Genomic DNA, 57,671 nt, shown 5'->3' with positions numbered 1-57,671 from the left:
TTCAATTTTGAATATGTTATTCTCAGCAATCAATATGAGTTGTACCGTCATTTTCTGAAAGGTGTTCAACACTTTCGTCCCGACCTGAAAATAGGCCGGCAGACCATCGACCAGTACAGTCTCAATACAGAACGCCCGCCTGCCCATGAATGGGGCACTTTTGAATATGTCATGATTACATTTTTTCTGCTTATTGTTTCAGGAGTGATCTACGCTTTCATAGTCATTATAAAAACTTTGGTTTAAGTAATAATAAATACCATTCTTAACCACTCTTATCCGCTCAATCTGCTATTCTGAAATCATTGTCGTAATTTAAATTTGAAAACCTCGTAAAAAATCACGATTTTTGCAACTTCAAAATACGATATGTCAGACTTAATCAAAGAAATACAAAAAAGAAAGACCTTCGGGATCATTTCCCACCCGGATGCCGGAAAAACAACCCTTACAGAAAAGCTACTTCTTTTCGGAGGGGCTATTCAGGAAGCGGGCGCGGTAAAATCCAACAAAATAAAAAAAGGAGCTACCTCCGACTTTATGGAAATTGAAAGACAGAGAGGGATCTCTGTAGCAACTTCCGTATTGGCTTTTGAATATAGAGACCACAAGATCAACATTCTGGATACACCCGGTCACAAAGACTTTGCTGAAGACACCTACAGAACATTAACGGCCGTAGACTCTGTCATTGTTGTTATCGACGTTGCAAAAGGGGTTGAGGAACAGACTGAAAAACTGGTTAAGGTATGTAGAATGAGAAACATTCCGATGTTGGTTTTCATCAATAAACTTGACCGTGAAGGTAAAGATGCTTTTGATTTGCTGGATGAAGTGGAACAAAAATTAGGATTAACGGTTTGTCCCCTTTCTTTACCAATTGGTATGGGAAGCGATTTCCAGGGAATTTATAATATCTGGGAAGACAATATTCAGCTATTCCTGGAAGAGAAAAAACAGAAAGTTGGAGACTCTATCAAGTTTGATGATATTAATGATTCTTCTATTGATGAAGTTATCGGTGAAAAAGCAGCCAAAACTTTAAGAGAAGAACTTGATCTGATTCAATCTGTTTATCCTGAATTTAATCGTGAAGATTATATGAAAGGTGATCTGCAACCTGTATTCTTCGGTTCGGCTTTAAATAACTTTGGAGTTCGTGAATTATTGAATGCATTCATTGACATTGCTCCAATGCCACAGCCTAAGGAAAGTGATACCCGTCTTGTAAAACCGGAAGAAAGCGCTTTCACCGGATTTGTTTTCAAGATCCACGCCAATATGGACCCTAAACACAGAGACAGATTAGCATTTGTGAAAATTGTTTCCGGAACATTTAAAAGAAATGAAAACTACTTATTGGTAAGAGAAGGTAAAAAAATGAAGTTTTCTTCTCCAAATGCATTCTTTGCCGACAAAAAAGAAGTTGTAGAAGAAAGTTTCCCCGGAGATATCGTTGGTCTTCATGATACGGGAAGTTTCAGAATCGGTGATACTCTGACTGGTGGTGAGAAATTAAGCTTCAAAGGAATTCCGAGCTTCTCTCCGGAACACTTCCGTTATATTAACAATAATGATCCGTTAAAAGCTAAACAATTGGCTAAAGGTATCGACCAGTTGATGGATGAAGGTGTTGCTCAGTTATTTACATTGGAAATGAATGGAAGAAAGATCATTGGTACCGTAGGAGCACTTCAGTATGAGGTTATTCAATATCGTTTGGAGCATGAATATGGGGCTAAATGTACTTATGAACCACTATCTATGCACAAGGCATGTTGGGTAGAAGCAGATGAAAAATCTGAGGAGTTTAAAGAATTTGCAAGGTTAAAGCAAAGATTCCTTGCCAGAGATAAATATGATCAGCTTGTATTCCTGGCAGATTCGTCATTCACGATTCATATGACTCAGGAGAAGTTCCCGAATGTGAAATTACATTTTATCAGTGAATTTCAGGATCACTAAAAAATAAAAAGAAACCGTTCAATAAAATATTGAACGGTTTCTTTTTATTTTTATATCCTTTTTTTTAATTATGAATTTTTTGGAAATCTTCTGACCATCTTTATCTAACTGAATAAGGCAAGTGCCGGTAGGCAGATATGATCAATTTACCCCTTCTTTAATTTTGCCACCCCAATTTCTTTCTTAGGATTGACAAGTCTTTCGTCTATCACATAAACAGTACGCGAAATCCCCTTCCCCGATTCTGTCCCGATTTTGAAAATACGTTAGAATAATTGAGATAAACTCATATTCCCACTTCAGCTTTTTCAAAATCCCGAGTACCCAATGGAGGATTACTCCTCAATTATCTATAATATCAGCAAAAAAACGCAAACAATAGGGTAAAAACTAAATTTTATAAAATAATTAATATTAAAACATTTAAAAAATTAAGCAAAAGCCAAAAACAACAAAACAAATAAATAGACATTACTTTTCTGGTATCATTTTGTAAATCTCTTGTAAAAGAAGCATAAAACACTGAAAATATAACAGTTGCTATTTTACCAGCACAATACAGTCTATTTACAATTTTTACAAGAATTTCCCCTCTAAATTTACTTCATGAAAAAAATTAATGTTATGAAAAAGATCATACTACTCGTTGCTGTATCAAGCACTTTTATCATGTGTAAAAAGGGAAATATTTCGCAATCCCAGGCTGAGGAAACCATACATACTATAGACAGCGCAACCACTGTTGCAACAGATGCTATAGATAATGCTAACCATACAGTCCATAAAGCTCTTGACTCTGCCGGTATTAAAATAAAAGATTTTGAAGATACCAAAAATGAGATTCAGCAGAAAATAGAAAACACATCAAAAATTGTAGATTCTCTTTCTGACAAGATCGCTTCCACCAAACTGGAATCAAAATTAGAGAAAAAGGACTCTGCCAAAAAAGCTGAAAAAATTGTTGTCAATGTTCCCGCTCCTAAAATCATTAAAGAGACCAAAGTTATTTATAAAGAAAAGTCTAAAAATGACAGCTACGAACTGAAAATACCCAAAGACAGAATGGTAAAGTCAGGTCAGATTTCAATGAAAGCAGACAATACAGAAACGGTAAAAGAAATCATCAAAGAAGAGGCCATTAAAAACAATGGCTATATAAAAAGTGAAGATCTTTCTTATATAGAATCGGCAGATCGCAGACAAGAAGATCAAAAGGTCTATAGTATTGATATCAAAGTCCCAATCCAGAATTTTGATAGGTTGATGAATGCACTTACAGATAATATCGGAGATATTGAAAGCAAAAACATTCAGGTTTCCGGAAACAATTATACGGATAATGTGATCTGCAGTATTTCAGTGAATCTTACGGGTACAACAGAAATCGAAAAGGAACCTGAAACTTTTGGCGGAAAGTCATTGGCAGCTATTGAATCCGGATGGAACGTTATTACCTCTGTCTTTTTATTCATACTTCCGTTATGGCCACTGTTTCTAATTGGAGGTATTGGATATTATTTTTATAAAAAGAGAAGTAAAAACATAGATCATAAAGATTCATATTAGATGTATAATATTTCTCAAAATGAAAAAAACATTTTAGAAAGTTTCTTATCTTTTCATTCACTAAAGCACTGCTATCAAAAGTATTTTCATTTTAGGTATAAGAACCAAAAATAAAATTAATCTTCCTTTCATTAGAATAACAGGGTATATAAAGTGCTAGTCTACTGAAAGGAAGATGATAAGAAATGCTTTATCAATTATTTAAATAAAAAGAAATTCAAATTAAAATTCGCTAATTGTCACAAACAGCGTCCCGACAATTGTCTGAGCATTATTTCTATCGGTATTCATAAAGCGTATCCTTACATTGGATGGTGAGGTAAGTCTTGCCGAAGCTATTGATACCGCTCCCGGCAAATCAAAATTTGGGGACACACTCACAACCGCCTGTGTGGAAGTTGGTCTGTTTGCTACAGGAATAGCAACATTGACATCTAAAATTCCTGACGAATTAAAAGCTCCTGTTAAAAATGTTGAATCTCCACTACTGATCGAATTGTTGACTGATGTAGAAAAATTAATCACATTTTTATTAACAGTTCCCGTGGTTCCCAGTTTAAAAGTACCATTAACATCTAATCGTGAAGATGCATTAGGAGTGGAAGTATTTATTCCCACTGCTGAAAACATTTTTGTTCCTGCAAATGACTGATCAGCGGTGGTAACTACTCCTCGCGCTGTGGTGCTTGCATCCGGTACATTGAGTGTCATGCTTCCTCCTAAAACGACAGGTGAGTTAGAAACAGTAATATTATTACCTGAGGTTCCAATATTCAGTGCTATTGTACCTAAGGCGGAGGCAGAAACGGGAGCCCATGTCGTTCCGTTCCATTGAAGCACCTGTCCGTTGGATGCACCGTTTTGTCCCAAAATAACAGGATTGGAAGTCGTCCCATTCCCCGCCAGCGGACTTGCTGTCTCTACAGAAATCAGGGCATTCCCTTGAGCAAGGATCTGAGAAGCAGTTGTTCTTTTTAGTACACCACCGTTGTCAAATACAACAATAGAATCTTTTGCAGAGGCATTGGAGCCGAGTTGTTTACTATTTCGGATACGCGCCGAACCGTTGACATCTAATGTTTCGGTAGGTTTCTGTGTATTAATTCCGACTTGGGAATTCATGTGTGTTACTGCTCCAAAAAGAAGCAACAAAGATAAAATTTTCATCATAGTGTGATTTATTTAATAGGATAAAATTAATCAATTTATTGAATACCCAACATAAACCACTGATTTTCATTATTTAAAACATAATAATCTTAAACACTTAGATTTTGTAAAACATCAAACATATTTATTAATCACATATTGCAGCAATTGTTATAATAAAATAACAAAATTTCTCAATAGTCAGCAATCACATAATTTAGAAAAATATACTATCAAACAGCATATCCCATTTAAATCTACAACTTTGATTTATAAACAATGGGGATACTTTGTCGGAATATTAGAGAGATAATGACACTTAAGGAGTTTATCAAAATAAAAAAGGCTTCCCATTCAATCGGAAGCCTTTCTGTTATTTCATATTCACAACTTTATCTACGACAAACTTTGTGTTTCCTCTCCATGGAAGAGCGCCATTATATTCTTTGTAATGCAGATCAAAGGTTTTACCACTGTTGATTTCCAATTGTTTGAAAACCTCAGGATCATCCACAGAAAACTCAAACTCATAGCTTGTAATACCACCTGTTTTTCCTTTTCCGAAACCTTCCTGAATCAGTTTACCTTCATAAGTTTTGAAGATATAACCTTTTTTCATGGCATAATTCAGATATCCTGATTTCACTCCTTCTCCAAATACAAAGAAATATTTATACCATACGAATACTCCTAACAATAGCAGTACGACACCTAGGGTGATCCACAAAGATTTTTTCATAAGTAATGTGTGTTTTAATCAATTGTTATTTTGCAATACTTCTGGAGATCACGATTTTCTGGATCTCAGAAGTTCCTTCGTAGATCTGAGTGATTTTAGCATCTCTCATAAGTCTTTCTACGTGGTATTCTTTTACATATCCATATCCACCGTGAATCTGTACCGCCTCAATGGTAGTATCCATTGCTACCTGAGAAGCGTATAATTTTGCCATTGCTCCGCTTTCAGAGATATCTTTTCCTGCATCTTTTTCGCATGCTGCCTTTAAACACAACATTCTTGCTGCAGTAATCTGAGTTGCCATATCAGCTAATTTGAAAGCAATTGCCTGGTGGTTGATAATTTCAGTTTTGAACGCTTTTCTTGTTTTAGCATATTTCAATGCCAATTCATAAGCTCCTGAAGCAATACCTAATGCCTGAGAAGCGATACCAATTCTACCACCGTTTAATACAGCCATTGCAAAATTGAAACCAAATCCGTCAGCACCGATTCTGTTTTCTTTTGGGACCTTCACATTATTGAAGATCAAAGAGTGTGTATCACTTCCTCTGATTCCCAGTTTATCTTCCTTTACTCCAACTTCAAAACCTTCCCATCCTCTTTCTACGATAAATGCGTTGATTCCTTTATGTTTTTTCTCAGGATCCGTTTGAGCGATTACAATATAATAAGAAGCCGTTCCCCCATTGGTGATCCAGTTTTTGATACCATTTAAAAGATAGTAATCTCCTTTGTCTTCGGCAGTCGTTTTCTGAGAAGTTGCATCAGAACCAGCTTCCGGTTCAGATAGCGCAAAAGCTCCGATTACCTGCCCGCTAGCCAGTGGAGTAAGATATTTTACTTTTTGTTCTTCCGAAGCAAATTTTTCAAGACCGGCACAAACCAGTGAATTGTTTACAGACATTACAACAGCTGCAGAAGCATCTATTTTTGCAATCTCCTCCATTGCCAGCACGTAAGAAACGCTGTCCATACCTGCACCTCCGTATTTTGGATCCACCATCATTCCTAAAAGTCCCATTTCTCCCATTTTCTTCACCTGTTCTGCAGGGAATTTCTGGTCGCGGTCTCTTTCAATAACTCCAGGTAATAGTTCATTTTGGGCAAAATCTCTTGCTGCCTGCTGAATCATCAGCTGTTCTTCTGATAAATTAAAGTCCATAAAAAAAATAATTAGATAGCCGTAAATTTACACTTTTTGGGCAAATATGAAAAATAAATTAAATTTACGAAAATAGCCTGCCAAAGGCAGACTTGCAGTTGGAGTAAAAAAAGTAAATAATTCTTATTTTTGGTGATTTTTCTATCGAAATATTTGAACGAAAAACAGACATCAGCCGGATAAAATCATCAAACTGATCAACGATAAGTCTTCTTCTTTATCTTCTTCAGGCATCTTTTTTAATAAAAAGTATTATGGAAGACATTCAACTTATTTCTAATTATCGAAATCTAGTTTTTGCAATTAAAAAAAATGCTTATATTTAGATTTCTTTATAAATTACTTAAAAAATCATGACGATCAAAAGATTATTCGATATTCCACAGTATGCTTTAGAAAAATATCCTAAAACGGATATGTTTGTAACTAAATATCATGGTGAATGGAAAAAAACTTCTACACAGGAGTTTATTAATGAGGGAAATAAGATATCCCGAGGATTACTAAAGCTAGGTATAAAGCCGGGTGATAAGATCGCTTTGATAACCACGAACTCCCGTACAGAATGGGCCATTATGGATTTTGGTTTATCTCAGATTGGAGTAGTTTCTGTTCCTGTTTACCCAAGCATATCTCCGGAAGATTATGAATTTATTTTCAATAACGCAGAGATTCAGTACTGTTTTGTCTCTGATAAAGAGCTTTTGAATAAAGTAATGAAAGTAAAACATAATATCCCAACACTACAGGGGATTTTCACTTTCGATAATATAAGCGGTGCAGCTAACTGGAGAGAAATCCTTGACTTAGGTAAAGACGAATCTACCCAAATTGAAGTAGATGATCTTTCTAATGCTATCAATACTGAAGATCTTGCCACGATTATCTATACATCCGGAACTACTGGCAGACCTAAAGGAGTAATGTTGACACACAACAATATAGTTTCCAATGTTTTGGGTTCTATTCCGAGGATTCCAAAGAAAAAAAGTTTAGATTATAAAGAAAGCAGAGCATTGAGCTTTCTTCCGATCTGTCATATCTTTGAAAGAATGCTCTTCTATCTGTACCAGTATAACGGTTTTTCTATCTACTTTGCAGAAAGTATTGATAAAATGGGTGAAAACGTAAAAGAAGTGAAGCCTCATTATATGACTGTTGTACCAAGATTGGTAGAAAAGGTATATGATAAAATTTATAATACCGGTTCTTCTGCAGGCGGATTAAAATCAAAAATATTCTTTTGGGCTTTAAATTTAATTTCAAAGAAAAAGGAAATTTCAAAACCTTCAGGAATTCAACAAATCATCGCCGACAAATTGGTATTTTCTAAGTGGAGAGAAGGTTTGGGTGGAGAAATTATCACGTTGGTTTCCGGTTCTGCAGCACTATCTACAAGGCTTAATTTAATATTTCAGAATGCAGGAATTCCTATACTGGAAGGTTATGGTTTGACGGAAACCTCACCGGTTATTTCGGTAAACAGTTTTGAAAAAATGAAAATAGGAACAGTAGGTATACCGCTGGATAATTTAAAGGTAAAAATTCAGGAAGATGGAGAAATCACCGTGAAAGGTCCATCGATCTTCAAAGGATATTTTCAAAACGAAGAAATGACCAAAGAGGCATTTACTGAAGATGGATTCTTTAAAACAGGGGATATCGGACACATCGACAGTGACGGTTTCTTACAAATTACGGATCGTAAAAAAGAGATGTTCAAAACTTCCGGTGGAAAATATATTGCCCCTCAAACGATTGAAAACTTAGCAAAAGCTTCGAAATTTATTGAGCAAATTATGGTAGTAGGTGATGGTGAAAAAATGCCATGTGCTTTGGTACAACCTGATTTTGACTTTGCAAAAAGCTGGGCGATGAGAAACAATTTAAACATTGGTTCCACTCCTGAGGAGATTGCAAAAAGCACAGAATTAAAACAGAGAATAGAGAAAGAGATTGATGGGATCAATGAACACTTAGGAAACTGGGAAAAAATCAAAAAGATAGAACTTACTCCCGAAGTATGGAGCATTGAAGCGGGACTGCTTACTCCTACCTTAAAATTAAAACGAAAGGCTGTAAAAGAGAAGTTTATGGATCTTTACAACAAGATGTATGAGCATCATGAATAAAAATAATAACCGCTTCGCTTTGGAGCGGTTTTTTTGAATTCTAATATCTTCATTGTAAAAGCATAAGAAGTCTCATAATAATTTATATTATTTATCAAAACCATTTGCCAAATTTGTCTTCAAACAAAAAAGCTGTTCCATTTCTGAAACAGCTTTGTATTATTTAAAAATCGCTAATTAGAATTTAATAACCGATTTCATTTTCTCATTTTCTTCCATTACCAACTCATCGTCAACAAGGATTTTTCCTGAATGCTCATCAATAATAATTTTTTTTCTCTGAGCAATTTCCATTTGCTTTTGAGGCGGGATTGTGAAGAAAGATCCTTTCGGAGCTCCTCTTTCTAAACCTACAACCGCTAAACCATTGATAGAGTTTGTTCTGATTCTGTTATAAGAAGCTAATAATCTTTCATCAATAAGGCCGGCAAATTCTTTAGATTGTTCTAACAAATATTCTTCCTCTTTTTGAGTTTCAGAGACAAGACCTTCCAATTCTTCTTTCTTGAATTTCAAGTGATTTTTTAAATCATCAATCTTTGCATTCAATTCGCTTAAAGTTTCATTTTTGTGAGCTATTTTAACTCCAAATTCTTTAATTCTTTTTTCAGCAAGTTGAATTTCCAGATCCTGGAATTCCATTTCTTTCCCTAATGCTTCAAACTCTTTATTGTTTCTTACATTATCTTGTTGAGATCTGTATTTCTCAATCAAAGTTTTTGCATGATTAATAACTTCATGCTTTGTTTTGATCTGATCATCCTGATCTTTGATATCTGCATGAAATTTTTCAGCTCTTTTCTCAAGACCTTCAATCTCAATTTCAAGATCTTCTACTTCAATTGGCAATTCTCCTCTGGTATTTCGGATTTCATCCAATCTTGAATCAATGATCTGCAAATCGTATAAAGCTCTTAATTTTTCTTCAACTGAAATATCGTTGGTTTTTGCCATATTTAAATGAAATAATTTACTGGGTTTGTTTTTTCAATAGATTTTGAAATTGCAAATGTACTAAATTTTTGTGATAAAATTTCAAATAATTGTTGGGTTACAAATTGTTCGGATTCATAATGACCTATATCACAGAGCAACATTTTGGAGTCAGCTAAAAAATAATCGTGATATTTAAGATCTCCAGTAAGGTAAGCATCACATTTTTTAGAAATGGCAGATCTGATTCCACTGGCTCCCGAACCTCCTAAAACGCCTACTCTTTTTATTTTTTTCTGGGTAAAAGATGAATGCTTAATGATTTCAAGGTTAAATTTTTCTTTCACGAATTTCAGAAAATCTTTTTCATTCATCTCTTCCTCCAGATCTCCATACATTCCTAAACCTGAGTGATGATTTTTATTATCAAGAGTATAGAGCTGGTGTGCTACTTCTTCATAAGGGTGAGCAGCTTTCATTGCCCCAACAATTTGTCCTTGTTTATAGCTTTCAAAAATTACAGAAATCATGTCTTCATCAGCATTTTCACGAATATTTTGCTGTCCTGAGAAGGGATTTGAACCCTCTACAGGCCGAAATGTTCCATTTCCATTCACCGTAAAACTGCATTCATCATAAAACCCTATGTTCCCTGCTCCTGCTGAAAACATCGCTTCTTTCACCTTTTGCGAATATTCTTTCGGTACAAAAACAGTCAATTGCTTTAAATTATTTTCTTTTGGCTGAAGGATTTTCAGATCCTTTAATCCTAATTGGCTGCATATGCCGTGATTGACTCCAAAAAAATCATTATCAAAAGCAGTATGAATGGCATAAATAGCTATTTTATTTTCAATGGCTTTCAAAACCACCCTTTCTACATAATTCTTCCCGGTCAAAGATTTTAATCCTGAAAAAATAATAGGATGAAAACATACAATCAGATTACAATTTCTTTCAATGGCTTCGTCTACCACATTCTCCAACACATCGTGGCTAATCAAAATTCCCGAAACGTTCCGATCAGGAACTCCACACAGCAGACCCACATTATCAAAATCTTCTGCCTGTTGCAACGGAATCAGTTTATCTATTTCTGAAATTACTTTTCTTATTGTCATTTTATTCTGTATGTTTGCTACGAAAATAGCGATAATTTGTTAATTTTTAAAAACATTAAAAATGGAAAGAGAGCACAATCTTGTTCCTGCAGATAAACTTTGGAAAAGACACCTTTACCGAATCATCTATCGATCCGATACCAGACTCGGGAAACTCTTCGACATTGTATTGCTATCTTTAATTCTTGTGAGTACAGCCATCATTATGATGGAAAGTGTCCCTCAACTTGACAGACGGTATCATTATACTTTCATTATTCTCGAATGGATTATTTCTATTTTTTTTACTGCGGAATATTCTATGCGAATTGCTGTAATCAAGAATAAGAGATCCTATATCTTCAGTTTTTTTGGAATCATAGATTTTCTGGCTTTAGTACCTTTCTATTTAAGTTTTTTCTTCCCGGTTACAAAATACTTCTTAATTTTCAGAATGTTGAGAATGCTGAGGATATTCAGAATTTTCAATTTAATGGATTTCATGAATGATGGCTATCTCATTGTGCGGGCTTTAAAAAGCAGTTCACGAAAAATATATATTTTTCTTTTGTTTCTGATCATCTTTTCTGTGATTGTAGGTTCACTGATGTTTATGGTGGAAGGTGGACGACAAGGTTTTGAAACCATTCCACAATCTATTTATTGGGCAGTAGTTACAGTAACTACTGTGGGATATGGTGATGTATCTCCTATTACTCCGATGGGAAAATTTTTTGCGGTCATTCTCATGTTGGCAGGTTATTCTATTATTGCGGTTCCTACAGGAATTGTGACAGCAGAAATGAGAAATAAAAGACAAAATCTTGAAATGATATGTGAGCGCTGTGGTAACGACGATATTGATGATGATGCAAGGTATTGCAAACAATGTGGCAAGAAATTAGCTTGATTTTTGATATCATTTTAATTTATTCACCAAATACCAAAAAATCATGGAACCACAAAAGAAAAACAAGCCCAACAGTTTAGTCGTTATTCTTTTCGCTTTAATTGTACTTATGATTATCATTTATTTTTTCCTCGCCATGTTCTTCCCTACCGTTTTCGATTGGATGAATACAGGAAAGGTACAGCCAGTTCCTGATAAGTAATAAATACCTCGGGGTCCTGTTTAAGGAAGTTACGTCAAAAGACTAAAAGCTGGAAGGAAGAGAAAGTTATTTTCATTTATAAATATGAACAACTATTGAGACACAAATAATTTTAGTTGTTCTCTATGTCCGGATAATTTCCAACTACCCTCTTTTGGCTCCCAACCTGCTTAATCAGAAATCCTTATCATGAACTGATATTAAATAATAACGAAAATATAGAAGGCTGGATGAAAATTTTCATCCAGCCTTTTTCATGTGTCAGGGTGGCCTTATTTTTTTATTATTTTAGTTGTTTGTTTTGATCCGTCTTTCATCTTAATGTCCAACATATATACTCCCTGCTTCAAATCTTCCAGTTGAAGGGCAGAAGAAGGTCTTTCCAATGTTTTTATTAATTTCCCGGAAAGGTCTGTTACTGAAACAGATTGTATCTTGTCTGCTTTCGAAACATTCAACACCTCTGTAAATGGATTCGGATAGACTCCCACAATGTCTTTAGCGTTTGTTATCTCAGCAGTGGCCAGAGTTGAATTGGAGCCTACTACAAAAGTATCTGCATAGAGTTCCCATTGATTTGTATCTGTTGCATGGATGGCAACATATACTGTCTGTCCAACGTATGCTGATAAATCAAATGATTTTTTAGTCCATGTACCTGGAGCTTTTTCTTCCGGCTGAAGAACTGTATTAAACGCAGCACTTGTCTGGTCCGTAGTAGAAAGTAAAACCTTATAATTTTCAAGGAATACTGTTGATCTGGACCTTACATAAAAAGAAATATTATCACTTACACCTGTCTGTACAGTAATAGCTTTGGTAATTAAATAATCATCATGAGCAGTACTCCCAAACCTAATTTTAGCAACATTTGCACCTGATTGCGCTGCGCCACTCGGGGTTCCTATTTCCCATCCATTAAGATCTCCATTATTAATAACAGCCCATCCTGCCGGTAAATTCGTGTTCGAATCAAAGTTTTCCGTCCATTGTCCGAAGCTTAGAGCCGGCAATGCCAGCATAAAAAATAATAATTTTTTCATATTTTGATTTTTTTAAAACTATTCTAAGTTAGAGCCTCACCTATTTCTTTCAAAGAAAATATGCCAAAATATTCATACCAGAATTTCAAACATGAATAATTAATTGAGAATATTTTTCGCAACATTATAGCCCAAACAACAGTGAGTATTGTAAAAAAAAATAGTCATATAAAAAAAAACATAGCACATAAATAAATTATGAAAAATAAAAACCATTAAAAAAAAGACGAATCAAATGATCCGTCTTTATATTTTTCTATAATTATTAATTATTTCTTAATTGCTTTAATGGTTTGTTTGGACCCGTCTTGCATATTCAGTGTTACAAAATACAATCCTTGTTTCAGATCTCCTAAATGAAGTTCTGATGAAGGATTATCAATTGTTTTCAGCAATCTTCCCGCCACATCTGTTACTAAAACGGATTTAACTTTTTTACCATCGGAAATATTCAATACATCTGTAAACGGATTCGGATATATGGTAAGCTCATTTTTCTTCTGAGCTACTTCTGATACTGCCAGATTTGCATTAGTGACATTAATATCATCAAGATAAAGATTATCCTGATTAGCATCTGAATAAGCATTGAAGCCAATATAATATATTCCTGTTGCAGGCACGGTAAACGTTAAAGATTCTTCGTGCAGGGTTTTATCATTAATAGAAGGATAATCTGCAATAGGATTGGTCATTGCCGAAGCATCCTTTGAAGTACCGAAAGCTACCTTCAGCTTTTCTGTATAGGATGTTGAATTATTTCCGTATTTGTAACTGATTGTATACTGTACTCCTGCCGTTAAGTTCAATCCCTGAGTAAAGAACCAGGCATCTGCAGGATCTATATAATCATATCCATATCTCAAGACATTGCCAGAGAACCCCGGAACACTCGAAGGTTCAAAATCTGTTTCCCAATTATTTCCGGATCCAGCATTGACATCTTCTGTACAGCCGGGAAGATTTGGAACAGTAGCATTTTCAAAATCAACTATATAAGGAAGGTTTGTCGTCGAGCATAAAGTAGTAAATGTTGAATGCTCACTCCAGGCACTTTTATCTGATGTACTACACACAGATCGTACCCACACATAATACGTTGTATTGGAAGCCAAAGAAGGTATACTGTAAGTAGTACCAGTAATTCCAGCAAAGTTAGGAGTACTTGTAGAGGTTGGAGCTGTGTTGGTCGTACTGTAATAAATATCATATCCGCCAGCCGGAACTGGAGTTGCTGCCGTCCAGGAAACAGCAGCTCCCGCTGTTGTTATATTTGAAGCTGTTACTAAAGTAGGTTCACTACAAGTAGGGGTTACTTCTACTTTGATATCATCAACATATAACTGATTCATATTGGCATCAGAATAGGCATTAAATCCAAAATAATAAACCCCTGTTGTTGTTGGAGTGAAGTCCACAAAATTACTTGTTGCAGTACTTACGACAATATCCGGATGGTCTGCTAAAGGATTGGTCATATCCGCACTTGTTGCTGATACACCATAAGCCACTTTTAATTTCTCAGGATATACGGTAGTTCCTGATGAATTGGCATATTTGTACTTTATTCTGTAACTCGTTCCGCCAGTAAGATTTATACCCGGAGTAAAAAACCACGTATCAGCAGCATTTGAATAATTATAAGAATAACGAAGCGTTTTGCCTGTAAATCCGTAATCATTATAATTATAGGTTTCCCACTCATTTCCTGAGCCATCATTCACGACCTCAGTACACAATGGTAAGGCAGGTACTGTTACGGATTCAAAATTCTGTACATAAGGAACGTTCATGATCCCACAAGCTGTAGTGAATGTTGCTTGTTGAGACCACGCACTTTTATCTGTAGCACTACAAACCGAACGTACCCATACATAATAAACAGTAGCTGCGGTTAGTGATGATAAATTGGCACTTAGTGTGCTGCTTGCCCCAGATGCTGCAGTCGTCGCCGTAGGGGATGTATTGGAAGTAGAATAATAGTATTCATATCCGTTACCGGGAGTTGTAGTGGAAGCCGTCCACGAAAGTTGAGCGGAGTTTGGAGTAATAGCAGCTGCCGTTACACCACTCGGAGCAAGGCAACTGGGAGCAGCCCCAATAATTACAGTATAATCATGGGCTTCTCCATAACCCAGGAGATTACATGGAATAGGCTGGCTTGAATACCGGTCTCCTATTCTCATTCTATACGTACCGGGGGTAACAGTAGCAGGAATAATTATAGTAGACTGGGTAACATTATCACCGTTCACATTCGTACTCGTACCTGAGGCCACAAGTTCGGGATCCGCATCATCAAAAGTTCCATCATTATTAAAATCTATCCAAACACGTACATTTTGATTACTAAAAGCGTGGGTAACAAAAAAGTCATAATTTAATCCGGCATTCAGATTGATCGTCATAGAAGTAAAATCTCCATATGCATCCGTAGAACAGCCTGTCCCCTGATGAGTAAATCCAACTGAAGGAATTATAAAGGAGTCTATCTGGTCTCCTCCACTACATCCACTGGCAAACGCCGGAATACAATATGTTTGTGCATAGGAAACAACCCCAGCCATTAATAAATTAACAAGTAAAATCTTTTTCATATAATTATTATTATTTAATCAAATTTAAATAAATCAAACAACAAAAACATTAAAAAAATAAATTAAAATAACTGAAAATAAAAAAAATATCAACAAATGATAAAATAAGAATAATAAGATATTTTCTAAATATCAGTCATAAAAAAGAGACTCCCATACAGGAAGTCTCTCATATATTATATTAAAGAATAATTATTTTTTAATAGTTTTTACGGTCTGTGTAGTTCCATCTTTCATATTCATCACCACTAAATACATTCCTTGTTTTAAGTCTCCTAACTGAAGAACGGAGGAAGGGATATCAATTGTTTTCACAACTCTACCTGCCACATCGATAATCTGAACAGACTTCACTTTAGAAACATCAGAAATATTTAATATATCAGAGAATGGATTAGGATAAACTTTGATTTCATTTTTAGTTTTTCCAACTTCAGAAGTTGACAGATTTCCGAGCTGATAAGCAAAATCATCAATAAGCACACTACTTGATGGTGATCCCGTATGTTTAAGCACAAGTTTATTAATACCTGCAGGAACCCCTGTAATATTTAATGAATAACTATCTACAGCAGTAGTACTTGTTGTTGTATAAGAACCCAATACTACAAAGCTACCCGTATTCGCAGGATCCGTTAAATACCCTATCTGAACTATTCCGCCAGCAGTAATATTAGCTCTCCCTTTGAAACTGATAGTATAATTGTTAGAATCCAGATTCAGAAGTTCAGGGGTAGATACCATTCCAATATTTGCACCATCCGTATAAAGATATAATGCATAAGGAGCACTTATCATTGTTCCCGTTACAGCATAAACCTTTGCATAGCTGACCATAGAACCTATACTTGTCCAACAAACCGGAAGTGCACCAACAGTTGCTGAATCAAAGTTTTCACTCAATGACTGCACCGGTGCACAAGCCGTCGTAAAGCTTGCAGAAACAGACCAAACACTCATATCATTACTGCTACAATGAGATCTTACCCAAACATAGTATAAGGTTGCAGGAGTAAGGGTATTCAGAACCTGAGAAGTCCCTGTAACACCTGAAACGAGAGGCGACGTTGATGCAGTGGGAGCCGTATTTGAAGTACTATAGTAAATATCATACCCATCAGCAGGAGGTGTTGTAGACGCTGTCCATGATACCGTAGCGGAATTTGTTCCTGTATTAGAAACAGCAACCCCTGTCGGAGAGATACATGTAGGTGGTGCAATAACATTCAGCGTAAAGTCTACATAATTTCCTGAAGGAGCCGGACCACAAGGAGTGATTGAACCACTAAAGGATTGCCCGAATCTTGCTCTATAACTGCCTATTGCCTGACTTGCAGGAATTGCAAATGAACCCGATGTAGTAGCAGTATAAGATGTAGTTCCAAGCATTTTCTCACCCGCATCCTCAAAATCCAGATCATTATTCCAGTCTACCCAGATATAGTAATAATAAGTACTTCCGCCTGCCGCTTTTAATGAATAGTCAATATTTCCGCCTGCAGTTCCGGAGAAAGAAGTAGATGCATTATTCACATAAGCAGAGTATGATGAAGCTGTATATCCTAAATTACTATATCCTACAGTAGTTGTGGTAATATTATTCAGGTAATATGAAGTATCAGTACTTCCTCCCGTAGGGATACAATGTCCTGTATAGGCAGAAACAGCATTCGTCCAAGGACTCTGATCCGACACGCTACATCTTGACCTCACCCAGATATAATAGGTTGTATATGGCAATAATCCGGGAATCGTTGCAGAAGTTCCTGCAACTGCAGCAATACTTGGAGTCGTAGTAGCCAAAGGTACCACATTGGTAGTACTGTAATAAATATCATATCCATTTGCAGGAACTGTTGACGGAGCTGTCCATGAAATACTAATGGAGTTTGAGGTAAATGAATTGACAGATACCCCTGTAGTCTCAAGACAAGAAGGAATATTTTCCAATACAATATCATCTATATAAACGGACCTGGAAGACCCTCCTAAACCATGCTTAAACACCAGATACTGACCTGAACCAGCCGGAATATTGACGGTATATGGAGCCCAGCTACTTGTAATCGGAATATTTGCTCCAATTGCAGTAAAAGAAGCAGGATTAGACGGATCTGCAAGGGTTCCTACCACTACTGTATATCCTGAACTTCCACCTTTAGCCATAAATTTAACCCTTTTTGTTCCATCTGTCAAATTCGTTGTCTGAGGAGAAACCAACATCACATTTCCGGTCGTATCTGTACTATTAAATAAAATATAACAGTTGGGAGCAGAAAAAGGAGCAGACGAGGACACATATCCATACCCTGCACTACCGGATGTTTCTACATATGACCAACATGCCGGAGCATTCACACTTGTAGAGCTACCTGTTGGCGATGTGTCAAAATTCTGAGAATAAGGTGCTGTTGTCGGTAAGCATACAGTGGTAAAACTTTTCTCTGTACAAGACACGGAAAGACTTGTTGCCGTATACGATTTTACCGTATAATAGTACGTTGTAGCATTGGTAAGAGGTGTGGTTAATGTATAACTGGTCACATTACCCATATCATAATCATTCATTACATCAGAAGCTCCTGCAGTGGTCCCGATTCTCAACTTATACCCTGTAGCAGAATTGACAGCTGACCAGGTAATGGTTGGAGTTAGAGAAACATTTATAGCCGATGCCGCAGGGGCAGAAACTGTAGGACAAGGAACCGTCGTTGTTGTAAAAGTTGATTCATTACACCCTGTTGCAGAACCAATACTATTTTTCGGAACTATTGTCGCATAGTATTGGGTTGAATAACTCAATGCATTAGCTGCAGTAATTGAATAACTTGTAACATTTCCCACATTCAGCCCATTGATAATATTATTACCACCAGGTGTTGTGCCTAAATACAGATCGTAGCCATTCGTACCACCAGTACCGGCAGCCCAGGTAATTGTAGGGGTAACAGAAACTCCCGTTGCGGCATTAGCAGGACTTGAAATAGTTGTACATGGAGGTGGACTTATGATTGATTGAGTAAGCTGAACATCATCAAACCCCATATAGAAATCAGCAGTACCTACCGCTGTACTTTTTATTCTGAATTTAAAACTGGCACCTGCAGGAATTGTTCCCGCCGGGATTGTTCCTGAAACGACAGTACAAGGTATAATGGTATTGACAGAACCACTAATTGCCAACGGAGCAAGTAGAGTTACCCAGGTAGCCCCATTATCTACAGAGTAGTCTGCCGCAACCGTTCCGTCAATTATTGCAGTAGTTGTATTATACCCTTTGGCAAGGTATTTAAAAGAGTAGTTAAGAGCTGTTGCATTGGAAGCCGTTGAACTATACACCATATTCCAACTTGGGACCGTATCGTATATATTCTTATAAACGGCTTTCGTGCCCGCACAAGCAGTTCCGGCATTCGACCCATATCCTCCCGTTGAAAGAGTTGTGCCCGCTCCATTAGTACTTGTCCAGCCCGAAGGTAAAGTTGAACCCTCAAAACTCTCGTTCACTAAAATTTGTGCAGATGCCCCTATTCCCAGTGACAACATACACGATAGTAGAAGTTTTTTCATACATGGTAAAAATAAAAATTAGGGAGTAAATGTAAACAAATAATCAATTTAAAATCATAAATTAGTTAAAATACAATAGTAAAAATCAACAAATCAATATTATTTTTATATAAAATTAAACATATATTTAATTTTATTAACTATTTCATTAATTATATACCATTATTAAATACATGAAAAACAATTAGTTACATAAATTGAAAAAGCCAGTCACAAAGCAACACTCTACTAATTTAACATAATAAAAAAACACCTTCTTCTGAAAATATTCCATAAAAAAAGTGGCAAAAAAGCCACTTTTTCAGATATTTACATCATGATTTTCATCAATTCAAATAAAATTCATACTTATTAAGCAGTTGAATTTCCTTAATCAAATCCCCATTCAGATCCACAGAATGTTTCATCGACTGAACCTCAATATGGGAATCATCTTCAATATTTTTAATGAAGAATTTCAATTTTTGATTTCCTTTATTTCTGTCAAGAATCGTTCTAAAAAAATCCAGATCTTCATTCCTCACATCCATAACGTCCATCACTAGAGAAATACTTTTAGCAAATCTTTCAAAAGCTTCCTGAAGTTCAATCACATCATTTACATTAACGAAAACCCTCCCATCTTTCACCTGGGCAAACTTTATCTTAAAAATAACGAACCTCTGCACTTCAAGCTTCTCCTTCAGCCTCATATAATCCCTGTCTCCCAATCTGAAAGAATAGGAACCGGAATAATCTTCCAATGTAACAAAGGCTACCTTTTCACCACTTCTGAAACCATCCTTTACGACATACTCCGTAATCAGCCCGGCCACTGTATACTCTTTTCCGCCGCCACCGTTTTCTCTTTCTTTTTGAATAGTCTTCCAGTCTTTCTTTTTCTCTTCAAACAGTTCTTCTTGCTTATTGGCAAAAGCCTGTTCTTTGTAGGCATCTACCTCATCAAGGTTCAGAAACAGGAAATTTCCTTTAGGTTCAGCTTTTTTAATTACCTCTTCCACCACTTCCTCTTCACCGGTGGTTAATTCGTCAGATACAATTTCAGTAAGATCAACAGCATCATCTTGTGAGTCCTGTTCTAAAACAGGAGTTTCATCTGTTGTTATTTTCTCATCTCCTTCTTTTTCAAGAACTGCTTTTTTTGAAAGCTGCCCCTGCATAAACTGAAAATGAAACTTAAATTCATCCAAAGGATGAGCAGAAAGGTAGAAACCAATGATTTCCTTTTCTTTATTAAGCTTATGCATATTGGGCCACTCGGGACAAGGAGGTAACTTAGGTTGTTCAATCTGAACTTCCTCTGCAAAATCAGCAAAGAGAGAATGTTCCATTTCATTTTTACTCTCCTGAAAGCTTTGTCCATATCTTATCAATCTTTCCAGATTTGTTCTGCCGGCCATATCGATATCAAAATACTGCCCCCTGTGAAAGGAATCCAATTCATCAAAAGCACCTGCCAACACCAAGCTTTCTGAAACTCTTTTATTCATCTGAGAAGGCAATATTCTTTCGAAAAAGTCATAGATATTTTTAAATCTTCCATTTTCTCTTTCTCTTGTAATAGCCTCACTTGGACCTTCTCCAATTCCTTTAATTGCACCTAAACCAAAACGGATCTGTCCCTTTTCGTTTACAGAGAATTTATACTGAGATTCGTTCACGTCAGGACCAAGAACATCAACTCCCATACTCTTACAATCCTCCATAAACATGGTAATTGAGTCTGTATTGTTAATGTTATTACTCATTACACTCGCCATATATTCTGCAGGATAATTGGCTTTTAAAAATGCCGTCTGATAGGCAATAAATGCATAACATGTCGAGTGAGATTTGTTAAAAGCGTATTCTGCAAAGGCTTTCCAGTCATTCCAGATTTTCTCCAGCCTTTCTTCATTAAGGTTATTTTTCCTACCCCCTTCAATGAATTTAGGGTACATCTTATTAAGAACATCAATTTGCTTCTTACCCATTGCTTTTCTCAAGGTATCCGCCTCACCTTTTGTAAAGTTGGCTAATTTCTGAGAGAGGAGCATAACCTGTTCCTGATAAACAGTAATTCCGTAAGTTTCCTTTAAATATTCTTCTGTTTCCGGCAGGTCATATACAATCTCTTCAATCCCATGTTTTCTGTTAATAAAGTTGGGGATATATTTGATCGGACCCGGACGATATAATGCGTTCATTGCAATAAGATCGGCAAAAACCGTAGGCTTAAGCTCACGCATGTATTTCTGCATTCCGGGACTTTCATACTGGAAAATACCCACTGTTCTTCCCTCTTTAAATAACTGATACGTTCTGGTATCGTCAAGGGGAATAAGATCCGGATCAATATCTACTCCATACCTTGCCTTAACAAGTTTCAAAGCGTCTTTAATGATCGTCAACGTTCTGAGTCCCAGAAAGTCCATTTTCAGCAATCCGGCACTTTCTGCTACTGAGTTATCAAACTGTGACACCAGAATATCTGCATCTTTTGCCGCAATGGTCACCGGAACAAGGTTACTCACATCCTCCGGAGTAATAATCACCCCACAGGCATGAATTCCGGTATTTCTGATACACCCCTCCATTTTCTTCGCGCTGGCAAGTACACCATGACGGGCATCATCAGGGCTATCCAGAACATATCTCATTTCATCAACGAGCATCTGTTCTTCGGGTTTAAGTTTATCGTATTTAGCTAATGCTTTTGCAATATTCATCCCCGGTGTTGAAGGGATAAGCTTAGCAATATTATTGGTATCAGGAATCGGAACATCCAACACCCTTCCGGCATCTTTGATGGCAGATTTCCCACCCAGAACGGAATAGGTAATAATTTGCGCCACCTGGCTTTGTCCATATTTTTCAATTACCCATTTGATCACGCGATCTCTTCCTTCGTCATCAAAATCGATATCGATATCCGGCATGGAAATCCTTTCCGGATTTAAGAATCTCTCAAATAGGAGATCATATTTAATAGGGTCTACATTGGTAATTCCAATACAGTAAGCAACAGCTGATCCAGCAGCTGATCCCCTTCCGGGACCTACCCAAACCCCCATGTTACGCGCTTCATTACAAAAATCCTGTACAATAAGGAAATATCCGGGATAACCTGTATTAGCAATTACCTCCAGTTCGAAGTCCAGACGCTCTTTAATCTCATCTGTAATACCTGTATCAACATACCTTTTTCTGGCTCCTTCATAAGTAAGATGGGCAAGATATGCCATTTCTCCCCTTTTTCCCCCGTCAATATCATCTTCTGCATGAATAAATTCTTCCGGGATATCAAATTTCGGAAGAAGAACATCTCTTTTTAAAGTGTAAGGTTTAAATTTTGCAAAGAATTCTTCATACGCTTCAAATGCATCCGGATAAGCAAGAAAAGCCTCTTTTATTTCATCAGAATTTTTGATATAATATTCGCCGGTACCAAGCCCCCTTCTTTTACCAAACCCCTTCCCGATAGGCGTTGTCAACTTTTCACCATCTTTGATACAGCTTACAATATCCTGGATATTAGCATCATCTTTATTAGAGTAATACGTTTCGTTTTGGGCTAAAATTTTAACACTGTACTTATCCGCTAGATACAGTAAGACCTCATTTAAATGCTCTTCTTCAGGCAGTTTATGATTCTGAAGCTGAACATAAAAATCATCTCCAAAAGTATCACTCCACCATTTGAAAAGCTCCTCCCCTTTTTGTTCACCGGTATTTAGGATCGCATCCGGAATATCTCCATTAATCCCTGAAGTAAGAGCTATTACTCCTTCTTTATACTGAGCAATCAATTCCCGGCTTATCCTCGGTACTCCAAAATAGAACCCCTTTAAGAAACCAATACTTGAAAGTTTTGCTAAGTTTTTATACCCGTTAAAATCTTTCGCCAAAAGCACCACCTGCGTCCTTCTATCAGGATCATCTTTAGTAAACTGCTTTTGTTCGTAACGATCTGATATATAAAATTCACATCCGACGACAGGAACCAATGGTTGAGAAATGGGTTCGTCTTCATTGAATTCCGTTCCATTTTCTTCAGCTTCCTGCTTTTTTGCCAGATATTCCTTAAATTTTTTTGATCTGTCACTATTAGCTGCTTCGACCGCAGAAACAAACTTAAAAGCACCCATCATATTTCCGATATCCACCATTCCTACAGCAGGGAAATTTTCTTCAGAGGCCTTTTTTATCAGATCATTAATACTTGAAGTAGCCATTAATGTTGAAAAAACACTATGGTTGTCAAAGTTGAAATATTTACCTAAATCAATTTCATCAATACTACCGAAGTCCTGTTGTTTTTTCTTATTATGAAAATCAGCAACCTGTCTTCTGACAACAATATTAAATGGCTTTATCGGATCGGGGTAAAGACTTTTAAAATAAGCCAGCTGATCTTCTGAAATTTTCAGTACATCAGCAGGGACAACCCCAATTCTGATCATTTCGAAAAAAGCACTGGCTGTAGCATTTACGTCGGCAGCAGCATTGTGAGCTTCATCAAATTTATGGCCATAAAGCTTCTCATAAAGCTCTTCCAGTTTCGGAGATTTATACCGTCCGCCTCGTCCACCTCCTAACTGACAATAGTCAGTCCCCAGAATCATGGTATCTGCCCGGGGCTTTTCCTGGAGGTTATCTTTTATATTTTTTCTATAAAATTCCGCACCTACAATATTGTAATCAAACTCAACATTATGCCCTGATACTACTCTTACCCTTTCCAGAACTTTAGAAAATTCTTCAAGAATTTCCTGAAGATCGCGCCCTTCTTCATGAGCAATTTTGGTAGTAATTCCATGAATTCTTGCAGCATTAAAGGGAATATCATACCCTTCAGGTTTTATAATATAATCCTGGTTTTCAATCAAATTCCCATCATCATCATGCAACTGCCATGCAATCTGAACCATTCTTGGCCAGTTATCCGAGTCTGAAAGCGGAGCGTTGAAATTTTTTGGTAAACCGGTTGTTTCTGTGTCAAAAATTAAATACATATAATTTTCTAACTTTTTTAAGAAAGAGAACGTAAAGTTACTTCATTTTTTCTAATTATTATTTTAATAAGCAAATAGAAAACATCAATCAAATTGCAGAATAAAAAAAACCACCAAAAAGAAAAATTAAAACAAAATAACTTTTACAACTAAACATAATATAATTTAACATTAAAAAAGTAGAATTATTTACTACAAATAATAGATTTTAAAATATTTCGCCATACATTTGACAAAATACAATTTTTAATATTTTACTAATCATTATGAAGAAACATTTACTTTTGGTCAGCACTTTAGCCATAACAATGCTAAGTGCGCAAAACAATGAAGGATTAAAAAGAGCGTTTGAAAAACAAAACAAGGAAAACAGCGCGAAATTTGACAATTATGTAGCAAAACGCTATGGTACAACAAACAGAGATTTAAAAGTTCAGCAGGAAATTGAAGAGCAAAAATCTACTTTAGCTGGGTTTACACCAGATGGAAAGCCGTTTTTTCTGAAGAATGAAGATATGGATCAAATCAAAAATTCAAATTCTGATTTTCTTCAAAATGGAACAGTAACCGGTCTTACAGGATCTTTTAACGGCGAAAATATTAAATATACAATATTTGACGGGGGAAGAGTTTTTGGTGGGCATGTTTTCTTTAATAACGGAACCAACAGAATTTCCAATAAAGAAGCCAGCACAATGAACTATTCTGCTCATGCTACTGGTGTAGCTGGATTTGTTGGTGCTAAAACGTACTCCCAGTTAGTTAATTTTTCTGACGGAACATCCAAAACGATAAACTTTCAGGGAATAGCAAAGAACTCAACTATTGATTCATATGCTTTCCGTACTTCAACATTACCGGGAGATACTTCTACCAGTACAGTCTTTCAAAAAATATTGACTGCACAACCTAAAATTTCAAACCACTCATATGGTTCAAACGCAGGTTGGGATGTAAAAACAGTAAATGGATCCAACGCATGGGTTTGGGGTGGTGTTTTCGATAGCCCAAATACTTCATTTGATCTACAGGGAACTTACTTTAGCAATGATCAGAATTATGATGCGATTGTATACAACAACCCTACCTATATTATTGTAAAATCATCAGGAAACTACTTTGGATATGGCCCAAGTTATCCAACTCCAGCTCCATTACCAACCTATTACACTGATGCTAATAACGCTCTTGTTCAGTTTGCTGCCACAGATACAGCACCTGCCTCAAACTGCGCACAAGGATTTGATTGTATCGGCCCTGGTTCACTGGCAAAAAACATCATTGTAGTAGGTGCTACAGATATCATCACAGCCAACTCAGGAAGATATACTGTTCCGGGAGATGTTGTACATTCAGATTATAGCAGTGCAGGTCCCAGAGATGACGGGGGTATAAAACCTGATATTTCTACAGTGGGAACAAATGTAGGAAGTGCATCTACAGCAGAAGACACAACGGGTAGCCAAAGCTTAACAGTAGGTAGCGGAACTTCTTATTCAGCTCCGGTTGTTACAGGTATAATCGGTCTTTGGACACAGATCAACAAACAATTATTCAATAATGCGGAATTAAATGCTGCCGCTGCAAAAACGTTAATGATTCATTCTGCTGCAGAAGCTGGAAACATCGGACCAGATCCATGGTTTGGATGGGGATTCATTGATGCTAAAAAAGGAGCAGAGCTATTAGTAGGAAAATCTAACAATACCGTAATCTTCAACAACGAAACATTAAATAACGGAACTGTTAATACCAAAAATATTTTAGCGACAGGCGATACCCCAATTAAAGTGACCATCTCATGGATTGACCCTGAATACAAATTACCGGCAGCAGGACTAACATGGAATGACGCCCACAACAACAGAACATCAAGACTGGTTAATGACCTGGATGTTAGAATCACTGATGTAACAACAAATACAGTGTATATGCCTTGGAAGCTGAACGCTACCAGCCCAATGACACCGGCTATTAAAGGAGATAACACTGTAGATAATGTAGAACAAGTAGTGATTGACGCTCCTGTTGCAGGTAGAACTTACAAAATTGAAATTTCACACAAAGGAACATTAAAGAATAATGCTACTCCAAGTGCTACAGCTCCTCAGGATTATTCAATTATTGTTACCGGTTTCAATCAGGTATTAGGAACTCAAGATACAAAAGCAAGTGTATTCAATGAGCTTGCCATTGCTCCATCAGTGACAAAAGATATTACCAATATCCTTAAAGCACCAGGGAAATCAACATTCACAGTATATGATACATCAGGTAGAAAACTACAAAATGGTACTGTAAACAGTGATAAAGAGGCAGTTGATCTATCCACTTACACAAAAGGAATTTACATCATTGAAGTAAAAACAGGAAAAGAGGTCATCTCTAAAAAAGTAATTAAGGAATAATTATTCCATACACATTATACAGAGCGCAATACCGGATTGGTATTGCGCTTTTTTTATTTCATTTCAATATACAATACAAAAGTTTTACACCTGGTAATGGCTGCCAGTATAGTAAAGTGGAAAAATCAGCCTGCATTTTTAGCCTTTCTCCACGCTTTTCCGAATAAAAAAAAACATACAACATTTATAAATAATTAAAATAATTAGTTAAAAGACTAAATAAAATCAACAAATTGAACAAAACCACACATTTAACACATCAAAATGCAAACAAAAACATATTATTCATATATTTAAGAAACACAATAATTCTTAAGTATTTAATAAAAATCATGAGGAAATTTTTTATTTCGATCAGCACTTTGATTATTTCATTAACAAGTGCTCAAAACAACAATGAAACTCTGAAAAGAGAATTTGAAAAACAAAGACTGGAAGACATTCAAAAATTCGAAGCTTATGTTACTAAAAATTATGGTTCAAATAGAAATCAGGAAGCTTTGAAAGAAATTGAAGAACAGAGAGCTGGCCTTGCCGGTTTTACAGATGGCAACAAACCTTATTTCTATAAGGTTCACGATCTGGACCAGATTAAAAACTCCAATTCCGATTATCTGCAAGGAGGTAGCATTACCGGCTTAACAGGTTCTTTTAATGGTGAAAATATTAAATTTACTATTTTTGACGGAAGTACGACATCCAGTACAGCCAGAGTCTATGCAGGGCATGTGCTTTTTAATAATGCACCCGGCAGAATTACCAATAAAGAAAATTCTACCTTTAATTATGGAGACCACGCTACTGCTGTAGCAAGTTTTATTGGAGCTAGGGATTTCCCTTACACCTTTGCCTCAAGTGGAAGACAAGTCAACTTTAGAGGGATTGCTCCCAACTGTACAATAGATGCCTATGCCTTCGGAAGCTCAATTCTTCCGGGAGAAACAACCTCAAGCAATGTGTTTCAGAAAATTTTAAAAGCCGCCCCCAATATTTCTAATCATTCTTATGGAATCAATGCAGGATGGGATGTTCAGCAAATTAACAATGCTAATTCATGGACCTGGATGGGATCTTTTACCCCTTCCGCTACCTCTTATGACATGCAGGGTTCTTATATTATTAATGACCGATTTTATGATTTGCTTGTTTATAATGACCCTTCCTACATTATTGTAAAATCTGCAGGAAATTCATTTGGAATGGGAAACAATGCCTATTCTGCTTCTACTGTTAATTTTAAAAAATATTATAAAAACTCTTCAGGAACCTGGACTGAATTCGCCACTACAGACACTTTACCTGCTTTCAACTGTTCGCAAGGATATGATTGTATCTCGCCCGGATCTGTAGCCAAAAATATTATTTCAGTAGCTGCTTCAGACAGAATTACAACAAATAATGGAAGATATACAACCTCCTCAGATGTTGTTCATTCAAGCTACAGCAGTGCAGGCCCGAGAGATGATGGGGGTATCAAACCTGATATTACTGCGGTAGGCACAGATGTAGCAAGTGCTACTACTCAAAATAATTCAACAGGAAATAGTGGTGTAGACATCGGTAGTGGAACCTCTTATTCTGCACCGATTGTTACAGGAATTATCGGACTTTGGACGCAAATTAATAAGCAATTATTTTCTGGAAGTTTGTTAAATGCTGCCTCAGCAAAAACCTTAATGATCCATTCCGCTTCAGAGGCAGGCAATATAGGTCCGGATCCACAATTTGGCTGGGGATTTATTAATGCTAAAAAAGGTGCAGAGCTCCTTGTAGGAAAATCTAATAATACGGTCATCTTCAATGATGAGACATTAACCAGTGGAACCCCAAACAGTAAAACGGTAACCGCATCAGGAAGTGAACCTCTAAAAGTAACAATTTCATGGGTAGATCCCGAATATTCAAATGTAGACAATAGCACTCCTTTAGCAACTCTACATAACAACAGAACGTCCAAACTGATCAATGACTTAGATTTAAGAATCACTGATACTACAACAAATACGATTTATTTACCCTGGAAACTTGATCCCAGCAACCCAATGATTGCTACAAAAGGAGATAATATAGTAGACAATGTAGAGCAAGTAGTAATAGATGCTCCTGTTGCGGGAAGAACGTACAAAATTGAAATTACAAATAAGGGCACATTAAAAGATAACAATGCAGCTAATGCACCTCAAAACTATTCTATTCTGGTAAGCGGCTATAACAGCATATTAGGAACAGGAGAAGTCAAAAAAGGAGAATTAAGCAACCTCACGATCGCCCCTTCTATTACCAAAGATGTTACCAACATTTTGAAAGCTCCTAAAAAATCGACTTTCAGTGTTTATGATTTGTCTGGCAAGAAACTACAAAGCGGAGTAATCAACAATGATAAAGAACCTCTTGATTTATCGACCCATATTAAAGGAGTATATATCATTGAGATAAAAACGGAGAAAGAATCAATTTCCAAGAAAGTAATCAAGGAATAATTCTTTTCCACAGTTATAGATTCATACGCGGTACTGGCTATTGTTAGTACCGCGTTTTTTATAAACTTCATTTAGGAAAGAATTTATACAACAATGAAAAAGTACAATAAACTATACGTAAAAACTACGAAAACAGATCAAAAAAAAACTAATATCTCATTTTTTATTCAACAATCCCAGACAGTTAATGTGATCATCTCAACAAAACACTAACAGTTGTTAGTGTTTTGTTTTTTTATGTATATTTGCTTTCTATGGAAAATACACTTCACGAAAAGGTTTCTCAAGATATTTTACTTAAAGCATACAACCATATGATGCTCGCTAAAGCTATGGCTGACATTTACGAAGAAAACAGAAATGTTTGTAAATACGTCCACAGTACTTCCAGGGGGCATGAAGCTATTCAGCTTGCAACAGCATATCAATTGAAAAAAGAAGACTGGATTTCTCCTTATTACAGAGACGAAAGCATTCTTTTAGGAATAGGGTTCGAACCTTATCAACTCATGCTTCAGTTGCTAGCCAAAGCCGATGATCCCTTTTCCGGAGGAAGATCTTACTATTCTCATCCCTCAAGCAGAGATGAAAACAAACCGAAAATCATTCACCAAAGTTCCGCAACAGGAATGCAAACTATCCCTACAACAGGAGTTGCTCAGGGATTAAAGTACATTCAGGACTTCAACCTTCAGCATTTTGAAAACAATCCTGTTGTAGTCTGCAGCCTTGGAGACAATTCTGTAACAGAAGGTGAAGTAAGTGAAGCTTTACAGTTTGCTGCTTTACACCAGCTTCCTATTATTTTCCTTGTACAAGACAACGAATGGGGGATCTCTGTTACAAAAGAGGAAGCAAGAACTTGCGATGCCTATGATTTTGTAGCTGGTTTCACCGGCTTAAGCAGAATGAGAGTAGATGGAACTGATTTCGCAGAAAGTTTCGAAGCTATGAAAAAAGCTGTGGACTTTGTAAGAACCGAAAGGAAGCCATTGGTAGTTTGCGCAAAAACAGTATTGATCGGCCACCATACTTCGGGAGTAAGAAGAGAATTCTATAGAGACGAAGAAGATTTAACTAAACACAGGGCAAAAGACCCGGGAGAAATATTAAGAAAGCAATTGCTTGAATCAGGAGTTGATGAAGATCAGCTAAAGCAGATTACCAAAAAGGCGCGTCTTGAAGCGGAGGAAGCTTTTGAAAAGGCTAAAAATGCAGAAGACCCGAAGCCTGAAACGTTAATGCAGCATATATTCGCTCCTACTCCAATTACAGAAGAGACAGGAACACGTGAACCGGCCAATGGTGAAAAAATCGTTATGGTAGATGCTGCCATCCACGCCATACAGGAATTAATGTGGAAACATCCTGAAGCCCTTCTTTACGGACAGGATGTAGGAGAAAGAATCGGTGGGGTTTTCCGTGAAACAGTAACTTTAGGAAAAAAATTCGGCAGCAAAAGAGTTTTCAATACCGCAATTCAGGAAGCTTATATTATTGGTTCTACAGCAGGAATGAGCGCCGTAGGATTAAAGCCTATTGTGGAAGTTCAGTTTGCTGACTACATTTATCCGGGAATCAATCAGCTTATCACAGAAATTTCAAAATCCAACTATTTAAGTGGCGGAAAATTCCCTGTCAGCAATATCATTCGTGTACCGATCGGAGCATATGGTGGTGGCGGACCCTACCATAGTGGAAGTGTCGAAAGTATTTTAGCTAATATTAAAGGAATAAAAATAGCCTACCCTAGCAACGCCGCAGACTTCAAAGGCTTACTAAAAGCAGCTTATTATGATCCGAATCCGGTCATCATGTTAGAACACAAAGGGCTATACTGGAGTAAAGTACCGGGAACCGAGGATGCAAAAACAATAGAACCTGCCGAAGATTATGTTCTTCCATTTGGAAAAGGTAAAGTTGTAATTGAAGCTGATCAAAATGAAACCGAAAAAGGCAGAACTTTACTGGTGGTAACCTATGGAATGGGTGTTTACTGGGCAAAAGAGGCTGTCAAAAACTTCAATGGAAGAGTTGAAGTAATTGATTTAAGAACTTTGATTCCACTCGATGAAGAACTTGTTTTTGAAAGAGTAAAAGCTCACGGAAAGTGTATCGTTCTTACAGAAGAACAGCTTAATAATTCATTTGCCGAAGCATTCGCTCATCGTATCTCAAAAAATTGTTTCAAATACCTTGATGCACCGGTAGAAACCATGGGTTCACTAGACGTTCCTGCTGTTCCTATCAATCTGATTCTGGAAAAAGAAATGCTTCCTAACGCGGAAAAGCTCTCTAAAAAGATTGCAGAAATGCTACAACAATAAAAATTTACACAAAAATGTAAACCTCTAAAAATTTTAGAGGTTTTTTTATTACTTTTATTCTGAATTACCGATCTCAATATTAACACATTATAAAGAAAACAATTTAAACATCCCTCAATTTGCAGAGATAATAAACCCGACACTCCGGTAGTTTGGTATCCATTTTGTCTGCAAAGCAAAAACACATTCTCTTTTATGATTACTACAAAATATGTCAATTATAAACAGGTTCTTAATTTATCAGGGGCACACCTTATCTTAATCTCGATATGGTGTACGCTGATCGCCGTTCTGTTTTATTTTTTCAACTGGCAATGGATGACAATTCCATGGGTGCCTGTTGCACTTATAGGTACTGCTGAAGCATTTCTGGTTGGTTTTAAAAATAACCAGGCCTATGACAGACTTTGGGAGGCAAGAAAAATATGGGGTGGAATTGTAAATTCCAGCCGCTCATTTGCATCTATGGTGTATGCCTTTGATACCAAAAATGAAGAAATTGGTGTTTTTGATCTGGAAGACCGAAAAAAAAGAATCGTGAATCGTCATATTGCATGGCTATACTCTTTCCGTGAGCAACTTTTAGTCCCTACGGAATGGGAGCATATCAGCAGTGATAATAAGTTTGGTAATATTAACCTGAGAAGAAACAGACTTATCAAGGCCGGCTTTCCTGATTATGGAAGAGCACCAATTTTCCTCCATAAATATTTGTCAGAGGAAGAATATGATCTGAAGAGTCAATATAAAAATTTTGCCACCTACCTGATTTCTCAGCAGGCAAAAGACATTAATGAGCTGAAAAATATGCATGCAATAACAGATTTCAATCAGACACAGCTTCAAAATGCACTGAATGAATTTTATGGTTTCCAGGGTCAAGCGGAAAGAATTAAAAAATTCCCTTCCCCAAGGCAATTTGCCAGCACTGCTTTTGTGTTCAATATTCTGTTTATCCTTTTGCTTCCGCTTGGATTAGTGAATGAGTTTGCCAAACTTGGAGATTGGGGAATCTGGACATCCATTCCTTTCTGTATCATCATCGGATGGATTTATATTATTATGGAGCTAGTAGGAGATTATTCTGAAAACCCCTTTGCAGGATTGATGTTTGATGTCCCAATGCTTTCTATCTGCAGAACCATTGAGATAGATCTTCTTCAAATGGGTGGCGAAACAGACCTTCCAGAGCCTATTGCATCCAAAAACGGAGTACTCGTATAATTGATTATTTAAAAATGACCAGAGCCTCTTTTTTTATCTTGTTTTTTTTCAGTTGTTTATACATACAGGCACAAAGTGATTCTTGTGAAATACAGTATCAAAAAGATAAAACTTTATACGAAAAACAGTTGGCACAGGTTAAAGAAACTGATTTTTCAGATCTTTTAAAAATGATTTATAAAGATGAAGAATATAAAAGTTTCATACAACCAGATAAGAATATCATTTTAAATATTTTATTATTAGGCAGACAAAAATCTACCAGCGAAAATAAAAACAGAAACGGATGTAGAAAATTTGAAAAAAAAGGGTATTATGATCTTTATGAAAAAGTTTGGACTAAGGATAATTTTCTCTATTTCGCAGAACAGAACAAGGATAAAATTATCATTCCCGCTGTAAATTCTGTGATCATTTACAACACCTCAGAACTGAAGGAAAGAATAAAATGGGACACCAACACTGGCAAGGAAATAGATGAAAACGGAAATATACAATACTTCTATTATAACACCGGTTTAAAACTTAAGCAATCCTTGACAACCGACAACAAGTATGAACATTTTTCAATTTTAGGAATTGCTGTCCTTCCCGTAGCATACAAAAGTAAAGAAAACTGTTATATGATTCAGCTTCAATTTAATGATATAAAGTCTGATTTTAAATATTCCACACCTAAAGTATATCAGTATAAAAATAAATCCTGGGAATTTTTGGAAAGTTACTGAAATTGCGGATTTTCTTTTCTAAAAGCACTTAAAATCAACAGCTGGAAGCACCTGATGTTTTTACAACACGATAGCTGTCGTATTCTTAATTTCAGAAATCATAAAAGAGCTATGCGTACTGGCAATATGCTGTAATGTGGTGAGTTTAGTCAGCATAAAATTGCGATAATCTTCAATATTTCTCACTCCTATTTTAAGGATATAATCGTAATCTCCGCTTACATGGAAACACTCTGTTACTTCCTGAAGATTCATTACTTCCTTTTCAAACTGCAGAACGAATTCTTTTTTATGCTGTGTTAATTTTACATGACACAAAATAATAAAGTTTCGATGTATCTTATTCTTGTCAAGCAAGGCCACATATCGAGAAATAACCCCTGAATTCTCTAATTTTTTCACACGTTCATATACTGCTGTCACAGACAATCCAAGCTTCCCGGACAGTTCTTTGGTTGTTTGTTTACAATCTTCCTGTAAAAACAGAAGGAGTTTCTTATCAATTTCGTCAAGTTCCATAGATAATTTTTTGGTAAAAAATTAATATTACCGAATATACTAAATATATTTTCTAAATAAACAAAAATTTACAGTTTTATATTCTATTAATTTAATTTTATGTTGTAATTATTAGGAAAATAACGCAAATTGGCCAGATAAAATAAAAACATACTTATATGGAAAACTTTAATGCAGCCAACGAAATCCAGGATCTACAATATTTTGGTGAGTTCGGAGGAGTAAACCCTTCTATTTCCGACAGTTCTACCTACACATTCCTTTCAGCAAAGACGATGTTTGATACTTTCGAAGGAAATGCGGAAGGATGCTACCTTTATTCAAGACATTCATCGCCCATGAATCTGTATCTGGCGCAGGCACTGGCTAAAATGGAAAATACAGAATCGGCCAACGTTACAGCGTCCGGAATGGGAGCTATCACGTCTGTATTAATGGAAATTTGTAAAAGTGGAGACCATATTATATCAAGCAGAACCATCTACGGAGGAACTTATGCTTTTCTTAAAAACTTTTTACCCCAATTCAATGTGGCAACCACTTTCGTTGATATCAACAATTTTGAAGTGATTGAAAATACTATAACTCCCAATACAAAAGTTATCTACTGTGAAAGTGTAAGCAACCCGCTCCTGGAAGTAGCAGATCTGAAAAAGCTTTCTGAAATCTGTAAAAAGCATAATTTAAAACTGATTGTCGATAATACTTTTTCACCACTTTCTATCTCCCCGACATTATTCGGAGCAGATGTGGTAATTCATAGTTTGACAAAATTCATCAATGGGAGCAGTGATACAGTTGGTGGGGTATATTGCAGCACACAATCATTCATTGATGATACCAAAAATGTCAATTCAGGAGCCTGTATGCTTCTGGGACCTACGATGGATAGTTTAAGATCGTCAAGTATTCTCAAAAACCTTAGAACCCTTCATATCAGAATAAAACAACACAGCCATAATGCCATGTATCTTGCTGAAAGATTCGAAAAAGATGGATTAAAAGTGTCATATCCCGGTTTACCCTCCCATAAAAATCATGAGCTCATGAAAAGTATGATTCATGAAGAATACGGATATGGAGGTTTGTTGACTTTGGATGCAGGAACTACGGAAAAAGCAAATGAACTGATGGAAATGATGCAGACGGAGAACCTTGGCTACCTCGCGGTTAGCTTAGGTTTTTATAAGACTTTATTCTCATGCTCCGGAAAATCTACTTCATCAGAAATTCCGGAAGAAGAACGTGCTTCTATTGGCATCTCTGACGGATTGATCAGATTCTCTATCGGTTTGGATCATGACATCAAAAGAACCTATCAAAAAATGAAAGAATGTATGCTTAAAACAGGCGTTCTTACCCATGAAAACATTTCTATATCCTAAATTTTATTGTACAGTGAAGGCTGTTTCAAAAAAAATGAACAGCCTTTTTATTTTATAATACAATAGAGTAACTAATTCAATAAAAAACGGGCTTTCGCCCGTTTTTTATTGTAAGGATAAAACTCCTCCGGCTACCGCCAAAACTTATCCATATTCTCTGTCTACTTTATTTTTTATAATAATGATGAGGAAAAGCATCTTCAGGTTTCATTCTCAGCACATTCAGTAATACCCATGATTTAAGGAAACCATATCCATATGAAAACATTTGAATATAAGTAGAAATCACAGCCATTCCGGCGATACTTATATTTTTCGTCAACAACAAAGCATGGAAAAAAACCAGAAATGTATATAGTCCGTAAAAAGCAAGAATAATACCTCTTCCCAATACAAAATACTCAATAAAGCCCATGATGTAGCCCAGCATAAATAAAGTTGGAAAAGCAAAAGAAATCTTCACGTAATTAGGATGTCTCTGGTTAAGGATAGGTCTTGCACAACCAAACTGATATACTTGTTTTGAGAATTTTCCAAAATCTACCCGACGTTTATGATACACTGCAATATTGTCAAAAAAAGCGGTAGAAAATCCTTTCTCCCATAGCGTCATCGATAAATCCGGATCCTCTCCTATCCGCATTTCTGAAAAACCACCTACTTCTTCGAATACTGATTTTTTGACTCCCATATTAAAGCTTCTGGGCTGAAACTTTGAAACAGCCTTCTTGCTTCCCCGGATTCCTCCTGTGGTAAAAACAGAAGTCATCGAATACGAAATAGCCTTTTGCATCAGATTAAAGCCTTTATGAGCCTTATCAGCACCGCCAAATGCATCACAAGGAATGGTCAGAATATCGTTTTTAATATTTTCAATATAATCTTTCTCTACAATCACATCACTGTCCACAAAAACCAGCCATTCGTTTTCCGCTCTTGCTGCCCCATAATTTCTCGTAAGCCCCGGTCCCGAATTATCTTTCCTGAAATACTTAATATCAAAAATCTCTTCAAAATTCTTAATAGTAGGTTTCAGATCGATTGCAGAGCCATCATCAACAATGATGATCTCAAATTCTTTATCTGTCTGCTGGCTAAGAGAAGTCAACAACTCAAAAAGTTCTTCTTTTCGGTTGTAAATAGCAACAATAATGGAAATACTAGGTTTCAAATTGAAAATTTTTCAAAATTACTTATTCGCAGAAAAACTAACAAATGGTTTAACAGCTTATTCATCGAAATTACAAACAATCAGATAAATATTCCTGATTTAAAATAGATATATAAAACAAGTGACACAAAAAATGCAATCACAGAGCAACTAAAAAGCAGCAATTTTAAAAAGCTTTTAAAATAAAAACGCTTCAATATATACAAAACAAAAAATACCACAAAAGAAGAAATTATACCTATCAGAGAAGCAACAATTAAAGTTTGTCTATAGTCTTTAGCTGGTAACGGATCCTTAAAAACCACGATAAAAATAAATATTGCAACCAGAATAAACCCGGCGCTTATCTTTTCAGTATAATATTGAGATCTTACTGATACCTTGCTCTGAACCCTCTCATCATAATTCAGGTTTTTTCTTTCGGAACCTGATTTTGAACCAGATCCTGAACTCAATAATTCCAGGAAATCAAAGATTCCTTCTAAAAAATCAAGAAAATTCCAGAACATTTGTCAGCATGTATGTTTGTTTCTACTTTTTATCTTCCAGTTTATGTACTTTCTTCGTCCCTTCATACATTTCGTACTGTAAAAATCTTGTTTCCAGCTTTCCGTTGAAAAGTTTGATTTTTCTTGAAGGACGCAATCCGATTTTCTTCACCGCTTCCAGATCGGATGAAATAAGCCACGCTAAAGTATTCGGATAGTTGGTTTTAAAAGTATCTCCTATTTTTTTATAGAAATCATCATCATTAATGGAAATTCTCTCGTCATATGGAGGATTGAATACCATCAACAATGGGAAAAGTTCTTTTTTAGAATCAAAAAAATCTTGTTTTTTAATCTCAATAACATCTTCCATTTCTGCTGCCTCAACATTCATTCTTGCTGCATTCAGCATTCTTGAATCAATATCATATCCAACGATTTTTCCGTCAAACTGCCTGATTCTGTTGACTCTGAACTCTTTTATTTTCGAAAATAATTCTGCATCATAATTCTTCCAGTTCTGGAATCCAAATCTCTTTCTGAAGATCTGAGCAGGAAGATCCATCGCAATCATAGCCGCTTCGATCAGGAGGGTTCCTGATCCACACATCGGGTCAAGGAAATTCCCTTTTCCATCCCAACCGGCCAACTGAAGCATTCCACTGGCAAGAACCTCATTGATAGGAGCTTCACCTTGTTCTCTTCTGTATCCTCTTTTGAATAGAGGATCACCTGAAGAGTCCATTGAAATCATCACCAATTCTCTGTCTATATGAAGATGAAATTTGATATCAGGATTTCTCGTTTCAACATTCGGGCGCCTCTTAAACTTATCCTGAAAATAATCTACAATAGCATCCTTCATTTTCAACGTTACAAACTGAGAATGCTTGAATGTTTCAGAATTTACAGTCGAATCAATTGAGAAAGACTGATCTACATCCATAAATTCTGCCCAGTCAAACTTAAACAGCCTGTCATAAAACTGATGTTGATTAAAAGCTTTGAACTCATGAATCGGAACAAGAATTTTTAAGGCTGTTCTCGTAGAATAGTTGATCTTATAAAGAAAGCCAAGGTCTCCTTCACAGTTGACCGCCCTGTTTTTAATTTCAACATTTTTTCCACCCAATTTCTTGATTTCTTCCGCCAGAATCTGTTCCAATCCGAAGAATGTTTTTATCTGTATCTGTAAATTTTCTGTATTCATAAGTAAAAATTAAAAGGTTTAAATATTTAATAATTAAAAGATTAGCTCTCCAACGTATTGATCAATTGAATTTTTCAATCTTTTAATGTTGTAAAATACTTTGCTTTTAACCGCACAAATTTAGTTATTTTTGCATTATGGAATGGTTTGAATCTTGGTTTGATACCCCTTATTATCATTTATTATATAGCAACAGAGACTATACTGAAGCTGAAAACTTTATTACTAAATTGACTACGGATCTTCAGCTTCCACCTCAGTCTAAAATCATAGATCTTGCCTGTGGAAAGGGAAGACACTCTGTTTTTCTCAACAAATTGGGGTACGATGTATTAGGACTTGATCTTTCCAGACAAAGCATTGAATCTGATAAACAATATGAAAATCAAACCTTGATTTTTGAAGTTCACGATATGAGAAACCCGATTGATGCTGATCCTATGGATGCCGTTTTCAATTTATTTACAAGTTTTGGGTACTTTGACAATGAAAATGATGATAAAAAAGTCTTTCAATCCGTTCATAATGCCCTGAAACCAGGAGGATATTTTGTACTGGATTATCTGAATGAAGAGTACGTAAGAAAAAACATGGTTCCGGAAACAATAATTACCCGTGGTGACATCGACTTCAAAATCCTGAAAAAAATAGAAGGAAGGCATGTTATTAAAGATATTCGCTTTGAGGCAGATGGAAAATCTTTTCATTTCTTTGAAAAAGTAAAACTTCATACTTTAGAAGCAATCAATGCTTATGCCTCGGAATGTGGTTTTGAAAGAATAAAAATCTGGGGAGATTATCAGCTGAACGAATTTACGAAAGAAACTTCTCCGCGTTGTATCAATTTATTTAAGAAAAAATAATGATAGCAGTACTTTTACTGATTTTAAGTGTCATTACAGGAGTTTTTCTGGGAAAACACTTTGGCAAAAAAGAAAAGCTGGCCAAAAATCTATTGATATTAAGTGCCGGTTTTTTGATCACAATTTGCCTGAACGAAGTTTTTCCTCAGGTATACACTTCCGGGGAAAGCAGTAACCTGGGAATTTTTGTCATTGTAGGGGTTCTTTTACAAATGATCCTTGAAGCATTGACCAAAGGTTTTGAACATGGGCACTTTCATCATCATAATGAACATAATATCCTTCCGGTTGCTTTGATGGTAGGACTGTTTGTTCATGCTTTTATCGAAGGAATTCCTTTGGCCAATGAGCAACATGAAATTTCCCCTTACCTTTTAGGAATTGTATTTCATAATTTGCCTATTTCATTTATTCTGGGTGCATTTTTATTCAATGGAAAGAAAGATTCAAAAAGTTCTTCCTATCCTTCTTTACTTATTGTAGCTTTATTCGCCCTCGCTTCTCCAATGGGAATGCTATTGGGTAATTATTTTAATCCCAATCTGCAACCGTATTTCCTTGCCATTGTAGGAGGTATCTTCCTTCATATCTCATCAGTCATTATTTTTGAAAGCAATAAAAATCACAATATTGACTGGATAAAGATAGGATTGGTGATAACTGGTGTTTTATTAGCTCTTATGATGCATGTTTTCCACACCCACCCTCCCGTTACCAACCTTTAAGAACCGTTTGAATCTTCATCTTTTATTTTTTCTTAAGCAACTCCGAATCTATTGTAAGTATCTGAAAATAATTTCTTTCAAAAGCCAACCGACTCATTTTCATTAAAATAATTATTTTAACGAATAAATATCATATCAACATACAGAATCTATAATATTTTAATTATTATCACTTTTCACATCATATTAATATTGATGTGTTTTTTTTGTACATTAGCCAAAGTCACCAAATCACTTATGTATGAATAAAAAAACTAGCCGTTTGACGACGGGGGGGTATTTCTTTTTAATCTGTGGAGCATTATCTGCTCAAACGACCCAAAAAAAAGATACCCTACAGGAAAATAAAATTGAGGATATTGTTATTGTAGGTTACAAAGCTCAGAAGAGATCGAGTTTAACTGCTGCCGTTTCAATTATTTCAGACAAAAAATTAAAAGATGCAAACACTTCCAATGTATCAAGTCTCTTACAAGGAAAAGCAGCGGGAGCACAAGTTATGCAGGGAGGCGGTGGTCCCGGGTCTACAGCAACTGTAAAAATCAGAGGAACCTCCACTATTAACGGTCCCAGCCAGGCTCTATGGGTGGTAGATGGAGTCATGATGACAGGAACTCCGAATTTGGACCCCAACCAAATTGAAAGTATTAACATTTTAAAAGATGCAACGTCTACAGCCTTATATGGCTCCAGGGGAGCAAACGGGATTGTCCAGGTATTCACCAAGTCAGGAAATTCAGGAAAGGGAACTTTAAGCATTTCAATGAATAGTTCTTTTAATACATTTAATAATGGACGTTTTAAGCTGATGGATGGAACTCAGCTGTATGATTATTTTACTTCATTAAAAAATGCACCTGCCCTGCCAGAGCAACTTAGAAACGACAGCTACAACTGGTTGAAAAATGGAACCCAGACAGGAGCTGTACAAAATTACACCATAGATTTCAGAGGAGGTTCACCAACTTCAAAAACCTATATCTCAGGAAATTACTATAATGAAAGTGGAACGGTTAAAAGTTATGACTTCAACAGGCTATCTTTTAGAATCAATCATGAACAAAAAGTACAACCATGGTTAACCATAAAGCCTAAAGTAAGCTTATCCTATACGACAGGAAAAGACAGACAAGGTTCGCTCTATCAGATGTATCTCAATATGCCATGGGACAATCCGCGATATTCCAATGGAGATTTAGTAAATCCTAATGCTCCCAATATAACCTGGTACGGAAGAGATTACACTAATTACTTATATGATTTACAATGGAATTATGGTAAAAGTAACCAGCTGGATTTGTTAGGGAATTTTGATGCAGAAATTAAGCTTACAGATTACCTGAAGTTTGTTACTACTAATAATGTCACTTATAAAAATTATGATGACATGTATTATACAGATCCAAGATCCATAGCAGGAGAAAGTAATAAAGGTGGATTAGCAGAATCCTATATTAAAGATATCAGTAAATTCTTCAATCAGATGTTGAGATTTGATAAGGACTTCGGAGTTCACAACGTAAATGCATTAGCTGCTTATGAATATACTGACAGATTCTACAAATTATCAAAAGCAGGCGTATATGGGATAGTTCCCGGAACAGAAATCTTTGATACCGGAGCTACGACAGGAGCAAAACCTTCAGGAACAAAACTTGACAGAGCTTACAATGCTTTCCTGTTTAATACTGAATATGTATATGATAAAAAATACTTTGTTCAGGGTTCGTTAAGAAGTGAATCATCTTCCTCATTCGGAGCCAGCCAAAGAAACGGATTATTTTACTCCTATAGCTTGGGATGGAATATTCAAAAAGAAAATTTTTTTCAGGTAAAACAGATCGACGAATGGAAATTAAGGGCCAGCAGAGGGCTTGTAGGAAATACACCCAGTCCAAATTACGGATGGCAGGATTTGTATGCTTTAACTCAGGTATATGATGGGCAGATAGGAGCAACATGGAATCAGCTGGGCAATCGTAATTTAACATGGGAATCTATTTATCAGAATAATATCGGAACCGATATTAAAGCATTCAATAACAGATTAACCTTAAATGTTGATTATTTCAACAATAAAACCAAAGATTTACTCATGCTTGTTACACTCCCTTCATTAACAGGGGTCGACAGGCAATACTTGAACGTAGGTGATGTAAGAAACAAAGGTTGGGAATTTAATCTTAGCTATTCCATTATCAGATCCCAGAATGTGAATTGGGATATTGGATTTAATATCAGTACTTATAACAACAGGGTTCTTTCAACCAGAAATAACAGCACACAACTACTGTCTAATAACCAGGTGGCAATTTCCGGATATGATGTCACCTCTTTTTATATGAGAAAATGGATGGGGGTGAATCCTGATAATGGTGCCGGACAATGGGAAGTGATTAATGCAGACGGGAGCAGAAGCCTGACATCCAACTATAATCAGGCAACTCTACAAATTGTAGGTGCTGCTACACCAGATTATTATGGATCTTTCAGTACTAATCTTACGATCAGAAATTTTTATCTTAATGCCAACATCTATTTCTCACAAGGAGGGCAAATTTACAATTCTTATAGAGAATTATTCGATTCAGACGGAGCCTATCCTTATTACAATCAAATGGTGCTAAAAGACAGTTGGAACAGATGGGAAAAACCAGGTGATATAGCAACCCATCCAATAGGAATTTTCAATAATAACACCCTGACCAACAAACCCTCTTCACGTTATCTGGAAGATGCAAGCTATGTAAAATTCAGATCTCTCAGGCTGGGGTATAATTTTCCTAAATCTTTAACAGAAAAGATTAAAATGACCTCTGCCAGCATTTATATTATGGGTGAAAATTTATTTACCATTACTAAATTTTCAGGAATTGATCCTGAAGTAGGTCCATCCGATGCCGATAAAGTGAATGGCAACCCGTATTCCGGAAATGCAGGAGCAATATATCCTATTCCCAGAAGGTTTTCTTTAGGCATTAATTTCTCTTTTTAAATTGACAAAATCATGAAAAAAATATTTTTAACATTATTAGCATTAACCTTAGTGTCATGCAATATAGACCGGTCACCATACAACTCAAAAGAATCTGACGAAATATTAACAGACCCGGCAGGACTACAAACCATTACTCTGGGAAACTACGCCCTCTTAAAAGGTGACGCAGACGGAGGTGGTTTTTTCAATAATCTTTACAGAATTGGTGAATATGGCGGAGATAATATTGACATCAGCGGAACAACCACTGATCAGTTTTTCTATTATTATAATTACAGAAGTATTAAAAATAATGGCCGATCAAATACGGTCTGGAATGCAGGCTATAAAGCAATTATTGGTTGCAACAGGGTTATTTCAAAAATTTCCGAAGGTAAAGATGCACCAACGAATCAATTGATCGGTGAAAATTATTTCCTCAGGGCATATGTATATTTCTCCTTAGTCAATGTATTTGGGAAACCTTACAATCAGGGAGCAGGCAACCCCGGAGTTCCTTTGAAAACCTCTGATGACGTCAACGATCTTCCACCCAGGGCAACAGTAGGACAAATTTATGATCAGATCATCAATGATTTAAAAAAGGCAGAGCAATTGATGACCATAGATAAAAATAACATTTATGCATCTAAAGAGTCTGCTCAGGCATTACTGTCTCGTGTCTATCTTTATATGGAAAATAATGATAAAGCCATAGAATATGCTGAAAAGGTTATCAATTCGGGAAAATACCAATTGCTGTCAAACGCTGAACTTCCTTCTTACGCAACTAAAACACCTGAAACCAACAAAGAAACTATTTTCGCTTTTAAATATAACAGAGATGGTGATTATAATAATGGCTGGTACACCATAGGATCCATGTATGCCAATATCCAGAATGTAGGTTGGGGAGAAATGTATGCTTCTTCATCTTATTTAGATTTAATCAATCAAAATCCACAGGATGCAAGACTAAAATTCATTTCACCCAAATACAGCAGTCCATCCACTCCGGTTGCGTATTGGGTACAGCAGGGCACCAACTCCACAGGAGGAATAACTTATAATTATATTTTCCAGAAGACTTTCCAGCAAGGTGGAAATACCTATTTCACCATGAATAATGTGAATTACCAGGTACTGTCAGAAGTTTCCCCGTCCAAAACCAATTATTATTTCATTAACTCAAATAACGCCAAGGTTTACATTAATCTTGACAATGATTTGGATAAAAGAAACGGGTATCCGAAATTTTATATTTTAAAATGTTCATTACAGGAAGGAATACCACAATTATGGTCCCCTGTTATTTTAAGATTGGCAGAAATGTATCTTAACCGGGCAGAAGCTTATGCTAAACAAGGAAATTCTGCCGCTGCATTGGCTGATGTTAATATCATCAGAACAAGAGCAGGAATTCCTACTTATTCTTCTGTTCCGACGGGACAGACAATTTTGGATGTCGTTTTACAGGAAAGAAGAATTGAAATGGCCTTCGAAGCACATAGGAAATATGATGTATTCAGAAACAAATTGACCCTTGACAGAAATTATCCGGGAACCCATTTAAACGGAAACAATCCTTTTTATACAGTTCCTTATACCAGCAACAGAATTATTGAATATATTCCCGAACAACAAATACAGATTCAACCAAATCTGATTCAGAATCCGGATTAATATTGCAAAATAAATTGATAAAACAAAAAAAGCTCCGATTTTTTCGGAGCTTTTAATTGATATATTGGTAAGAAACTTAGAACTTCCATCCTACGGTCAGGAAGAAATTGTTTCTGCTATTTTTCACATCACTTACTGCATAATTGCCATTTTCATAAATCGATTTTGAATCGATTGAATAATAAGCCGAGTCAAAATTGTTCCCTACAAATCCTCTCATAAAAGGATTACTGTATTTAGAAGTTATATTCTGGTAAGAAGCATCAATGTAGAATGATTTGAAATCATATCCTATACCGAATGAAATCAGATTTCTGTCACTCAACATAAGGTTATTGTATGTTTCATCTCCTACACCACCGCCATTATCAAACCTTGTGATATTAATAGCATCCATAGGATTAGACAAATAAGAATATCCTCCTCTTAATCTCACCTGTTGTAGTCTGTACTCAGCTCCTACTCTTACTTCAGACATGTTTTTATAATTATCCTTAAAGAAATCATTCAATTCTCTTTCAGGATTTCCATATACTTTGTAGTCAGGTTTTGTAAGTCCTAAAGTATAATCTACATTCAATGAGAAATTTTTATTCGCTACAAACGCAGCACTCACCGTTGCTTTAAGTGGAGAAGTAAACTTTCTGCTTTCAGCTCCCGAACCATTACCATAAGTAGGATGATTATAGAAATTAAATTCTCTGTCTATGTTCCAGAATGTAGGTGTTTCAAGGGATGCTCCTAATCTGAAATTAGGGCTTAACTTACCTATTACCCCTAACGAAGCAGAAAATCCTGAAGATCTTTCATAGTAAGGGCTATACTGTTTATCAAAAAAATCAAGAGCATTATTGTTCGCCATCCGGAATGCTAATTGATCCCCCTGATCAATCGATGCATTGAAGAAATTAAATCCTGCTCCGATGTATAAATTATGATTATAATTAGCTCCAACACCAAAACTCATTTTTGACAAGTTTCCATATCTGGAATAAGCATGCCCTGCCAATGAAGCTTGCCCGTCCGGCAAACTGGCTGTAATATTAGCATTTCCTGGAGACTGTATAACATTATCTAAAGACTGGTTTGAGAAATTAATCCCGATATTAATAAATTTCCATGCTGTTTCAGTCATTAACGGAAAAGCAATCACTCCTCCTGCATTTCCCAGATCACCTTTGGTCTTTGTATAATCTACAGCCGCCCCCCCTAAAGAGCTACGGTTTTTATTACCCGATATGGATAAAGTTCCAGAAACCTCTCCTGAAATAGCTACTCCCAAACCAGCAGGGTTGGTAAGTAACGAGTTAGCATCACCACCCAACGCCCCATTAGCTCCAGCCATTGCATTGAACTTAGCTGATCCCACCATAGGAGAGTTTGAGTATACATCTACAGTATTTCTTAATACAGAAACATCCTGAGCCTGCGCAAAAAGTGCAGCAGAAATACTCATGAATACTAAAGATTTTTTTAACATTATTTTTTAATAGTTTATTTAAATTTGAGTATTATCTGAAACCACCGCTACCACCACCGGATCTGAAGCCTCCACCGCCTCCGCCGGAACCGCCTCTGAAGCCACCTCCGCCGCTATTACCGCCGCCAAAGCCACTACCTGATCTGAATCCTCCTGAATCCATAGATCTGAAACCACCGTTGTTTCTTGGTTGCTGATAATTATAATCCGGTCTTGATTGTGGAACAGAATTACGGAATCCTCCGGAATTACCTTGTCGGAAACCTCCTGAGCTTCCATCTCTGAAACCTCCTGAATTCCCTTGTTGTCTAAAGCCTCCTGAGTTCCCTTGTCTGAATCCTCCGGAATTTCCTTGACGGAAACCTCCTGAACTTCCATCTCTGAAACCTCCGCCATTATTATTTCCATTTCTGAATCCGGACCCCGTGTTGGCCGTATTTGTTCTGTATACAGCACTACCAATCCCCGGATTTCCAACAAAACCACCTGCAGATCCGCTTCTCATATGATATGGTCTGTTGTAGTAATTGTGTCCCCAATAACCACCACCATATCCCCAGTATGGATTTCCGTAATATCCTCCCCAGAACGGATCATAGTATCCACCCCAGTACGGAGAATATCCCCAGTATGGACTTCCCCAGCCAAAAGAGCCTCCCCAGCCCCAGCCGAATGATCCGCCCCAACCCCAGGACATACCCATACCCCAGCCCCAGCCGCGGTTCATGCCCCAGTATGGACTATAACCTCCGTACCAGCCCCATGGAGATCCCCATCCCCATGAATTATCATAATAGTTGGTTTGTGATCCTGCATATAAGCCCCAGTCAGAGTCTGTTGCATTGTTGCCCCAGCCCAGATCGGTACCTCCCCATTCATTGTATTTATTTTGTTGTTCTCTTGAATTTGTTTGTGCATTCTGGATTATATTAGAATCCTGATAGTAGTCGTAATAGTCACCTACTCTGTTTCCGCCACCATTGATGATCACTCCTTCCGGCAGCGTATCCTTGTTGGGGTCATAATACACCCCATCTGTCTCGCTATACCCTCCCATCTGAGCACCACAAGACATAAGCAATAATCCGCCTGAGATTGCCAAAATCCCTTTAGATCTTAACAAGCCAAGCAAATTTTTATGTATATTTCTTTTCATGATAACGTAAAAATTTTTAATTTAAATTATATTTGCAATCTGTACCAAAAATGTACCAAAATACTGGTAAGAAAATCTATCAAAAATAGATTTTTATTTTTAGATAACAATATTGTACAAAAGTTAAAAAATTTTAAAAGATAATGGCAAAATTAACCTCAAGAAGCGAAGATTACAGCAAATGGTATAATGAGCTGGTTGTAAAAGCTGATTTAGCTGAAAATTCAGGTGTGCGTGGATGTATGGTCATCAAACCATATGGTTATGCAATCTGGGAAAAAATGCGTGATGAAATGGATAGAAAATTCAAAGAAACAGGTCACGTTAACGCATACTTCCCGCTTTTTGTGCCCAAAAGCTTGTTTGAGGCCGAGGAAAAGAATGCAGAAGGTTTTGCAAAGGAGTGTGCTGTTGTCACTCACTACAGATTGAAAACTGACCCTGATAATCCTTCCAAACTAATTGTAGATCCGGATGCTAAACTGGAAGAAGAACTGATTGTTCGTCCTACTTCTGAAGCAATCATCTGGAATACGTATAAAAACTGGATTCAATCTTACAGAGATTTACCTATATTAATCAACCAATGGGCAAATGTTGTACGTTGGGAAATGAGAACACGTCTGTTTCTGAGAACAGCAGAATTTTTATGGCAGGAAGGGCATACAGCTCACGCTACAAAAGATGAAGCTATCGAAGAAGCAGAAAAAATGAACAAAGTCTATGCAGATTTTGCTGAAAACTTCATGGCAATACCTGTTGTTCAGGGATTGAAAACTCCTTCCGAGAGATTTGCCGGTGCCGACGAAACCTATTGTATTGAAGCATTAATGCAGGATGGAAAAGCACTTCAGGCAGGAACCTCTCACTTCCTGGGCCAGAATTTTGCAAAAGCATTTGATGTAAAATTCACCAACAAAGAAGGTAAAATAGAACATGCATGGGCAACATCATGGGGAACCTCAACCCGTTTAATGGGAGCTTTGATTATGACTCACTCTGATGATTTCGGATTAGTATTACCTCCAACACTGGCACCGATTCAGGTGGTTATCGTTCCTATCTTTAAAGGAGAAGAGCAGCTTAACCAGATCAGTGAGGTAGCTTTGGATATTCAGGCAAAGCTCAAAGCGAAAGGTATTTCTGTGAAATTTGATAATGACACCCAGAATAAACCGGGATGGAAGTTTGCAGAGTATGAATTAAAAGGTGTTCCTGTAAGAATTGCAATGGGACCAAGAGATCTTGAAAATAACTCTGTAGAAATTGCAAGAAGAGACAACCTTACCAAAGAAGTTCGTTCTATTGAAGGCCTGGACTCTTATATTGAAGAATTATTAAAAACAATCCAGCAGGATATTTATAATAAAGCGTTCAACTTCAGAAAAGAAAATATTACGAAAGTAGATTCTTATGAAGAGTTCAAAAAGGTTTTAGAAGAAAAAGGAGGTTTCATCTATGCACATTGGGATGGTACGGAAGAAGAAGAAGAGCAGATTAAAAATGAAACCAAGGCTACTATCAGATGTATTCCTTTAGATAATGATATAGAAGAAGGGATTTCCCTTATCTCTGGAAAACCGTCGAAAAGACGTGTATTATTCGCAAAAGCGTATTAAAAATTTTAATAATTTTTAAAAACTTCATTAATTTTTAAAGAAATATTCAAAAAAAAGTGACATTTGGACAGATTTTTGTTTAAATTTATCTCAACATTAATCTAAAAAAATTTATTATGTCTTTAAATGTCATTGATTTAATTAAAGGACAATTAGGTCCCGCTTTGGTTTCACAGGCTGCATCACAGTTTGGAGAAAGTGAATCAGGAATCTCTAAAGCAATTGGTGGCTTATTGCCTGCTGTAGTGGGTGGATTAGCCAATAGCGCAGACAACCCTGGGGTTGTGGATGCTATTACGAAAGCCTCTTCAAGTGGAATTCTAGGAAATTTATTAGGTGGATCATCTAACAATCCTATTATTACCGGTTTATTATCTTCACTATTTGGAGATAAGATAGGAGGATTAGTAAACTCCATTGCCAGTTTTTCAGGAATCAGCAATAACTCTGCAGGTTCTTTGTTAAATCTGGTAACCGGAGCGACGGTAGGCACTGTAGGAAAGTACGCAGCAGACAATAATTTGGGCGCTTCAGGTATTTCCAGCTTACTGAATGACCAGAAAGGCATTATCTCTTCTTTATTGCCGGCAGGTCTTTCTTTAGCTTCCTTTGGATTAGGAGCTGAGAATTGGTTTGGACAGGCTAAGGAAACTGTTTCTTCGGTAACTTCTACAGCTAAAGATAACATCGCTGAAGGTGTTGCAACAGCTAGAGAAAATGTTTCTGAAGGAGCAAGAGAGATTAGAGAGCAATTTAATAACAACAATAATAACAATCAAGGCGGAGGATCAATCTGGAAATGGTTACTTCCGCTTTTATTGTTAATTGCAGCCGGATATTTCCTTTGGAAGCAATGTGAGAAAAAGCAGACGACCACGACAACAACGACCACTGATTCTACAGGAACAGCCGGATCTTCTGTTGATTCTTCTGCTACAACCACTCCATCTGCTACAACTACAGCACCTGCAGCTAAAACCGATGAAAACATTGACCTTAACGGTGTGATGTTAAAAGGGTATAAAGGTGGTATGGAAGATCAGATGATTGCCTTCCTGAAATCTGACGGTTATAAAAATGCAGCTGATGATTCAGCGCTGAAGGATAAATGGTACGATTTCGACCATGTTAACTTCAAAATGGGAAGCTCTACTGATCTGGAAACAGGTTCACAAGGGCAATTGGATAACTTAGTAGCTATCCTTAAAGCTTTCCCGGATGCTAAAATCAAAATCGGAGGGTATACCGATAAAACAGGAAACGAAGCTTCTAACGTAAAATTATCTCAGGCAAGAGCTGATTTTATTAAAGCTGCTTTAGGAAAAGCAGGAGTTGGAGCACAAGTATTAGGAGCAGAAGGATACGGTAGCAAATTTGCTAAAGTAGACGCTAAAGCTTCTGATGCTGAAAGAGCTGCGGACAGAAAAATGTCTGTAAGATTCGCTAAATAATCTTTAGAATCAATAAAAATAGAATCCCGGAAAGTGTTTTCCGGGATTTTTTCTTGCTTTGATTTTTGTGTTTACATTTATTTAATTAAATTTGTTAGTCATTTCTAACATTTATGAATTTCAATTTAAAAAGCGCTTGGCGACGAGATAAAACAGACCATTCATTATCAGAGGTTTATTCATCCATAAAAGTTCCTAAGAACGGATCATTCTGGAGAAAATATCTGGCATTTACAGGCCCTGGTTTAATGATTGCTGTGGGATATATGGATCCCGGGAACTGGGCTACTGATATTGCCGGAGGGGCTCAATTTGGGTATACCCTTCTTTCAGTGATTCTAATTTCCAATATTTTTGCCATGGTTTTGCAGCATTTATCGGTAAAACTGGGCGTTGTTACAGAAAGAGACTTAGCCCAGGCCTGCCGGGACCACTTTAGTCCTACGACCAATTTTATTCTCTGGATATTATGCGAGATAGCCATTGCCGCCTGTGACCTTGCCGAGGTGATAGGTTCTGCTATTGCCCTCAATTTATTATTCCATATCCCTCTTACCTGGGGAATTGTAATCACGACTGTGGATGTTTTGGTCATCCTTTTACTTCAGGCAAAAGGGTTCCGATGGATAGAAAGTATCGTGGGTGGTCTTATCTTTATTATTCTGGCATGCTTTGCCTACGAAATTGTCATTTCAAGACCTGCCTTCAATGAAATCCTTGGAGGATTGGTTCCTCAAAAAGAAATTATTCAGAATCCGGCAATGCTATACATTGCAATCGGAATTCTTGGAGCAACCGTAATGCCCCACAATCTATACCTTCACAGCAGTATTATTCAGACCCGTGATTATACCCGTGACAGAGAGGGAAAAAAGGAGGCTATCAAATTTGCTACTTTAGACAGTACTGTATCATTAATGCTGGCTTTTCTCATCAATGGAGCGATATTAATCCTGGCAGCTGCCACATTCCATACTACAGGGAATGAGCATGTGGCAGATATTCACGATGCCTATAAAATGCTGACCCCTATTTTGGGAGCTTCTATGGCGAGTATTGCGTTTGCTATTGCCTTATTGGCATCAGGACAAAATTCAACACTTACCGGAACTCTTGCCGGGCAGATTGTAATGGAAGGTTTTCTTAACATCAGACTTAAACCTTGGCTAAGAAGATTAATTACGAGACTTATTGCTGTTATTCCTGCATTAATCGTTGCTATTCTTTATGGTGAGAAAGGGACAACAGAATTATTGGTTTTAAGTCAGGTTATTTTGTCTATGCAATTAAGTTTTGCCGTAGTTCCATTGGTGATGTTTACCAATGATAAAGCCAAAATGGGCGAATTTGTTAACAAGCCTTTCTTAAAAGTTTGTGTCTGGATTATTTCTTTTATTATCATTATTTTAAATCTATATCTGTTATACCAGACATTTACCGGAGAACAATAAAAACATCAAAATTTTCAACTTTCAATTTTCATTCTCTGCCTTAATGTCCTGATTTTTTCATTTGGCAGACCTTTTGTCAAACAATTCAGTAAATAAATATTGAATTATGGAAAACCAGGATATTAACGAAGAAAGCATCAATAATCAGGAAGAAAACAATGTTCAGAACGAAGCAACATCTCAGGACAATGTGACAGCAACTCCTTCTGCTGAGGAACTTTTGGCAGAAGAAAAAGACCGTTACATCAGATTGTATGCTGAATTCGAAAACTATAAAAAAAGAACGTCTAAAGAAAAGATGGAATTCTTCCAATATGCCAATCAGGACATGATGGTTTCTATGTTGGGGGTTTTAGATGATTTTGAAAGAGCATTAAAAGAAATTGCTAAAAACGGAAATGCGGCTGATTTACAAGGAGTAGAATTGATCTATCAGAAATTCAAAAATAAACTTACTGAAAAAGGACTACAGGCAATGGAGGTAAAAGCTGGTGACAGTTTTAACGTTGATTTCCATGAGGCTATCACTCAAATCCCTGCCCCATCAGAAGACTTAAAAGGAAAAATTGTAGACGTTATTGAAACAGGATATACTTTAAGTGATAAAGTAATTCGTTTTGCAAAAGTAGTAACAGGAAACTAAAATTCATAAATGATAAATGATGAGTGATAATGGATGAATATTTCACTTATTAAATTTTAAAATATCTTTTATCATTTATCAATAATCAATTATAACATTGTCATGTCAAAAAGAGATTATTACGAGGTTCTCGAGATCAGTAAATCTGCATCATCCGACGAAATAAAGAAGTCATACCGTAAAATGGCCATCAAGTATCACCCGGATAAAAATCCAGGCGACAAAGAGGCTGAAGAAAAATTTAAAGAAGCAGCTGAGGCCTATGAGGTATTAAGCGACGATCAGAAACGTGCAAGATATGACCAGTTCGGCCATGCCGGAATGGGAGGAAATGGCGGTTTCGGAGGTGGTGGCTTCGGAGGCGGAATGAACATGGAGGATATTTTCAGCCAGTTTGGAGATATTTTCGGTGGTGGTGGTTTCGGTGGATTCGGTGGTGGTGGCGGAGGACGCCAGCAGGTGAAAGGTTCTAATTTAAGAATCAGAATCAAGCTGAATCTTGAGGAAATGGTAAACGGAACTCACAAAACCATTAAAGTAAAAAAAATGAAGATGGCCGAAGGTGCCACTTCAAAAACATGTCCTACGTGTAACGGTTCCGGTGTTCAATTGAAAGTAATGAATACAATGTTTGGTCAGATGCAGACTCAAACAACATGTTCTACTTGTCAGGGAATCGGAAAAGTTGCAGATAAAATTCCGGCTGGTGCCAATGCACAAGGTTTGGTAAAAGATGAAGAGGAAATCACAATCAACATTCCGGCAGGAGCCAGAGATGGAATTCAGCTTAATGTAAGAGGAAAAGGGAATGATGCTCCTTTTGGAGGAACTCCCGGAGATCTGTTGGTGATTATTGAAGAGGAAGTAGACCAAACAATCAAAAGAGAAGGCGATAATCTTCACCAGGAATTGTATGTTTCATTTGCTGAAGCAGCTTTAGGAACTAAGAAAGAAATTCCTACCGTAGGCGGAAAAGTAAAAATTACGGTTGATCCGGGAACACAATCCGGAAAAATCCTGAGACTTGCCGGCAAAGGACTTCCTAGTATTGACAGCTATGGAAAAGGTGATATGTTTATTCACATCAATGTATGGACTCCACAGAAGCTTACGAAAGATCAAAAAGATTTCTTCGAAAAGCAAATGTCCAGCGGAGAAATGGTTGCAGAACCGTCCGGAAAGGAAAAAACTTTTTTTGATAAAGTAAAAGATTTATTCAATTAATACAAGAGACCTTAGGGTCTCTTTTTTAATGACCAATTTTGTATATTAGTTTTCTACAAAAAGTGTTGAAAATGAGAAAAATATACTTTTTAATCATACTCTTTATTTTTCAATTAAAAATATTTGGCCAGCAAGACGCAGACGGTGAGTTCAATAGGGCAACAAGTCATTGGTTTTCCGCATGGACATTGGTTTATAAGGACATTTATAAAATTAACACGCTACAACCTGTACAATTTGTATTCTTTGATGAAAAATACATATACTCTACCTCTTCTATTTCTGTAGGGAATGGTGAATCTATAAATGGTCCTACTCTTTTAAATCTAAAATTATCCTGGAAAAGGGCACTTCATCATGACACCCTTACTTTACCGGATAGAACAAAAGTACCCGTTGGAATATTGTCATTCGCTTCAGAGATCCCCGACAGTAACCATCAATCTTTTTTTGTAATGCCTTTGCCAGGTTTTTGGAAAAAAGCAGGAATTCAGAGTAAAGAGCTTGGACTGGATAACTTAATTACCGGTGTTTTTATTCATGAATTTTCTCATTCACAACAAATGGAGAGTTTTGGAACAAAAATCACACAGTATGAAAAGAAAAATAACTTCGGAACAGAGTTTAGTGACGATATCGTTCAGAATATTTTCAGCAAAAACAGTGAGTATACTGATCTTTATAATTATGAAGTCAACAGTTTTTACAACAGTATTTCTGATGGAAAGCTTAATAAAAAAGAGGTATTAAAAGGATTAAATTTTATGGAGCGAAGACAAAAGAATTATTTTAAAAATCAATACCGGAGTCTATCCGAAATTGATGATCTATTTCTTACGATGGAAGGTCTTGGACAATACTCCATGTATCTATGGCTCATTGATCCCAAAGGAGGTAAAATTGATAAAAATATCGCTATTGAAGGGGTTAGGCGAAATAAAAAATGGTGGTCACAGGATGAAGGGTTTGCTCTTTTTTTAATTTTAGAACGATTAAGAAAGCCCGGGACCTGGGCAAAAACAATGTTTGGAACAAAAACAGCTACAGTCACAGAATTGATACATTCAAATTTAAGATAATAAATAGAGAATCCAGCTTCCCATGAAGCTGGATTCTCTGGTTATTTAAATATCAATTATTTATTTCTTTGTTACCAGCGAATAGATTCCTTTCCCCACTGTAAATACAGCCACAGCTGCCAATCCGCCAACGACTCCAAGCGTAAGCTTTTTCAAAACATCCGGCCAGGTTGGAAGTAATCCATGAAAAAATTCTATTCTATGTAAAAAAATTTCACCAGCAACCATTATTAAGGCAATTGTTCCTACGACTCCTAATATTTTAATAACAATAGGTAAAGCTTTCACTAATACATGCCCAAGCTTCCCGAAAAAACCCTTATCGTTACTTTTCTTTATTAATTTAAACCCTGCATCATCCATTCTTACGATCAAAGCTACAATTCCATAAACTCCAACAGTCGCAATAAATGCGACCAAGCTCGTTACTAAAATCTGTGTAATGAAAGGATGGCTTTCTTCCAATACGGTTCCTAAAGCAATAATAACGATCTCGATTGATAAAATAAAATCCGTTGTAATTGCCGATTTTACTTTCTGTTTTTCTATTTCTTCAGAACTTTTTTCTTCTTCTACAATTTCCTCTACAACTTCATGCCCCTTTTTGGCACGATGAAAAAGAAATTCTATTATTTTTTCAACTCCTTCAAAGGCCAGATAGAATCCTCCAAGGATCAATACATAATTAATAGCCGGAGCATACAACCAATTGAGTAAAAAAACGATAGGAAGAATGATCAGTTTATTGATAAATGATCCTTTGGTGATAGCCCATAGAACCGGAATTTCTCTGGAAGAGAGAAAGCCTGTGGCTTTTTCTGCATTTACAGCCAAATCATCCCCCAGAATACCTGCTGTTTTCTGTGTAGCTATTTTACTTGTAACTGCTACATCATCCATCAATGCTGCAATATCATCCAAAATTGCAAAAAAGCCTGATGCCATATTTTAATAATTTTTTAATCTTTGTTAAGTTCAGCAAAAATAAATATTTAATTCCGTTTTTAGATTCATAATCTGACAATAATTTTGAAAATTATAAGAATAATTAGGCAATGCTCAGCTTTCAATATTTTATATCTTTGTTTAAAATCTATACAATGGATGAAAACTGGGAAACCCAATTACAGAGTATATGGCTAAAACTTGGAACAATAAGCAATGAAGAGTTTATTCATCAAATTAAAAATCACACAGAATTACTAACGGATTCCCAGGCTATTGCTGATTTTGAAAAAGCCTGTGCTTTTGACTCCAGCGGATATGAAAAGGAAGCAGAACCTTTGTACAGATCATCTCTGGATAAAGGATTATCAGGTTTAAGGAGAAGAAGAGCCAGAATCCAGCTTGCGAGTACTTTAAGAAATAATGGAAAAATAGAAGAAAGTATTCATATTTTAAGAGCAGAAAAAGCCAATTATTCTGATGAACTAAACGATGCAGTTGACTCTTTTTTAGCCCTTTCTCTTTCTTCTGCAGGAAAGTACGAGGAAGCGCTATCATTAACTTTAAAAGCAATTTCTCAACATCTGCCCAGATATAACCGATCGGTGTACAACTATGCAAATGCTATGCTTAAAGAATCGCTCTAATCTATTATTTCCTTATTTTTACCTTATGAAAAAACTCATTCTCAGGTATCATTTTTTCATTATAGGATGCTTTAGTTCTTTGCTTCAGTCCTGCAATACAAAATTCAGAGTTTGGGTAGGCCCAGGAGGCCAGCAGAAAGTCTATAATTTAAAATACGGAGAACATAAAAGACAGAAAATGGATATTTTTCTGCCTAAGGATTATCCCGTTGATTCTCCTGTCGTTCTTCTGGTACATGGAGGCGCATGGACGCTGGGAAAAAAGGAACATATGATACAGGTTCAGAAAATGCTTTTTAAAAATAATATTCCGAGCATTAATATGAACTACAGGTTGGTATCCGGAAAAAAGAAAATAACATATAAAGAACAGCTCGATGATATTTCTTTAGCAATTGACCGGTTTAATTCTTTAACTGAAAAAGCGGAGCTCCTTCCCAATAATTATATTATCCTTGGAGAAAGTGCAGGTGGACATCTTGCTCTGTTATATGGCTACAGGCATCCTGACCAGATCAAAAAAATCATTTCTTTAAGTGGACCTACAGATTTTTACAGCCCTCAGTATTTACATTCTTTTTATTCCAAATATACTTCACCAACGATTCAAAAAATGGTAGGTACCTCGTTTGACCGCAAAAATATTTCCGAAGCGTTTAAGGAAGCCAGCCCCATTGCCAATATTACCAATGTTCCTACTTTGCTATTTCAGGGAAATAAGGATTTCTTAGTGAACCAGCATCAGGGAATTGCGATGGATTCTGCTCTTACCCAATTGAATGTTCCACATAAATTTATCTTTATGGAAAGAACAGGCCACGTTCCAAGATTGTTCAGTAAAAGAAAAAGAGACAGTATTATATATCCGAATATTCTGGAATGGATAAAAAAATAACCTGCTAAAAGCAGGTTATCTATTCTATTTTTGTTTATTTCTTATTCAAAGTCGTTGTTTTCATACTTGGATAAATCATCTTTTTTTCCAAACATAAATTTAATGATCACCGGAAGTGTTGTTATTAATACAATCACAATAATGATGTATTCCAGTTTTTCCTTTAAATTGATTCCAAACTGTTCCATGAACAATTTATCCAGATAATGACCTGCAAAGATCAAAAGGAAAGACCATAGCACAGCTCCGATAATATTATCTCTTAGAAACTCTTTTTTGTCCATTTTAACAATCCCGGCTACAATGGGAGTAAATGTTCTTACCACCGGTAAAAATCTTGCCATAATGATTGCTAATGCTCCATGTTTTTCAAAGAAGTCGTGAGCCTGGTACAGGTATTTTTTCTTAAAAAGCATTGAATCTGGTCTTTTGTATAAAGCAGGTCCTGCTTTTCTACCAAAATAATACCCTACCTCATTTCCGATAATTGCAGCTAATGCTACTCCGGAAGCCAATAATGTTGTATCTAAGAAGTCGCTCCCTGTGGAGCCAAATGTCTCTTTGATGATTTCAACAGCATAAATTCCCGAAACGAACAGTAATGAATCTCCAGGTAAGAAAAACCCTACAAAAAGACCCGTTTCAGCAAAAACAATAAATAAAATCAACCAAAACCCTCCCATTTTAATATAAAATTCCGGGTTTAACAAATCCTTCCAGCTATTGAAATCTTCCATATATATCGATGTTCAACAAAAATAAGTCTAAAATGTCTGAAACAAAAATTAATTATAAGATTTTAACTAAAATTCAGACATGATATATTAT

The 57,671-nt window shown here is 36.4% G+C and carries 41 protein-coding genes (2 of these 41 cut by a window edge); 24 read left to right on the top strand and 17 right to left on the bottom strand.

Annotated elements, in window-relative coordinates; translation table 11 throughout:
* From C1631_RS13695 to C1631_RS13685, 3 genes are all read left to right on the top strand, one after another.
* A protein-coding gene (locus tag C1631_RS13695) for a hypothetical protein (protein ID WP_103248506.1) crosses the window boundary here: on the top strand, positions 1-246 show its end. The gene continues 456 nt to the left of window position 1, outside the view; the window shows 246 of its 702 coding nt (coding positions 457-702); its start codon lies off the left edge, out of view; its stop codon occupies positions 244-246.
* A gap of 123 nt (positions 247-369) precedes the next feature.
* Entirely contained in the window at positions 370-1,965 is a 1,596-nt protein-coding gene (locus tag C1631_RS13690; protein ID WP_109712767.1) for a peptide chain release factor 3, read from the top strand.
* 624 nt (positions 1,966-2,589) lie between these two features.
* Positions 2,590-3,531: a DUF4349 domain-containing protein gene (locus C1631_RS13685; protein ID WP_103248508.1), complete on the top strand. Its 942-nt coding sequence runs from the start codon at positions 2,590-2,592 to the stop codon at positions 3,529-3,531.
* A gap of 222 nt (positions 3,532-3,753) precedes the next feature.
* On the opposite strand, the gene C1631_RS13680 is transcribed toward C1631_RS13685, so the two are convergent.
* The 3 genes from C1631_RS13680 to C1631_RS13670 form a co-directional block, all read right to left on the bottom strand.
* A complete protein-coding gene (locus C1631_RS13680; RefSeq protein ID WP_109712765.1) occupies positions 3,754-4,701 on the bottom strand; it encodes a hypothetical protein in 948 nt (315 codons plus the stop codon).
* 352 nt (positions 4,702-5,053) lie between these two features.
* Positions 5,054-5,419, bottom strand: a complete 366-nt coding sequence (locus C1631_RS13675; RefSeq protein ID WP_103248278.1) for a hypothetical protein — start codon at positions 5,417-5,419, stop codon at positions 5,054-5,056.
* Positions 5,420-5,444: 25 nt separating this feature from the next.
* Positions 5,445-6,584: an acyl-CoA dehydrogenase gene (locus tag C1631_RS13670; RefSeq protein WP_103248279.1), complete on the bottom strand. Its 1,140-nt coding sequence runs from the start codon at positions 6,582-6,584 to the stop codon at positions 5,445-5,447.
* 353 nt (positions 6,585-6,937) lie between these two features.
* Between C1631_RS13670 and C1631_RS13665 the strand changes: the two genes are divergently transcribed.
* On the top strand, positions 6,938-8,716 hold the full coding sequence (locus C1631_RS13665) for an AMP-dependent synthetase/ligase (RefSeq protein ID WP_103248280.1): 1,779 nt from the start codon (positions 6,938-6,940) through the stop codon (positions 8,714-8,716).
* Between the two features lie 177 nt (positions 8,717-8,893).
* Here the strand turns inward: C1631_RS13665 and C1631_RS13660 are convergent, their stop codons facing one another.
* Together C1631_RS13660 and C1631_RS13655 are read right to left on the bottom strand one after the other, a co-directional pair.
* Positions 8,894-9,670: a zinc ribbon domain-containing protein gene (locus C1631_RS13660; protein WP_109712762.1), complete on the bottom strand. Its 777-nt coding sequence runs from the start codon at positions 9,668-9,670 to the stop codon at positions 8,894-8,896.
* A 2-nt stretch (positions 9,671-9,672) separates the two neighbouring features.
* Positions 9,673-10,770 carry a Nif3-like dinuclear metal center hexameric protein gene (locus C1631_RS13655; RefSeq protein WP_103248281.1) on the bottom strand — a complete coding sequence of 366 codons (1,098 nt, stop codon included), beginning with the start codon at positions 10,768-10,770 and terminating at the stop codon, positions 9,673-9,675.
* Between the two features lie 61 nt (positions 10,771-10,831).
* Here C1631_RS13655 and C1631_RS13650 point away from each other — a divergent pair, with 61 nt between their 5' ends.
* Complete coding sequence (locus tag C1631_RS13650) at positions 10,832-11,659, top strand: ion transporter (RefSeq protein WP_103248282.1); 828 nt, start codon at positions 10,832-10,834, stop codon at positions 11,657-11,659.
* A 43-nt stretch (positions 11,660-11,702) separates the two neighbouring features.
* On the top strand, positions 11,703-11,861 hold the full coding sequence (locus C1631_RS24100; protein ID WP_165828303.1) for a hypothetical protein: 159 nt from the start codon (positions 11,703-11,705) through the stop codon (positions 11,859-11,861).
* Between the two features lie 272 nt (positions 11,862-12,133).
* Here C1631_RS24100 and C1631_RS13645 read toward each other — a convergent pair whose 3' ends face one another.
* From C1631_RS13645 to dnaE, 4 genes are all read right to left on the bottom strand, one after another.
* Positions 12,134-12,904, bottom strand: a complete 771-nt coding sequence (locus C1631_RS13645; RefSeq protein ID WP_109712761.1) for a T9SS-dependent choice-of-anchor J family protein — start codon at positions 12,902-12,904, stop codon at positions 12,134-12,136.
* Between the two features lie 269 nt (positions 12,905-13,173).
* Positions 13,174-15,501 (bottom strand): GEVED domain-containing protein, encoded by a 2,328-nt coding sequence (locus C1631_RS13640; RefSeq protein ID WP_109712759.1) that lies wholly within the window; start codon positions 15,499-15,501, stop codon positions 13,174-13,176.
* A gap of 192 nt (positions 15,502-15,693) precedes the next feature.
* Complete coding sequence (locus C1631_RS13635) at positions 15,694-19,071, bottom strand: fibronectin type III domain-containing protein (RefSeq protein ID WP_109712757.1); 3,378 nt, start codon at positions 19,069-19,071, stop codon at positions 15,694-15,696.
* A 326-nt stretch (positions 19,072-19,397) separates the two neighbouring features.
* On the bottom strand, positions 19,398-24,065 hold the full coding sequence (gene dnaE, locus C1631_RS13630; protein WP_109712755.1) for a DNA polymerase III subunit alpha: 4,668 nt from the start codon (positions 24,063-24,065) through the stop codon (positions 19,398-19,400).
* Positions 24,066-24,331: 266 nt separating this feature from the next.
* Between dnaE and C1631_RS13625 the strand changes: the two genes are divergently transcribed.
* The 5 genes from C1631_RS13625 to C1631_RS13605 all read left to right on the top strand — a co-directional run bounded on the left by C1631_RS13625 (position 24,332) and on the right by C1631_RS13605 (position 33,232).
* Positions 24,332-26,473 (top strand): S8 family peptidase, encoded by a 2,142-nt coding sequence (locus C1631_RS13625; RefSeq protein ID WP_109712753.1) that lies wholly within the window; start codon positions 24,332-24,334, stop codon positions 26,471-26,473.
* Between the two features lie 332 nt (positions 26,474-26,805).
* Entirely contained in the window at positions 26,806-28,953 is a 2,148-nt protein-coding gene (locus C1631_RS13620; RefSeq protein ID WP_109712751.1) for a S8 family peptidase, read from the top strand.
* Positions 28,954-29,207: 254 nt separating this feature from the next.
* Positions 29,208-31,280, top strand: coding sequence for an alpha-ketoacid dehydrogenase subunit alpha/beta (locus C1631_RS13615; RefSeq protein WP_109712749.1), 2,073 nt, complete (start codon positions 29,208-29,210; stop codon positions 31,278-31,280).
* Between the two features lie 195 nt (positions 31,281-31,475).
* Positions 31,476-32,504, top strand: a complete 1,029-nt coding sequence (locus tag C1631_RS13610; protein ID WP_103249707.1) for a bestrophin family protein — start codon at positions 31,476-31,478, stop codon at positions 32,502-32,504.
* Positions 32,505-32,674: 170 nt separating this feature from the next.
* The gene (locus tag C1631_RS13605) at positions 32,675-33,232 is read left to right on the top strand and encodes a hypothetical protein (protein WP_103249706.1); all 558 of its coding nucleotides are present in this window, start codon (positions 32,675-32,677) and stop codon (positions 33,230-33,232) included.
* A gap of 60 nt (positions 33,233-33,292) precedes the next feature.
* Here C1631_RS13605 and C1631_RS13600 read toward each other — a convergent pair whose 3' ends face one another.
* Positions 33,293-33,751: an Lrp/AsnC family transcriptional regulator gene (locus C1631_RS13600; RefSeq protein WP_103249705.1), complete on the bottom strand. Its 459-nt coding sequence runs from the start codon at positions 33,749-33,751 to the stop codon at positions 33,293-33,295.
* 158 nt (positions 33,752-33,909) lie between these two features.
* Between C1631_RS13600 and C1631_RS13595 the strand changes: the two genes are divergently transcribed.
* Positions 33,910-35,136 (top strand): aminotransferase class I/II-fold pyridoxal phosphate-dependent enzyme, encoded by a 1,227-nt coding sequence (locus C1631_RS13595; RefSeq protein WP_109712745.1) that lies wholly within the window; start codon positions 33,910-33,912, stop codon positions 35,134-35,136.
* 166 nt (positions 35,137-35,302) lie between these two features.
* On the opposite strand, the gene C1631_RS13590 is transcribed toward C1631_RS13595, so the two are convergent.
* Together C1631_RS13590 and C1631_RS13580 are read right to left on the bottom strand one after the other, a co-directional pair.
* Positions 35,303-36,307, bottom strand: a complete 1,005-nt coding sequence (locus C1631_RS13590) for a glycosyltransferase family 2 protein (protein ID WP_103249325.1) — start codon at positions 36,305-36,307, stop codon at positions 35,303-35,305.
* A gap of 531 nt (positions 36,308-36,838) precedes the next feature.
* On the bottom strand, positions 36,839-38,005 hold the full coding sequence (locus C1631_RS13580) for a THUMP domain-containing class I SAM-dependent RNA methyltransferase (protein WP_109712743.1): 1,167 nt from the start codon (positions 38,003-38,005) through the stop codon (positions 36,839-36,841).
* Positions 38,006-38,142: 137 nt separating this feature from the next.
* On the opposite strand from C1631_RS13580, the gene C1631_RS13575 reads away from it, so the two are divergent.
* The 4 genes from C1631_RS13575 (at position 38,143) to C1631_RS13560 (ending at position 44,253) form a co-directional block, all read left to right on the top strand.
* Positions 38,143-38,868: a class I SAM-dependent DNA methyltransferase gene (locus tag C1631_RS13575; RefSeq protein WP_109712741.1), complete on the top strand. Its 726-nt coding sequence runs from the start codon at positions 38,143-38,145 to the stop codon at positions 38,866-38,868.
* 2 nt (positions 38,869-38,870) lie between these two features.
* Positions 38,871-39,593 carry a ZIP family metal transporter gene (locus tag C1631_RS13570; RefSeq protein ID WP_103249386.1) on the top strand — a complete coding sequence of 241 codons (723 nt, stop codon included), beginning with the start codon at positions 38,871-38,873 and terminating at the stop codon, positions 39,591-39,593.
* 241 nt (positions 39,594-39,834) lie between these two features.
* The gene (locus C1631_RS13565; protein ID WP_109712739.1) at positions 39,835-42,588 is read left to right on the top strand and encodes a SusC/RagA family TonB-linked outer membrane protein; all 2,754 of its coding nucleotides are present in this window, start codon (positions 39,835-39,837) and stop codon (positions 42,586-42,588) included.
* Between the two features lie 12 nt (positions 42,589-42,600).
* Positions 42,601-44,253 carry a RagB/SusD family nutrient uptake outer membrane protein gene (locus C1631_RS13560; RefSeq protein WP_109712737.1) on the top strand — a complete coding sequence of 551 codons (1,653 nt, stop codon included), beginning with the start codon at positions 42,601-42,603 and terminating at the stop codon, positions 44,251-44,253.
* Between the two features lie 76 nt (positions 44,254-44,329).
* Here C1631_RS13560 and C1631_RS13555 read toward each other — a convergent pair whose 3' ends face one another.
* Together C1631_RS13555 and C1631_RS24095 are read right to left on the bottom strand one after the other, a co-directional pair.
* Positions 44,330-45,709: an OmpP1/FadL family transporter gene (locus tag C1631_RS13555; protein ID WP_228441233.1), complete on the bottom strand. Its 1,380-nt coding sequence runs from the start codon at positions 45,707-45,709 to the stop codon at positions 44,330-44,332.
* 55 nt (positions 45,710-45,764) lie between these two features.
* Positions 45,765-46,889: a prolyl-tRNA synthetase gene (locus tag C1631_RS24095; RefSeq protein WP_109712733.1), complete on the bottom strand. Its 1,125-nt coding sequence runs from the start codon at positions 46,887-46,889 to the stop codon at positions 45,765-45,767.
* A 143-nt stretch (positions 46,890-47,032) separates the two neighbouring features.
* On the opposite strand from C1631_RS24095, the gene proS reads away from it, so the two are divergent.
* The 6 genes from proS (at position 47,033) to C1631_RS13520 (ending at position 54,356) form a co-directional block, all read left to right on the top strand.
* Entirely contained in the window at positions 47,033-48,508 is a 1,476-nt protein-coding gene (gene proS / locus C1631_RS13545) for a proline--tRNA ligase (protein WP_109712731.1), read from the top strand.
* Positions 48,509-48,624: 116 nt separating this feature from the next.
* Positions 48,625-49,959, top strand: coding sequence for an OmpA family protein (locus C1631_RS13540; RefSeq protein ID WP_103249328.1), 1,335 nt, complete (start codon positions 48,625-48,627; stop codon positions 49,957-49,959).
* A 113-nt stretch (positions 49,960-50,072) separates the two neighbouring features.
* On the top strand, positions 50,073-51,410 hold the full coding sequence (locus C1631_RS13535; RefSeq protein ID WP_109712729.1) for an Nramp family divalent metal transporter: 1,338 nt from the start codon (positions 50,073-50,075) through the stop codon (positions 51,408-51,410).
* A 106-nt stretch (positions 51,411-51,516) separates the two neighbouring features.
* Complete coding sequence (locus C1631_RS13530; RefSeq protein ID WP_109712727.1) at positions 51,517-52,053, top strand: nucleotide exchange factor GrpE; 537 nt, start codon at positions 51,517-51,519, stop codon at positions 52,051-52,053.
* A 102-nt stretch (positions 52,054-52,155) separates the two neighbouring features.
* A complete protein-coding gene (gene dnaJ, locus C1631_RS13525) occupies positions 52,156-53,277 on the top strand; it encodes a molecular chaperone DnaJ (RefSeq protein WP_109712725.1) in 1,122 nt (373 codons plus the stop codon).
* A gap of 71 nt (positions 53,278-53,348) precedes the next feature.
* The gene (locus tag C1631_RS13520; RefSeq protein WP_109712723.1) at positions 53,349-54,356 is read left to right on the top strand and encodes a hypothetical protein; all 1,008 of its coding nucleotides are present in this window, start codon (positions 53,349-53,351) and stop codon (positions 54,354-54,356) included.
* Between the two features lie 60 nt (positions 54,357-54,416).
* Here C1631_RS13520 and C1631_RS13515 read toward each other — a convergent pair whose 3' ends face one another.
* A complete protein-coding gene (locus tag C1631_RS13515) occupies positions 54,417-55,301 on the bottom strand; it encodes a DUF808 family protein (RefSeq protein WP_109712721.1) in 885 nt (294 codons plus the stop codon).
* Positions 55,302-55,456: 155 nt separating this feature from the next.
* On the opposite strand from C1631_RS13515, the gene C1631_RS13510 reads away from it, so the two are divergent.
* The gene (locus C1631_RS13510) at positions 55,457-55,948 is read left to right on the top strand and encodes a tetratricopeptide repeat protein (protein WP_228441230.1); all 492 of its coding nucleotides are present in this window, start codon (positions 55,457-55,459) and stop codon (positions 55,946-55,948) included.
* 25 nt (positions 55,949-55,973) lie between these two features.
* Positions 55,974-56,843: an alpha/beta hydrolase gene (locus C1631_RS13505; protein ID WP_228441227.1), complete on the top strand. Its 870-nt coding sequence runs from the start codon at positions 55,974-55,976 to the stop codon at positions 56,841-56,843.
* Positions 56,844-56,884: 41 nt separating this feature from the next.
* On the opposite strand, the gene C1631_RS13500 is transcribed toward C1631_RS13505, so the two are convergent.
* The gene (locus tag C1631_RS13500) at positions 56,885-57,580 is read right to left on the bottom strand and encodes a DedA family protein (protein WP_109712711.1); all 696 of its coding nucleotides are present in this window, start codon (positions 57,578-57,580) and stop codon (positions 56,885-56,887) included.
* An 87-nt stretch (positions 57,581-57,667) separates the two neighbouring features.
* Positions 57,668-57,671, bottom strand: partial view of a peptide chain release factor 2 gene (gene prfB, locus C1631_RS13495; protein WP_109712709.1) — the end only. The gene runs 1,109 nt beyond the window's last position; the window shows 4 of its 1,113 coding nt (coding positions 1,110-1,113); the start codon falls outside the window, past its right edge; it ends in the stop codon at positions 57,668-57,670.

Source organism: Chryseobacterium phosphatilyticum (assembly GCF_002899825.2).
GTDB classification, from domain to species: Bacteria; Bacteroidota; Bacteroidia; order Flavobacteriales; family Weeksellaceae; genus Chryseobacterium; species Chryseobacterium phosphatilyticum.
This window is presented reverse-complemented; position numbering and strand designations above follow the sequence as displayed.

Bases quoted from the DNA above. Each gene is read 5' to 3' on its own strand.
- C1631_RS13625 (WP_109712753.1), top strand. From the start codon at position 24,332: ATGAAGAAACATTTACTTTTGGTCAGCACTTTAGCCATAACAATGCTA.
- C1631_RS13640 (WP_109712759.1), bottom strand. From the start codon at position 15,501: ATGAAAAAGATTTTACTTGTTAATTTATTAATGGCTGGGGTTGTTTCC.
- C1631_RS13600 (WP_103249705.1), bottom strand. From the start codon at position 33,751: ATGGAACTTGACGAAATTGATAAGAAACTCCTTCTGTTTTTACAGGAA.
- C1631_RS13645 (WP_109712761.1), bottom strand. From the start codon at position 12,904: ATGAAAAAATTATTATTTTTTATGCTGGCATTGCCGGCTCTAAGCTTC.
- dnaJ (WP_109712725.1), top strand. From the start codon at position 52,156: ATGTCAAAAAGAGATTATTACGAGGTTCTCGAGATCAGTAAATCTGCA.
- C1631_RS13690 (WP_109712767.1), top strand. From the start codon at position 370: ATGTCAGACTTAATCAAAGAAATACAAAAAAGAAAGACCTTCGGGATC.
- C1631_RS13680 (WP_109712765.1), bottom strand. From the start codon at position 4,701: ATGATGAAAATTTTATCTTTGTTGCTTCTTTTTGGAGCAGTAACACAC.
- C1631_RS13580 (WP_109712743.1), bottom strand. From the start codon at position 38,005: ATGAATACAGAAAATTTACAGATACAGATAAAAACATTCTTCGGATTG.
- C1631_RS13530 (WP_109712727.1), top strand. From the start codon at position 51,517: ATGGAAAACCAGGATATTAACGAAGAAAGCATCAATAATCAGGAAGAA.
- C1631_RS13515 (WP_109712721.1), bottom strand. From the start codon at position 55,301: ATGGCATCAGGCTTTTTTGCAATTTTGGATGATATTGCAGCATTGATG.
- C1631_RS13575 (WP_109712741.1), top strand. From the start codon at position 38,143: ATGGAATGGTTTGAATCTTGGTTTGATACCCCTTATTATCATTTATTA.
- C1631_RS13565 (WP_109712739.1), top strand. From the start codon at position 39,835: ATGAATAAAAAAACTAGCCGTTTGACGACGGGGGGGTATTTCTTTTTA.
- C1631_RS24100 (WP_165828303.1), top strand. From the start codon at position 11,703: ATGGAACCACAAAAGAAAAACAAGCCCAACAGTTTAGTCGTTATTCTT.
- C1631_RS13650 (WP_103248282.1), top strand. From the start codon at position 10,832: ATGGAAAGAGAGCACAATCTTGTTCCTGCAGATAAACTTTGGAAAAGA.
- C1631_RS24095 (WP_109712733.1), bottom strand. From the start codon at position 46,889: ATGAAAAGAAATATACATAAAAATTTGCTTGGCTTGTTAAGATCTAAA.
- C1631_RS13660 (WP_109712762.1), bottom strand. From the start codon at position 9,670: ATGGCAAAAACCAACGATATTTCAGTTGAAGAAAAATTAAGAGCTTTA.
- C1631_RS13685 (WP_103248508.1), top strand. From the start codon at position 2,590: ATGAAAAAGATCATACTACTCGTTGCTGTATCAAGCACTTTTATCATG.
- C1631_RS13620 (WP_109712751.1), top strand. From the start codon at position 26,806: ATGAGGAAATTTTTTATTTCGATCAGCACTTTGATTATTTCATTAACA.
- C1631_RS13510 (WP_228441230.1), top strand. From the start codon at position 55,457: ATGGATGAAAACTGGGAAACCCAATTACAGAGTATATGGCTAAAACTT.
- C1631_RS13655 (WP_103248281.1), bottom strand. From the start codon at position 10,770: ATGACAATAAGAAAAGTAATTTCAGAAATAGATAAACTGATTCCGTTG.
- C1631_RS13520 (WP_109712723.1), top strand. From the start codon at position 53,349: ATGAGAAAAATATACTTTTTAATCATACTCTTTATTTTTCAATTAAAA.
- C1631_RS13555 (WP_228441233.1), bottom strand. From the start codon at position 45,709: ATGAGTATTTCTGCTGCACTTTTTGCGCAGGCTCAGGATGTTTCTGTA.
- C1631_RS13595 (WP_109712745.1), top strand. From the start codon at position 33,910: ATGGAAAACTTTAATGCAGCCAACGAAATCCAGGATCTACAATATTTT.
- C1631_RS13610 (WP_103249707.1), top strand. From the start codon at position 31,476: ATGATTACTACAAAATATGTCAATTATAAACAGGTTCTTAATTTATCA.
- C1631_RS13675 (WP_103248278.1), bottom strand. From the start codon at position 5,419: ATGAAAAAATCTTTGTGGATCACCCTAGGTGTCGTACTGCTATTGTTA.
- C1631_RS13665 (WP_103248280.1), top strand. From the start codon at position 6,938: ATGACGATCAAAAGATTATTCGATATTCCACAGTATGCTTTAGAAAAA.
- C1631_RS13505 (WP_228441227.1), top strand. From the start codon at position 55,974: ATGAAAAAACTCATTCTCAGGTATCATTTTTTCATTATAGGATGCTTT.
- C1631_RS13615 (WP_109712749.1), top strand. From the start codon at position 29,208: ATGGAAAATACACTTCACGAAAAGGTTTCTCAAGATATTTTACTTAAA.
- C1631_RS13605 (WP_103249706.1), top strand. From the start codon at position 32,675: ATGATTTATAAAGATGAAGAATATAAAAGTTTCATACAACCAGATAAG.
- C1631_RS13670 (WP_103248279.1), bottom strand. From the start codon at position 6,584: ATGGACTTTAATTTATCAGAAGAACAGCTGATGATTCAGCAGGCAGCA.
- C1631_RS13500 (WP_109712711.1), bottom strand. From the start codon at position 57,580: ATGGAAGATTTCAATAGCTGGAAGGATTTGTTAAACCCGGAATTTTAT.
- C1631_RS13540 (WP_103249328.1), top strand. From the start codon at position 48,625: ATGTCTTTAAATGTCATTGATTTAATTAAAGGACAATTAGGTCCCGCT.
- C1631_RS13535 (WP_109712729.1), top strand. From the start codon at position 50,073: ATGAATTTCAATTTAAAAAGCGCTTGGCGACGAGATAAAACAGACCAT.
- C1631_RS13635 (WP_109712757.1), bottom strand. From the start codon at position 19,071: ATGAAAAAACTTCTACTATCGTGTATGTTGTCACTGGGAATAGGGGCA.
- proS (WP_109712731.1), top strand. From the start codon at position 47,033: ATGGCAAAATTAACCTCAAGAAGCGAAGATTACAGCAAATGGTATAAT.
- dnaE (WP_109712755.1), bottom strand. From the start codon at position 24,065: ATGTATTTAATTTTTGACACAGAAACAACCGGTTTACCAAAAAATTTC.
- C1631_RS13560 (WP_109712737.1), top strand. From the start codon at position 42,601: ATGAAAAAAATATTTTTAACATTATTAGCATTAACCTTAGTGTCATGC.